This window comes from Streptomyces sp. NPDC034037, from assembly GCF_055575715.1.
The window spans coordinates 114242-171912 of record NZ_JBVISC010000010.1 but is presented as its reverse complement, the minus strand read 5'-3'; the positions used below and the strand labels follow the sequence as shown (position 1 = coordinate 171912).

Sequence of the window (57671 nt, the reverse complement as noted above, 5' to 3'; positions counted from 1 at the left end):
CACGGACGGAGAGGGTTTCGCTGAAGTCGGACGGGTCGACCACGTCGATTTCCAGGAACAGCACGTCGGCCGGGCCGGGGACCGGGTTGTTGCCGCGCTGCTCGCGCTCCTTGTCGCTGTACTCGGCGCTGTCGCCGGCCTGGCGGCGGTTGGCGATGATGTTGATCGACTCGTCGTGGGCGAGGGTGTCGGTGATGAACCGGCGGGCGGCCTCGTCGAAGACGATCCGGTCGGCGCGCAGCTCCGTGGTGCGGGAGACGCGGGAGATCAGCGAGACGAAGATGATGCCGAGGATGAAGAAGCCGGAGATGGTGATGCCGTCGGGCTTGTCGACGATGTTGTAGATCAGGGCGTAGAGCAGGACGAGGGTGAGCAGCGCGAAGCCGACGGCCACCGGCCGGCGGCCGCCGCGCGCCACGGAGAGGGTCACCGCGAAGGCACCGGAGACCATCATGGCGAGGATGCCGGTGGCGTACGCCCCCGCCTGGTGGTCGACGTCCGCGTCGAAGGCGATGGTGATGAGGATGCACAGGGCGGTGTAGACCATCACCACCGGTCGCACCGCGCGCCCCCACTCCGGCGCCATTCCGTAGTCGGGCAGGTAGCGCGGGACGATGTTGATCAGCCCCGCCATGGCGGAGGCGCCGGCGAACCAGAGGATCAGGATCGTGCTGATGTCGTAGACGGTGCCGAACGCCTCGCCGACGTGCTCGTGGGCCAGCCAGGCCAGGGCGCGGCCGTTGGCGCCGCCGCCGGGCCGGAACTCGTCCTCGGGGATGAGGACGGTGGTGACGAAGCTGGAGGCCAGCAGGTAGACGCTCATGATGAGCGCGGCGGTGGTCAGCAGCTTGCGGGCGTTGCGAATCCGGGAGCGCAGCCGTTCCTCGTCGTTCGCGCCGTCGGCGGCGACCAGCGGCATCATGCTCACGCCGGTCTCGAAGCCGGACAGGCCCAGCACGAGCAGTGGGAACGCGAGCAGCGCCGGCGTCACCAGGTCGCCGAAGCCGCCGCCCCCGACCAGGGCGTCCGTCCAGGCCGAGAACGCCCCGGGGGTGGTGAGGACGTGGACCATGCCGACGGCGATGACGACCGCGTTGAGCGCCAGGAAGATGGCGACCAGCGGGATGGCCACGCTCACGGCCTCGCTGAAGCCGAGCAGGAACACCCCGCCGAGGACCAGCAGCAGGACCACCGTGAGGGCCACCTCGTGGCCGTGCAGGGCCTCCGGGAAGAAGGGGTTCTCGACCACGTGCACCGAGGCGTCCGCGGTCGACAGGGTGATGGTGATGATCCACGACGTGGCCACGAAGCCGAGCAGGACCAGCACGAACAACTTGCCCCACCAGAACGGGAGCAGGTCCTCCAGCATCGCCACGGACCCCGCGCCGTTCGGGCTCTCCTTCGCCACGCGCCGGTACATCGGCAGCATGCCCAGCAGGGTCAGCGCCACGATCAGCAGTGTCGCCAAGGGGGAAGCGGCGCCGGCGGCGAGCGCGGCGATGGCCGGCACGTAGGCGAGGCTGGAGAAGTAGTCGACGCCGGTCAGGCACATCACCTTCCACCAGGCGTGCGGCTCGCCCTGCCCCTCACCGGCCGCCGGTCCGACGGGCTGCACCTGGTGGCGCAGCATCCACCGGGCGAGGCGGCCGGTGGGCTGCGCCCGCAGGGCGGGGCTCTCCACCACCTCGGGCACGGCTGGGCCGTTCACGTCCTTCATGTCCCCCACGTCTCCTCGCTCCCGCGCACTGATCGGCCGGTACAGCGGTGACGGCCTCGTATCGATCACCGAGTATGCGGCCATGCTGTACTACCCCGGTCATCGGGTTGTACGTGTCGGGCGGGCGGCGAAGGCGTTGCCTTCTGCAGGGAGGTCCGGGTGGTGGGCGCTCGGTCCAGGGCCAGGTAGCAGGGGGTGCGGGTGTCGGCGATGATCAGGAGAGGGGGGCGTGGTCGCCTCGTGTGCGCGGCGTTGTGTGCTCTTCGGGGTGTGACGTTCCCCAGGCAGGTAAGGAGGGGGGAGCGAGAGAAAGACGAGGCAGCGGTCTTCAGCTGGCCCGAGACGAAGGGGACCCCGTGTTCGAGGCGGAAGACATCAGGGAGTGGCGCGGTCACGATGTGGTCGACCACGAGCGGCACAAGATCGGCGCGCTGGAGGCGGTCTACGTCGACACCGCCACCGACCAGCCCGCGTTCGCGACCGTGACGGTCGGCCTGCCGACCCGGCACCGGCTGGTCTTCGTCCCCCTGGGCGGTGCGACGGTCGGTCCGGGATATCTGAAGGTCGCCTACGACAAGAAGCTGGTCAAGGAAGCGCCCTCGATCGACACGGACGGCGAACTGCTCGCGGAGGACGAGAAGACGGTCTTCGCGCACTACGAGCTGGTCTACCGCACGGGCGCGGGTGGCGAACGCCGCCTCGCCCGCCGCTGACACCCCCATCAACTTCCCTCTCCCCGACTCCCCCCACCATGAGGTGACGCAGATGGCTCTCTTCCTCCTGCTGGTCATTGTGGCCATCGTCCTCGGCATCATCGGGCTGGTGGCCAAGGGCCTGTTCTACCTGCTGGTCATCGGGGTGGTGGTGCTCGTCGCCGACCTCGTCCTCCTCGGCCTGCGCCTGGGGCGCCGCCGCAGGCGCCTGCCCAGGTGACGTGGCGCATGGTCCATAGGCCGTCGGTGCTCCCTCTTCGTACGCCGGCACCCCCTGGGAGAGGGGGTGCCGTTGTGGTTCGTAGGGGTCGACAAGCCGCTGGTGGTGCGGGCGTCAGGCCTTGGTGCCCGCCCGGCTCTCGAAGTGGCGGAACGCGGCCTCCTGGCGCCACTGCGCCGCAGCCTTCGGGCTGCCGTTCAGCAGGTGCTCGCACCGCGCGGCAGGCTTCGCCGCGCCGGGCCGGCCGGTGTCGCAGACGGCGGTGAGGCGGTAGCCCTCCTGGGTGGGGTTGCCGCGCCAGAGGCTCTTGCCGGGCAGGAAGGCGTACTCCAGGGAGGCGCGGGCCAGGTCCTTCAGCTCGGGGTAGGACAGGTCGTAGGTCTGGGCGGCGTACTGGTACTCGCGGCTGATGTCGGTGCGGCTGACCCCGGGATCGTCGGTGGCCAGGACCACGGGGACGCCGAAGCGCCGGTAGGTGGGGAAGGGGTGGTCGGGGCCGCGTACGCCGAGGATCTGGGCGTTGCTGGTGAGGGGGACCTCGACGGCGATCTCCCGGCCGGCCATCGTGCGTGCCGTCTTCTGCCAGTGGTCCTCGTGCACCAGGTCCACGCCGTGGCCGATGCGCTCGGCCCGTGCCGTGTTCACCGCTTGCCCGATGTGTGACTTCAGCTCTTCCGGCTTGACCAGACCCGGCCACAGCTCGCCCGCGTGCAGGGTGACGTGCGCCTTGGGGTAGACCTTGCGCAGGTAGTCGATCATCCGCATGTGCAGGGAGTAGTTGCGCAGGGCGTTCTTCTCGTCCTCGGGCTGGACGAGGTTGACGGCCACGAATCGGCCGTCCCGCTCGGCCAGTCGCATGCCCAGCGCCAGCTGGGTGAAGACCCGCTGGGAGGGGCCGGTCCGCCCGACCTGGGCGATCCACCGCACCGGTAGGTCGCAGCCGGGCCGGGCCTTCTTGGTCCCGCAGTGGTTCGCGGCACGGAACTGCGCGTCGGTGTCGTCGGCTTCCTTGCGGGCCGCGGCCACGACCTTGTCGAGCTTGCCGCCCGCGGTGAGCTTTCCGTGCAGCCGGGAGAGGTCCTTGTGCCAGCCGACCTCGTCCGCCAGCCGGTTCGTCTCCTGGGAGGCGGGGCTGACCATGGTCTCCAGGTAGAACTGGTTCTGCTCCGCCATGCCGTTGGCGACCTCCGCGAGCATCCTGCCCCGGTGGTCCCACGTGGCCCTGCTGAACTTCTGGAACGTGTCGAAGAAGTGGTCGTGGCCGTTCCCGCCCCGCGGGAAGTCCTGCATCGACCAGGCACGCACGATCGCGGCGCGGAAGTCCCGGTCGGTGCGGGCGTCGGCCGCGGGGCGGGCGCCGGCCCCGCACGGCGCGTCCACGGCCGTCATCGTGGCGTCGACGCACAGCCCGCTCCGGGCGGCCAGTTCCACCAGGTACTCCGTCGTCACCGCCCCGGAAAGGTGATTGTGCAGGTCGGCGCCCTTGGGCAGCCGGTGGAAGAAGTCCCGCAGCCGTCGCGGGTCACCGCTTGCGCGGAGGGCCTCCAGGCGCCTCGCCGCTTGCTCCTCCGAGGCGGTCGACGTACGTACGGGAGGTTCCGCCCCTCGTACGTGGCGGGGAGAGGCGTCCGCCGCGCCGGCCACCGAGGGCGACAGCAGGGGGCAGAGCACCAGGGCGCTGAGAGTGGTGGCGGTCAGGACACGGCCCCGGTATGCGGAGCGCAAGGCGAAGTGGGTCACGCGGCATGGTCACCACACGAGAGCGGCTGCCCGTCGCTCACGCGGCGGCACCGGACGGCCAACCACCCGGACGGGTGGCGCACGCGTCAACCACCGTGCGTCGCGTGCGCCGCGTGCGCCCACCGGGCTTCCGTATGAGCGCCTTCGCCTTCGCCTTCGCCCTCGCCATGAGCGCCCTCGTCTTCGCCGGTCAAAGGTCAGCGGTCAAGCTGCGGCTCCCCGAGGAGTTCCGCGACGAGTCCACGGGCGTACGCCTCGTCCGTACCGGGGATCGAGAAAACCACCCGGAAGTAGAGCGGCGCGATGATCCGGTCCAGGACCTGCTCCAGGGACGGGGGCGGGGGCGGGGGCGGCGGCGAGTGCGCGTCGCCTCGCTGCCGCGCCGTGTCGAGGATGGGGCGGAAACGCTCGCTGACCCTGCGCAGGCACTCGCGCAACCCGTCGCGCCGCTCGTCGACGTCGGACGCGACCTCGGCACGGAAGAACGCGATGCCGCCGGGCCGGGATAGCTCCGTCAGCGTCCAGAGCGCCTGGTTCTCCAGGTCGGCGCGCAGGTCGCCGAGGAGCGGGGGCGCGCCGTCCTCGCCGCGATGCTGGGCGACATCGGCCAGGAGCGCGGCGAGCGTGCCCCAACGGCGGTAGAGAGTGCTGGAGTTGACGCCCGCGCGCTGGGCCACGGCGGGGAGGGTCACCTGGTCGGCGCCGCGCTCGGCCACCAGCGCGACCGCGGCGCCGTGTACGGCGTCACGGACGCGGGTGCTGCGGCCGCCGGGCCGCTTCGTGGATGCGTCGGTGTTCACCCCTCCATTCTAAAGCGAAGGGTTGTGCGTTAGCGGGCGGTGCGCCTACAGTCGCACTAAAGCAGAGATCACCGCTTTAGTGGCGCGGACGCAGCGCCGCGCATCCCGCGTGCAGTGCCAGAAAGGGAACGCCATGTCCAGCAACGAAGCCGCTGCCGCCCTCGGACGCAGCTTTCACCGGGCCCTCGTCTCACGCGACTGGGCCGGCATCCGCGCCCTGTTGCACGACGACACCACATGGACCCTGCCCGGCGACAACACCGTCTCCGGTGTGGCCGAGGGTGCCGACGCCGTGGTGGAGCGCGCTCGGCGCATCGCCTCGTACGGCCTCGACTTCACGTTGCTGCACATCCTGGTCAGTCGGGAGAACGTGGCGCTCTCCCTGCACAACACCGCGCGCCGGGAGGACGCGGTGCTGGACGAGCACCTGGCCACGGTGTGCCGGCTCCGCGACGGGAAGATCGCGAGTATCGAGACCTATCTCTCCGACGTGCCCGGGATGAACGCCTTCTTCGTCTGAGGCCTGAGGCCTGAGGCCTGAAGGCTTCCCGCTCGGGGGCACGCTGTGGGGGCGGGAGGCGGCCCGCCCGATAGGCTTCCGACAGCCGCGGCCCGGCCCGGGGCCGCAATTCGCGTAGGGGACAAGCAACGCCGATGGCCAGCCGGATACCGTCCTGGATCAGTGTGTCAGGCCTTACCGTGTCAGCGTTGGCCGTGGTTGCGGTACTCGCGATGCAGGCCGAGGGATCGACTCCCGAGCCCACCGCCCGCAAAGAGCCCCGGGCGAAGGCGAGTGCGCCGGGCCCTGGCGGCGAGAAGCGCGAAACGCCGCACCTGCTCCCGAAGGAATCGGGGGAGGGGAAGCGAGTCGTCTATTCCCTGGGCCGGGACCGCGTATGGCTGGTCGGCGGCAGCGGGGACAAGCCTTTCGACACCTTCGCGGTGTGGCCGGGGTCGGTCCGCCCGGGTGTGGGTGAGCACAAGGTGACCGGCCTGCGGAACGCGACCGTGGGCAGCGACGGGGTTCCGGTCGTGCGGGTCGTCTACTTCTCCCGTGCCGGTGGCTCGGCGGCCGCGTTTTCCGCCGCGCGGGACGGGGCGTCGCCTGAACCGGTGCCGGGGAAGAAGACCGGGGCCATACGTCTGCGGACCGATGACTCCAAAAGCCTTTGGGGCTTCGTGAAAGTCGGGACAGACGTTGTGGTGGTGCGCTGACGGGCAGCGTCGGCATCTCGCGGCTCCGCCGGAGTGCGAGGGGTCCCGATCAGCGGGAGAGTGGAGGGCGTGGTGCGCCGGGCGAACGCCGTACGAGGCGGGAGCGGGCCCGGGGCGCCGGCAGGGACGTAAGGACGTAGCGGCGTCAGAGGCGTCAGAGGCGTGAGGTATCGCGCGCGGCGGAGATGACAAGGACGGCACGTGGAGCGGTCAGCGGCGGGAGGCGGCCCGGGGGAGCCCGAGCAGGAGCCGCTCTTCGAGTGGGCGGAGACCGCGTCGGTGCCGGGCGCCGACGGGGCGTTCCGGGACAGTCCACAGGCGCGGCGCATGCTCGACGTACGCGAGGTGTACGCGGAGCCCGCGGCCCTGGACTCGCCGCGCGGGCGACAGATCATGGCCCGGCTGCCGGGCGTACGCGTGACCGAGGTGGCCGGCCACTGGCGCATCCCCTCCCTGCACGGCAACGACGGCAATGTCGAGCGCTGGGTCCGGGTCAAGACCGAGACGCTCGTACTCGGGGTCAAGCGGCAGCTCGTGACGCGGCCCAACGGCAGGTCGGCCGACTGGATCGCCCCTGGACCCTCCAACGGGTGCGCGATGTCCTGCGCCTACTGCTACGTCCCGCGCCGCAAGGGATACGCCAACCCCATCACCCTGTTCACCAACATCGAGGCGATCGTCTCCCACATCCGGCGCCATGTGCGGACCCAGGGGCCGAAGACGGAACCCAACCAGTGCGACCCCGACGCCTGGGTCTACGACATCGGTGAGAACGGCGACTGCTCCGTCGACGCCCTGGTCAGCGACAACACGGCGGACCTCGTCGCCGCGTTCCGCGCGCTGCCGACGGCGAAGGCGTCCTTCGCGACCAAGTTCGTCAATCCCGACCTGCTCGCCCTGGACCCCCGGGGCCGTACCCGGGTGCGCTTCTCCGTGATGCCGCCCGACGACGCCCGGCTGCTGGACATCCGCACCAGCCCGGTCGCCGAACGGATCGCCGCGGCCGCCGACTTCCTCGACGCCGGCTACGAGGTCCACTTCAACCTCTCGCCCGTCGTCCTGCGCCCGGGATGGGAGCGGGCCTGGGCCGAGCTGCTCACCCACCTCGACGACGTGCTGCCCGCCCGCGTGAAGGAGCAGGCGGCGGCCGAGGTCATCATGCTCACCCACAACCAGGCGCTCCACGAGGTCAATCTCGGCTGGCACCCCCGCGCCGAGGAGGTGCTGTGGCGGCCCGACATCCAGGAGCCGAAGCGTTCGCAGAACGGCGCCCTCAACGTGCGCTACGCCCTTGAGGTCAAGCAGGAATCCCTCACGCGGCTGCGGCGCCTGCTCGCCGAGCACGCGCCCTGGCTGCGGATCAGGTACGCGTTTTGAGCCACTCCTCGGCCGTGGTCACCCGTTCGAGGATGTCGGGGAGCGGATCGACGCCGATCCCCGGCGCGGTGGGTACGCGGAGGTGTCCGTCGGCGAGTGTGAAGGGCTCGGTGATGTCGGTGGCGAAGTAGCGGCCGGACGCGGAGGTGTCGCCGGGCAGGGTGAAGCCGGGCAGAGCGGCCAGCGCGACGTTCGCGGCGCGGCCGATGCCGGTCTCCAGCATGCCGCCGCACCACACCGGGACGCCGTGGGCGACGCACAGGTCGTGGATGGCCTTGGCCTCCAGGTAGCCGCCGACACGGCCCGGTTTGACGTTGATGACGGAGGCGGCGCCCAGGGTGATGGCCGCGGCGGCGTCCTCGGCGGACTCGATCGACTCGTCCAGGCATACGGGCGTACGCAGTCGCTCGGCGAGGGCGGCGTGCTGGACGAGGTCGTCGTCGGCCAGGGGCTGTTCGATCAGCAGCAGGTCGAAGGCGTCCAGCCGGGCCAGGTGGCGGGCGTCGGCCAGGGTGTAGGCGGCGTTGGCGTCCACCTGGAGGAGCAGGTCGTCGCCGAACCGCTCCCGTACCGCGCGGACCGGCGCCACGTCCCACCCCGGCTCGATCTTCAGCTTGACACGGACGTACCCCTCGTCGATGAACCCGCCTACGGCGTCCAGGAGTTCGGGTACGGAGTCCATGATGCCGACCGAGACACCGCAGGGCACGCGGTCGCGCCCCGCGCCGAAGAAAGAGCCGAACGACTGCCCCGTAGACCGCAGTTGCGCGTCGAGCACCGCCGTCTCCAGCGCGGCCTTGGCCATCTTGTGGCCCTTGAACGGCTTCAGGGCACGCTTGACCGCGTGCGCGTCCGCCACGGCCGGGAGCGCCGGGACGAGGAAGCGGCGCAGCACGTCCGCGGCCCCCTCGACGTACTCGGAGCAGTAGCGCGGTGCGGACATCGCCACACACTCGCCCCACCCCTGGGCGTCCGGGGTGACCACGCGTACGAGCAGGACGTCACGGGCGGTCTCGGTTCCGAAGGAGGTGCGGAACGGCGAGCGCAGGGGCATCGCGATCCGCCGCAGTTCGACTCCGGTGATCTGCAAGCTGGTCCGCATGGTGATCGGCTCCTCGGGAGGGCGGGTCACGCGGTGGCGCCGCGCGTGACGACATAGCTGGTGCGGGCGTGGAAGCCGGTGACGCGGGCCCCTTCGGCGAGGAGACCGCCGAGCACCTCGCGCATCGCCAGGCGCCACGCCTTGGCCGCGCCCGGATCGGTGCGCCGCAGCGACTCGATGTCCGGCGGTACGTCGATCAGGACGGTCGCGGCGTCGCTGTGGCCGACGACGGGCAGGCCCTCTCGCTCCCACAGCACGGTCGGGGCGTCGGCGGGGACCACCACGGCGTCGTCCCGGCCGTCGGAGTGGTCGGGATGCCCGGGGCGGTCCAGCTCCCAGACGACCAGGGCGCGGTCCGTGTCGTCGCCGCCGTTGATCGCGTCGTCCATGCGGCCGTAGAAGCTGGTGAGGTACTCCACCGGGCGTCCGCCGAGCTTGGCCAGGTTGAAGTGGGCGTTGCGCCGCACCAGCGGATCGAAGGTCCAGGTGATCCGGCGCAGGCCGCGCGCCAGCGCCCACTCGCGCTGATGGAGCTTGAGGGCCGGCCCCGCCCGGCGGCCGGGCAGTGCTCCGGTGACGTGCGAGTGCAGCGACTCCCCGACGGGCGCCGCGAAGAACGCCACGGACGCGCCGACCAGGCGGTCGTCCTCGAAGGCCCCGGCGACGTAGTTGCCGGCGTGCGCGAGGGCCCGCATCTGCTCGACGCTCACGGGGGAGCTGCCGGGAGCGCTGCCCCAGATGCCCTCGAACAGCGCGACGACATCCTTCAGTTCGCCCAGTTCGTGCAGCTCGCGCACGACGAGACCGTGCACTGCCCGAGCTGTCGGTGCTGTCGGTGCTGTCGGTGCTGTCGGTGCTGACTGAGGTGCCTGAGATATCTGCGTTGCGTCGACGTTCATCGGGCGGCCTCCTGGACGAGGGCGGTCAGGAGTCGGGTGCGGGTGGCCCTCCTCCGCGACGACCCTATGCGCATGGTCGGCCGGCGCGCCGCCGGTCTTTCGCCGCCCCGGGCCGCCCGTGTCGGCTACGCGCCGGGGAAGTACCGGCCGAAGGACGACGAGTCGATCGCCATGGGGCCCGCGAACGGCTGGTCGAGCTGGTGGATGAGCAGCACGGTCAGGGTGATCAGACTGGTCAGGCCCATCACCATGACGACATGGGTGGTGTTGCGCTGGATGCCGAACATGAACATGAAGGCGACGGTGAGCAGCCCGCCGGTCACCAGGCCGAACCACAGGACCGGTGACAGTCCGTCGCGCGCGTCCGCCTCCCGCCCCCGGCGTGCGTCGTCCAGGGCCCACAGCTGGGCCATGACCTCTTGAGCGGTGGCCTGTTCGATGGTCTTGGCGTCGGGGCGCAGCTGGTTCGCGCCCCGTACGTCCTGGAGGAGGCGCCAGCCTTCCTCGGGCAGGGGTTCCCCCGCCGCCAGGGCCGGCAGCTCCACGCGGACCGTGTGCCGCACGTAGCGCGTCACGCTGTCGCGCAGGCGCAGCGCGTCGGGCGCCGGGAGGGTCTCGGCGAGCTGGTAGATCTCGTGGGCCGCGCTCGCCTCCTCGCGCACGTGCTCCTCCGCGCTGGAGCGGCCTTCCCAGACCGACACCAGGGAGAGCCCCAGCAGCAACGCGTACAGCACGCCGACCATCATCGCGATGTACTCGGCCACGTCCTCCCGCGGCTCGCTGTCGTCGTTCGGCCAGTAGCGGTGGCGCAGGAGTACGGCTGCGGCGGCCAGGAGGGAGACGCCCAGGACGAGCGCGATCGTGCCGATCATCAGTGCCCTTTCTGCGTCCGGCGCGGCGACAGCGGCGCCCCCGGCTCACTTCAGACGGGAGCCGAGGAGGATCGCCGCCAGGATGGCCGGAACCATCACGAGGAACAGGAGGGCCGCCAGACCGACCCCGGTGGGGCCGTGCCCCGGACGATAGAGGTGGTCCATGAGCGGCACACCTCGGGAGGCGCGTCGCGGCTGCTCCGGGGTCACCTTGCGGGCGTCGGGGTCCAGTACGGGTGGTGGGACCACGCCGGGCGGTACGGCCACTCCGGGTGGCAGAGGCGGCGGAGCGACTCCGGGCGCCAGGGGCGGCGGGCCGATCCCCGGCGGCAGAGGCGGGGGAGCGACTCCGGGCGGGGGAGCCACACCCGGTGCCGGGGGCAGGGCGAGACCGGGCGGTACGGGCGGGAGAGCCGCTCCCGGCAGGAAGGGCGGCGGGGCCATCCCGGCCGGGAAGGGGCGCGGGGCCACTCCGGGGGGAAGGGGCGCGGCCGCTCCCGGCGGCAGCGGCGGTGCGGCCGCTCCGGGCGGCGGGGGCGGTGGGGCCGCGCCGGGTCCCAGGGGCGGTCGGGCGGCGGCCCCGGGCGAGACGAGGGGCGGGGGATTCCCGCCCGACCGGGGAGCGGGGGCCGCGTCTGCCGGGCCGGGGACCGCGCCTGCTGAGGCGGGGGCCGGCGCCGGTGTGGCCGGGAGCCGCAGGAGGGCCGGTGGGGTGAGCGGCGCGATCAGGGGAGTGATCATAGGGGTGGACCCCGGCGCCCCGGGAGCGGACCCCGGTACGGATCCTGGTGCCCCCGGTACGGATCCCGGTGCCCCTGGGGCGGCCCCCGGCACTCCCGGGGCAGAACCCGGCGCCCCCGGAGCGGACCCAGGCCGCCCGGAAAGGGGAGGCGACTGGGCGTTCCCCTGCCCGCCGGGGGTTCTGGAACCGGACGCAGGAGGCGCGGCCCGCTGCCCGTCCCGACCTCGGGGCGCGGGCGCGGGCACCGACGCGGGCGTACGCCCGGCCGGTGCCGGAGTCGGAGCAGCAGCCGGGGGCGGCGGCGGAGGCGGGACCGGTACGGGCGCAAGGGTGAACCGCGCCGAGGACCGCGCGGTGAGGAGCGGCGGAGGCACGAGCGCACCGGTGGCTCCCAGCGTCGCGGTGCGGTCGCCGGCCACCGCCAGGCCACTGCTCACATAGGTGCCCGGCGCCGCACGGGCCTGGGCACGACATGACGCGGAGCGCCCGGGAGCGATCTGCGGCACGACGGGACGGCCGCCCCCGCAGTCGACGGCCTTCGCCTCCGGCAGCGCGTCGCTGACCCGGACGTCGTACAGGGGCAGATCCCCGCGATTGGCCACGACGTACTGGATGACCCCAACCTGCTGACTGAGCCCGGCCTGCCGCACGGGGCTGCCCTGCCGCACGGGGCCGGTCCGCCGCACTTGGGCCGCCTGCCGCGTGACACCGGCTCGCTGCCCGACGCCGACCTGCCGCACGAGATCGGCCGGCTGCGCGAGGTCGGTCTGCTGCACGCCGCCGCCCCGCTGCCTGACACCGGTCTGCCGCACAAGGCTGGCCCGCTGTACGAGGTCGGTCTGCCGCTTGACGCCGACCTGCGGCACGAGGTCGGCCCGCCGCCCAAGAGCCGCCTGCCGCATCACGCCACCCCGCTCCCTGACGCCGACCTGCCGCACGGAGCCTGTCCGCCGCAGGAGGTCGGCCTGCCGCGAAGGAGCCACCTGCCGCATGACGCCGGTCTGCCGCACGGAGCCGGACCGCCACCCGGGGTCGGCCTGCCGCCCGGGGTCGGTCCGCCGCACGAAAGCCGCCTGCCGCACCAGGTCGCCCCGCTGCCCAAGACCCCCCCGCCGCACGACCCCGGCCCGCCGCATGGCGCCGGTCGGCTCGGTGACGGCGGCCGTCTGCGTGAGGGTCAGGACGCCCCCCACCCCCCGGTACCCCGCCCGCGTACGGGCCCGGGAGGGCGTATTCAGGGAGGGGACGCGGCCGATGGCCGTCACGTCTCTCACCCGTACCCCGGGGAGCGCCCGGGTCCGGGCCGTGCACGTGGTCGAGCTGAGGCCGCGCAGCATCCGCACCGTGGGGCGCCCCCCGCAGGTGACGGCCGTGCCCGGGGGCAGGCCGGGGTCGCTCACCCGTACGTCGTAGAGGTCGGCCCCCGTGCGGTTGATCAGACGGTAGACGGCGTGCACGGGATCGCCGACCCGGATGCCGGGTCGCAGTGCCCCCGTACCCGGCCGGGAGTTGATGTGCACGTGCAGTGCCAGGCCGCCGTTTCCCGCGCCGTCGGCCGTCGCGCGCCCGCTGCCGGGCACGGCGATGACGCAGACCAGAATCAGCAGTGCGGACAGGTGCACAGGCCACACGTGCTTCATTCGCCCGCGAGTACGCATGTCGCCCATGCTCGACGACGATCACATCCCCCGCCGGGCGGAACGCGCCTACCCTCGCCCTTGCGGTGTGATAATCACTCTCATGGCAGCAGGCGGTGGCCTCGCTCCCAGGGAACGTCACGGCGCCCGGACAACGTTCACATGGTTCCGGGCCGTGCGGTCACGGATGGGGACCGGTCGCGTGCCCGTCCGGGGCGTCGGTCAGTTCCAGCATCGCGGTGACGCGCTTGCCCGAGGGCTCCCGGTGCACCTGGAAGCTCCGGCACACGGCCATCACGACTTCCAGGCCGTGCCCTCCGATGCGGTGCGGATCCCGTGCCGAGACCGCGGGCAGGGCGGTGCTGCCGTCCCGAACGGTGATCTCGATGATGCCGCCCCGCACCACGAGGGTGAGCAGACACGGTCCAGGCGCGTACTTGCGGGCGTTGGTCACCAGCTCGCTGACCACCAGTTCCACCGTGCCCATGGCCCGGCCGGACACCGGGAGCCCGTGCAGGGACCGCACCTCCGTCAGGAAGTCTCTGGCCAGATGCCGCGCGGTCGCGATCCCCTCACTGCCCTCGAACAGCCGGGAGACCGTCAAGGGTCCCTCGGCCGTCGGCTCTCGCCCGTCATCGTCCGCCGTCTGATCCATACAGTCCGCCTTGCTTCCCAAGCAGCCCGGCCTCACGCGGACCGACTACCCCCATAACCCCGCACAACCCTGTCAGGTGGTCCAGCGGCTTCGGCCGTTGGGTTCAGCGGGGCTCCGCCGCCCGGCGCAGTGCCGCGACGAGTACCCGATTGCTCGCGCCCTTGAGGACGTACTCGACCACGCCGGCGCTCTTCATCTCCTCGACGGAACCGTTGTCGTCGTACGCGGAGAACGCCACGACGCGGCTCGACGGCGAACACCGTCGGATGCCCCGGGCGACGCGGGGGCCGCCGCCGGGGAAGCGGACGTCCAGGACCACGAGGGCCGGCCGGTGCCGGGCCGCGAGCCGCAGCGCCTGCTCGCCGTCGCGTGCGGTGCCCACGACCTCCAGGCCGGGCTGTGCGCCCACGACCTCGGCCAGGGCCTCCAGGAGCAGGGCGTTGTCATCGCACAGGAGCACGCCGAGCGGTGGGCGGGAACGGTCGTCCGCGGCCGCCGCTGCCGCCGTGGTCACGGCATGATGTCCGGCGGTGGCGGCGTCGGGAGGTGGTTCGGCACCCAGAACTCGACCGTCGTCCCCGTTCCGGGGCGGCTGTGCATGGACCACCATCCTCCTGCCGTCTCCGCTCTCTCCCGCATCTCGATGACCCCGAAGTGATCCCGGGCCCCGTCCGGTGACCTGGGGGCGCCTGTCCCGTCATCCACGACACGCGTCACGATGCCTCCGTCGGCCGAGCGCACCCGGACGTCCACGCGGCTCGCGCGCGCGTGCTTGTGGACGTTCAGCAGCGCCTCCTGAACGATACGGAAGATGGTGATGGCTGTCTCGGGGGTCGGTTCACGCTCCAGCTCGTGCTCGAACGAGTACGCCATTCCCCAGGACGAGCCCACGACGTCGGCCAGGTGACTGGAGAGCCCCTCGATCAGGCCGTGCCTGTCGATCCCGGGCGGATGCAACCGGAAGGTCAGACTGCGGAGCCGGCCGATCGCCTCGCGCACCGAGGCGTCGAGGCGCTCCAGTTCCGGGGCGTACGACTCGGGCACCCGCTCCGCCAGCAGCTCCAGCCGCATGGCGACGGAGACCATGGCCTGGATGGAGTCGTCGTGGACGTCCCACGCGATGCGCCGCCGCTCCGTCTCCTGGGCCTGGACCAGGTGGTTGAACAGTCGCCGCCGCTCGCTGAGCGCGTGCTGCGCGGCCCGTCGCTCGGACATGTCCCGGGTGACCTTGCCGAACCCCTGGAGCACGCCCTCTTCGTTCCACAGGGCGGTGATGACCACGTTCGCCCAGAACCGGGAGCCGTCCTTGCGGACGCGCCAGCCCTCGTCCTCCAGCCTGCCGTCGGCCACGGCGGTCTCCAGCTCCCACTGGGGCTTGCCCGACGCCTGGTCCTCGGGCGGGTAGAAGACCGAGAAGTGCTCGCCGAGGATGTCGGCGGCGCTGTACCCCTTGATCCGCTCCGCCCCGGCGTTCCAGCTGATGATGTGGCCCTGCGGGTCGAGCATGAAGATGCCGTAGTCCAGCACCCCTTGGACCAGCAGGGTGAAGGCCGCCTCCGACATGGGGGCGGCCTGCTTCCGGGCGCGCTTGTGGTGGCGCGGCTCCCGCGTCACGCGAGGAGCCCTTCGCGCCGGGCGATCGTCACGGCCTCCAGCTGGGAACGCGCCCCGAGCTTCTCCAGCACCCGCTGGACGTGGTTGCGCCCCGTGTTGAGGGCGACCCCGAGCAGGTCGCTGATCTCCGCGGTGGTGCGTCCTTCGCCGAGCAGCTGGAGTGCCTCGCGTTCGCGCGGGGTGAGGTTCGCGCCGGGGCGCGGTGTCCTGCCGGTCAGTCGGCCCAGTACGTCACTCAGCAGGTCCTGGCTGAACACCACCTCGCCGGTCGCCACCCGGCGCACGGCGTCCTCCAGCTCGCGCAGGCCACGGGCCTTCAGGATCAGGCCGGCGCCGCCCGACTCCGCGACGCGCGCGGCCACCGACCCGCTGCCCTCGCCGGCCAGGACCAGGATGCGCGCGCCGGGCGCGAGCGCCAGCAGATCCGCGATGGCCGCGATGCCGTCCCCGTCCGGCAGACGCCGGTCCAGGAGTACGACGTCGGGGTCGCATCGTCGTACGACGGCCAATGCCGAAGCCACCGTGGCGGCGCGCTCCACGACCCGCAGATCGGGTGCGCGCTCCAGGGCGAGGCAGATCGCCTCGGCCACCATGTCGTGGTCCTCCACCAGCAGGACTCGGACCGGACGACTGTTCGGGGAAGGCGCGGGCATGAGGGCATCCTTGCAGGTGGCGGGCCGCACGATCATGCCAGAAGGTCACCGAGCAGCGGTGCGGTGGTGCTCATCGCCCGGCCCTGACGAGGCGGCTCCCCGACCACGGGTGCGTCCGCTTCGAGGAAGGCGTCCTCGGCCCCGATCAGGGAGAGCAGCCGCGTCAGCTGCGGCCCCACCCCTTCGACGAAAAGGTCCACGCCTGCCCTCAGCGCGGCGACGCGAGCGGTGAACAGCGCGTTCAGACCGGCGCAGTCACAGAAGGAGACGCCGGTCAGATCGAGGCGGATGACCGCCACACCCTCCATCAGACAGGTCGCGACCGCCTCCCGGACGTACGAGGAGGCGTCAAGGTCCAGTTCTCCGGCCAGGGTCACTCGGGCGGCGCCCGCGTGAACAACGGTGTGTGACGTGAACGGGTGAGCGGTCACAGTGTCCGCACCTCTCCGTGCTGACGTGCCGCGTGTGCCGCGCGACGCGATCCCATGAACCCTTGCCCATAACGCGCCCATAGTGCGAGGGCACCAGATGTGCTCTAGTGAATCTGCACCAGACGGGGAAGTCAACCGAGCGCCGGGCAAGTTGACGGCGGCGACGGCGCAACACCGTCAACTCGCCTGATGGTGGAGGAACTTCGGGTTCAATGGCCCCTCGGTGAACAGCCGGGGCAGGGGGACGCGGAGGCGGCCGGGAGTTCAGTCCGCGCGGCGGGTGCGGATGCGGATGGGGCCGCGGGCCTCCGCCGGTTCGACGGGGCGGCCCCCCTGCGTGATCTCCACCTCGCCGGACGCGACCAGCCGCCGAGCCGCCTGCCGGGCCGGTTCCATCAGCTCGCGCCAGCCGTCGCCGTCCCCCGTGTAGACCGCCCGGGCGGCGTCGGAGGGACAGATGGACGCGGTCGGGCCCCGACGCTCCAGCAGGTCCAGGATGGCCTTCTCCAGGTCCCGGCCCGTCGCCCGCTCGTCCGCCGCACTGCCGCCCGTCATGCCGCCAGTGTCGCACCGGCGACGGCTACGAGCCCTCCGGGCAGACTCCGTGGAAAAAAAGGGGGGCCGGGCTCAGTCGACGCGGATGGCCGTGACCTCGTAGACCACGGTGGACGCCATGGACAGTCCCCGGCAGGTCAGCCGGCGCGGCGGCGTCCGATGGGAGCGCACCTCGACGTGGCAGGCCGGGGGGTGCGGCGGCCGGCCGGCGACGTGGATGCGCCAGCGGTCGTGCTCGCGGGTGGTCGCGACGACGGTGTAGTCGTGCCGCCCGGCCGGGCCGAAGCGCCCGAGCAGGGCTGCGACGGCGGCTTGCTGCGCCGGAACGAGGTCGGTGTACCCGCGCAGATGCCGCGCGTGGACGCGGCCGGCCAGATGCTCCGCCACGGTCGTGACGGACGAGTCGGCGTCGAGGGCGCCGTAGTAGACACCGTCGGGCGCGACCACGACGTTCGCCGCGAACCGGTCGCCGCCCACATGGGTGCACTCCCACACCAGGTCCGGCCAGCGCTCGCTCAGGGCGCGGCCCACGGGGCGGCCGCGCACCGAGCAGCAGATGTCGTGCCGGCCGTGGGCGCAGACGAGGACGACGGGCGGAAGGCCCGGCTCCCCCGGTTCCGCGAGCGCCCGGACGATGTCCGCCAGGTCCTCGTCCCGGCGCCAGGTGCCCCACCGCTGACGGTGGGCGCCGGATTTCTCGTGCCGCAGCACCGCCCAGCGCCCGGCGCCTTCGGCGGTGCGGCGCCCGTGCCGCCTGATCAGGAGTATCCGCGCCCGCACCGCCTGGGCGGCCGAGAACACCAGTCCTTTGGTGCCGGGGTCGAGGTCGAGGCCGTCGAAGCCGTTGGGCGGCCAGCCGGCCCGGTACTCGATGAGGATCCAGACGCCCCCGTACGGTGCCGTGCCCGCGAGCGGGTCGCCGCGGGTCCGGGCGGCCTCGGCGCACAAGAACCGCTCCGCCGGGGTCATCGCGGCCTCCTCACCGTTCGGCGGGCACCAGTACGCCCGCGCGCAGCAGTCTCTCGGCCAGACGGAGGCCGAGGGCGCCGGCGGTGTGGACCTCGCCGTCGAGCAGGCGGGCGACCGGGGCCAGGTCGGCCTCCGGGAAGTCGAGCCGGCCCACGCGGGTGGTCAGGCGGCGCCCCTCCAGCCTCGCCGCCAGGGCCGGGCGGAGCCGCACCGGCGTGTCGGGGGCGAGGCCGCGTACCGCCGCGAGCTGGGCCAGCGGACCCAGCGGCGCGGGGCGTGCCTGAGCGCGCCGGGCGCGGTGGAAGAGGGGAGCGGGATCGGCGTCGGCGAGGGCGGCGGTCAGGCGCTCGCGGACGCCGTCGATCGCGGCCTCCGGCCCGTCCAGGCCAAGGGGCAGGGTGCCGCGCATCCAGGGGTCCTCGCGCAGGGCCGCGAGCGCCGACCGGGCGAGCTGCTCGGCCAGGGCGTGGCGCGTCCACGTGTGGACGCCGAGCGTCAGGTGGATCGAGACCTCGCCCCGGGCCCGGGCGGCGTGCAGCCAGCCTCGCGGGAGGTAGAGGACGTCGCCGGGCGCGAGGACGGTGTCGATGTGGGGCTCGCCCCGCGCGGCCTCGGCGACGGCGGCGCGGCGGTCGCTCCAGGGCTGGTCGCGCAGCGGATCGGGGTGGACGGGCTCGTGGATGATCCACCGCTTGGTGCCGGCGATCTGGAGCACGAAGACGTCGTGGACGTCGTAGTGGTCGTCGAACCCGCGGTTCTGCGGGGGAGTGACGTAGGCGTTGGCCTGGACCGGATGTCCGAGTTCCGCGGCCAGCCCCGAGCAGAAGTCGGTGACCGGGCCCCAGGTGCGGTGCAGGGCTTGCAGGACGAGGGTGGCGCCGTCGGCGAAAGCGCGCCACAGGGCCGTGTCGTCGACCTGGTCGGCGATGGTGGCGCCGGCGCCGCCCGACGAGGTGAACGCCGACTCGGGCAGGGTCGAGCCGTCCTTGGCGACGCGCAGGAAGGGCGTACGCAGCCCGCGACGCGAGATCAGTTCGTCCACGGCGTCGGCGCAGAACAGATCGGAGAAGTCGCTCGCGCGGCGGATGAGCAGCGCCGAGCGCGCCCAGACGTCCCGGGCGAACTCCTCCTGACGCAGGCCGGTCAGCCGCGTCAGCAGGACGCCGGGGCCCGGCGGGGCGACGGCGTCCTGGAGCTCGGTCGGGGGAAGGCTCAAGAGCCGCTGCCGGAGTCGTCCGCCCCGCCGTCGGCGCCGCCGTCGTGGACGCCGGGGGTGCCTGCCGCGCCGCCGTCTGCGGGCCCTTCGGCTCCGCCGTCGGCGCCGCCGTCGTGGACGCCGGGGGTGCCGGATGCGCCGCCGTCCGCGGGCCCTTCGGCTCCGCCGTCGGCGCCGCCGTCGTGGACGCCGGGGGTACCGGCCGCCCCGCCGTCCGCGGGCCCTTCGGCTCCGCCGTCGGCGCCGCCGTCGTGGACACCGGGCGTACCTGCTGCCCCACCGTCCGCAGGGCCTTCGGCTCCGCCGTCGGCGCCGCCGTCGTGGACGCCCGGGGTGCCGGATGCGCCGCCGTCCGCAGGGCCTTCGGCTCCGCCGTCCGCGCCGCCGTCATGGACGCCGGGCGTGCCGGCCGCGCCGCCGTCCGCGGGGCCCTCCTGCTGGTTCGGGTCCTGTTCGGGGTTGGCCATCATTCCTCCTGGGAAGCGAACGGTGGGGGAGCGGGCGCGCCCTCCAGAGACCTCTGCTCCCACCAAGCTCGCTCACCCCCTTCGGGTCGGCAACCGGAGGATCGGCGCCCCGAGGATCGACGTCCTGAAGGCGGCGCGGGGCCCCTCCCGGCTCGGCCGGATCCGCCGGACTATCCGGCCGTCAGGCCGTCCCAGCCGGTCTCCAGCAGATCGAAGGCGCGGGTGAGGGCACGGCGCGCGTCCTCGTCACCGTGCGCCGCACGGGCCGCGCGCGGGGCTTCGAGGGCGAAGTGGGCCAGCGCGAGGCAGGCGGGATCGTCCGGGGGCAGCCCGCTCTCGTCGGCGATGACCCGCGCGAGGGCGGCGGTGTGGCGCAGCCACATGCTCTGGGCGTAGTCGCGCAGGGCGGGGGTGCTGTTCACCAGCTCGGAGAAGGCGCGGAAGCGGGGGTTGTCGCCGGCCGCCAGACGGTGGCGCAGGGCGTGTTCGCGCAGCGCGGCCGGGATGGACCGGCCCTCGGGGCGTTCGCGTACGGCGGCGAGCAGTCGGGCCTCCTGCTCGGCGTCCTCGTCCAGGACGAGGGCTTCCTTGACCGGGAAGTGCTTGAAGAGCGTGGTCGTGGACACGTCCGCCGCGTCCGCGATCTCGCGGATGCCGACGTCGTCGTATCCGCGCTCCAGGAACAGGCGCAGGGCCGCGTCGGCGATGGCCCGGCGGGTGGCGGCCTTCTTGCGCTCACGGCGTCCCGGTGGGGGCGGGGCGCCGGCCGGCTCGGTCTTGGTCATGCCATCAGCGTACCCGCTTCGGTTCACTCGATTCAAAAGCTGAGTCGTTGCACTTATTGAACGGGTGTGCTCTTCTGGAATCTCCCACGACCACGCCGACCACCCCGGCCGAACGGAGCCCCGCCATGCGCACCGAGCCCGCACCACCCCGCATCGCCGTCATCGGAGCCGGCCCCGGCGGCCTGACATGCGCCCGCGTCCTGCGCCGGCACGGCGTGCCGGCCACCGTTTACGACCTGGACGCCTCCCGGGCCGCCCGCGGCCAGGGCGGCACCCTTGACATGCACCCCGAGAGCGGGCAATACGCCCTGGCCGAAGCGGGGTTGACGGAGGAATTCCGCGCCCTGGCACGCCCCGAGGGCCAGCGGATGCGCCTCGTCGGCCGCGACGGCCGGATCCTGCTCGACGCCGTCCCGCCCGAGGCCGACACCGCCGAGGGCAACCCCGAGATCGACCGCGGGCAGCTACGCGACCTGCTGCTGGACTCCCTGGGACCCGACACCGTGCGCTGGGGCCACCGGCTCACCCGCGTCGAACCCCTCGGGGACGGCAGCCACCGCCTGCACTTCGCGGACGGCGCGACCACCGAGGCCGACCTGGTCATCGGGGCGGACGGCGCCTGGTCCACGGTCCGTGCCGCGCTGTCGGACGCGGTGCCCGTCCACACCGGCGTCACCTTCGTCGAGACGGGCCTCGACGACGCCGACGCGCGCCACCCCCGGCTGGCCCGCCTCACTGGCGACGGCACGCTGATGGCCCTCGCCGACCGCCAAGGCCTCATCGCCCAGCGCAACAGCGGCGGTCACATACGCGTGTACGTAGCCCTCAGCGCCGACGAGGACTGGCACCGGCGGGCGGACCTGGACCTCACCGACAGCGCCGCCGTACGCGACGCGCTCCTGGCCCGGTTCGCCGGCTGGAGCCCCGAGCTGCTCGGCTTCATCACCGACACGGACACGGGCTACGTGCACCGCCCCCTGTACGCCCTGCCCGTCCCGCACACCTGGCCCACCACGCCGGGCCTCACCCTCCTCGGCGACGCGGCCCACCTCATGCCCCCCTTCTCCGGCGTGGGCGCCAACCTCGCCATGCTCGACGCCACGGACCTGGCCCATGCCGTCCTCACCCACCCCACCCTCACCCAGGCCGTCACCGCCTACGAGAAGACCCTCTTCCCCCGCGCCACCGAAGCCGCCGAGGGAGCATCCGAAGCCCTGACCGACGCCTTCGGCCCGGACGGCGCGGCGCGGGTCCTGGCCCATATGACGGGCGCGTAGGGCGGCCGGTGAGGAGGCGGATCGTTCCCTCGTCCCCGTTCGGGTGATACGGGGCGTATGGGGCCGGTGGGGTGGGGAGGCACGGAGCGGTCCGGCAGGGAGTGTCGGGCCGTCGGCAACACCGCCGAAGCGAAGGAGAGTTCACATGCGCCGTACCGCCGCCGTCGTCCTCGGGGCCGTCACCCTGCTGGGCATCCTCGCGGTGCCCGCCGGTGCCGTCCCGGACCCGGTCATGACCGTCGACTGCCTGACGCAGGCGGTCGGTGACGTCACGACGCTCGTCGACCCGGCGGCACCCGCCCTCCCCAGCGAGGTCCCCGGCGTCACGTGCCTCACCGCTCCGTGATCTGAACGCCCGTGCCGAAGGGCGTGCCTGCGCGGCCCGGGGGGACCGCGCGGGCGTCCGGCGGCGCGCCGCCGACCGGGCCGGGCGTCATCCCCAGCGGTAACCGTCCCCGAAGTTGAGGGTGTGCTCCAGCACGTCCTCCAGCGGGTCGTCGATCTGGCCCGTGCTGATCAGCGCGACCGTGGGCGCGTTGTGCGAGTTCTCGTGCGTCTCGTCGGCGTGCGCCGCGCCGGCACACCACACGGCCGGCGCCGCCGTCACCACCGCCACCAGTGCCCATCGGGACAGCCTCTGCGTCCAACTGCCGCTCACCGCAGCCTCCTCGCACCACACCCGTGGACCGCCGACCGCGGCCCGCTCGCCGTGTGTAACCCCCCGGCGCCCGAGAAGTCACCGACGATCATACGAACGGGAAGAAGACAGTCGTATGCGCAACCGTCGCGCCCTGTCCGTGTACGCCGCCCTGTTGGGGTCACTCGCCCTCTGCCTCGCCCTGTCGGCCGCCCCGGCCGCGGGTGCGACCGGGCGGGCCGTGGGGAACCCCAACCCGCTGCCCCTCACCGACACGCTGATCGGTGAAGGGGTCACGATCGAGGGCCCGCTGATCAACACCCTGGCGTTTCCCCGCCTGTTGTGACCGCGTCGGCGGCCCCGTCCTCGGGTGTCAGCTCGGCCGGGAAGCCGCTCCAGCGCAGCTCCGCGGGCAGGTGCCGCATGTCGTTGAAGAAGACCAGCGAGGCGGGGCGCCCCGGCGGGTAACGGATCACGGTCAGAGCCGCGTTGCCGTGGTTGAGGCCGAGCCAGCGCCACGGCGGTGCGTCGAGGGCGTCCCGCACGAGCCAGCCGATCAGGAAGTTGTGCGTGACCAGCAGCTCGTGGCGCGGCTCGGCGCCGGGCACCGGGCCGGTGAACCGTTCCAGGGCGGCGCGGGCCAGCGCGGGCCCGCCCTCCCGCTCATCGGCGGGGAACCGGGCCAGCCGCTGGAGCGTCGACTCCGCGCTGTCCGCCGGGAGTTCGTCCCGTACCGGCATGTACGGGATGTAGTCCCCCGCGGCCTCGCAGCGGTGCAGGGGCACCCCGTCGAGCCGCTCCCCGACCAGCCGGGCCGTCTGCTCGGCCCGGGGCAGCGGCCCGTGGTGGATCGCGGAGAGGGGTACGCCCCGCAGCCGCTCCCCGAGCAGCGCGGCCTGGCGCCGCCCGGCCTCGGTCAGCTCGCTCTCGTCGGCGGTGGCCTCACCGTGCCGGGCGAGATAGAGGTGCCGGACGGCGCTCCCGGTCATGCCCGCGGGCCCTCGTCCTCCAGATTGCCCTCGGTCTCCAAGTAGGCCTGCCGCAGCGCTTCGAGGACCGCCGGGTCGGGCTTCGCCCACATGCCGCGCGACTGAGCCTCCAGGAGGCGCTCCGCGATGCCGTGCAGCGCCCAGGGGTTGTTCTCCTGGAGGAACTGCCGGTTGGTCGGGTCCAGGACGTAGGTCTCCGTGAGCTTGTCGTACATCCAGTCGGCGACGACGCCCGTCGTGGCGTCGTACCCGAACAAGTAGTCCACGGTCGCGGCGAGTTCGAAGGCGCCCTTGTAGCCGTGGCGGCGCATCGCCTCGATCCACTTGGGGTTGACCACCCGCGCGCGGAACACCCGCGAGGTCTCCTCGACCAGGGTGCGCGTGCGGACCGTCTCGGGGCGCGTCGAGTCGCCGATGTACGCCTCGGGGGCCGTGCCCCGCAGCGCGCGCACGGTCGCGACCATGCCGCCGTGGTACTGGAAGTAGTCGTCGGAGTCCGCGATGTCGTGCTCGCGGGTGTCCGTGTTCTTCGCGGCCACCGCGATGCGCTTGTACGCGGTCTCCATCTCGGCGCGGGCCGGCCGGCCTTCGAGCCCTCGCCCGTACGCGTAGCCGCCCCACACCGTGTAGACCTCGGCGAGGTCCGCGTCCGTGCGCCAGTCGCGGGAGTCGATGAGCTGGAGCAGCCCCGCGCCGTACGTGCCCGGACGCGAGCCGAAGATGCGGGTGGTGGCCCGGCGCTCGTCGCCGTGCTCGGCCAGGTCGGCCTGGGCGTGGGCGCGTACGTAGTTGTGCTCGGCGGGCTCGTCCAGCGAGGCCGCGAGGCGCACCGCGTCGTCGAGCAGGCCGATCGTGTGCGGGAACGCGTCGCGGAAGAAGCCCGAGATGCGCAGCGTCACGTCGATGCGCGGGCGGCCGAGGTCCTCGTACGGGATGGCCTCCAGGCCGGTGACGCGGCGCGAGGCGTCGTCCCAGACGGGGCGGACGCCGAGCAGCGCCATCGCCTCGGCGACGTCGTCGCCCGCCGTGCGCATCGCGCTCGTGCCCCACAGGGACAGGCCGACGGAGGTGGGGTAGTCGCCGTTGTCGTTCTTGTACCGCTCGATGAGCGAGTCGGCGAGGGCCTCGCCGGTCTCCCACGCGAGGCGGGAGGGCACGGCCTTGGGGTCGACGGAGTAGAAGTTGCGGCCGGTCGGCAGGACGTTGACCAGGCCGCGCAGCGGGGAGCCGCTGGGCCCGGCGGGGACGAAGCGGCCCTCCAACGCGCGTACCGCGTTGTCGAGTTCGGCCGTGGTGCCCTCCAGGCGGGGCACGACCTCGCGGGCCGCGAACTCCAGGATGGCGGCGACCTGCTCGCCCTGGCCCGCGGCCACCGAGGCCACGGCCGCGGGGTCCCAGTCGGCGTCGTCCATCGCCTGGACCAGTGCGCGGGCCTTCTCCTCGGCCTCGTCGGCGCTCACGCGCGTCGCCGCGGACTCGTCCAGGCCGAGCGCCTCGCGCAGGCCGGGCAGGGCGGAGGTGCCGCCCCAGATCTGGCGGGCGCGCAGGACGGCGAGGACGAGGTTGACGCGGTCGGCGCCCGCCGGGGCGGTGCCGAGGACGTGCAGACCGTCGCGGATCTGCATGTCCTTGATCTCGCAGAGCCAGCCGTCGACATGCAGCAGGAAGTCGTCGAAGCCGTCGTCGTCCGGGCGGTCCTCCAGGCCCAGGTCGTGGTCGAGCTTCGCGGCCTGGATGAGCGTCCAGATCTGCGCGCGGATCGCCGGCAGCTTCGCCGGGTCCATCGAGCTGATCTGCGCGTACTCGTCCAGGAGCTGCTCCAGGCGCGCGATGTCGCCGTAGGAGTCGGCGCGGGCCATCGGCGGCACGAGGTGGTCGATGAGCGTGGCGTGCACGCGGCGCTTGGCCTGCGTGCCCTCGCCCGGGTCGTTGACCAGGAACGGGTAGATCAGCGGCAGGTCGCCGAGCGCGGCGTCGGGGCCGCAGGCCGCCGAGAGGCCCGCGTTCTTGCCGGGCAGCCACTCCAGGTTGCCGTGCTTGCCGAGGTGGACCATCGCGTCGGCGCCGAAGCCGCCGTCGGCCGCGGGGGCCGCGATCCAGCGGTAGGCCGCCAAGTAGTGGTGCGAGGGCGGCAGATCGGGGTCGTGGTAGATCGCGATGGGGTTGTCGCCGAAGCCGCGCGGCGGTTGGATGAGGATGAGCAGGTTGCCGCGCCGCAGGGCGGCCAGCACGATGTCGCCCTCCGGGTCGCCGCCCTCGCCCACCCGCGAGCGGTCCAGGAACATCTCGCCGGGCGGCGGTCCCCAGTGCTGCTCGACGGAGTCCCGCAGCTCCTGCGGCAGCGTCGCGTACCAGCGCTTGTAGGCGGCGGCCGGGATGCGGACGGGGTTGGCGGCCAGCTGCTCCTCGGTGAGCCACTCCTGGTCGTGGCCGCCCGCGTCGATCAGCGCGCGGATCAGCTCGTCGCCGTCGCCCGAGACGAGGCCGGGGATGTCGGCTTCGGGGCCGAAGTCGTAGCCCTCGGCGCGCAGCCTGCGCAGCAGCGCGACGGCGGAGGCGGGGGTGTCCAGGCCGACCGCGTTGCCGATCCGCGAGTGCTTGGTCGGGTACGCGGAGAGCACCAGCGCGAGGCGCTTGTCGGCGGCCGGGATGTGCCTCAGGCGCGCGTGGCGCACGGCGATCCCGGCGACGCGGGCCGCCCGCTCGGCGTCGGCGACATAGGCGGGGAGCCCGTCCTCGTCGATCTCCTTGAACGAGAACGGCACGGTGATGAGGCGCCCGTCGAACTCCGGCACCGCGATCTGGCTCGCGGCGTCGAGCGGCGAGACGCCCTCGTCGTTCTCCTCCCAGGCCGAACGCGACCCGGTCAGGCACAGGGCCTGGAGGATCGGCACGTCGAGCCCGGTCAGCGCACCCGCGTCCCACGACTCGTCGTCACCGCCCGCGGAGGCCTCGGCGGGCTTGGTGCCACCGGCGGCGAGGACCGTCGTGACGATGGCGTCGGCCGGGCGCAGCGCGTCGATCAGCTCCGGCTCGGGGGCGCGCAGCGAGGCCACGTACAGCGGCATCGGGCGGGCGCCGGCGTCCTCGATGGCACCGCACAGGTCGTCGATGAACGCGGTGTTGCCGCTCATGTGGTGGGCGCGGTAGTACAGCACCGCGACCGTCGGGCCCTCGATGTCGCGGGCGGCGCGCTCCAGCGGGCCCCAGGACGGCGCGGGCGCCGGCGGGTCGAAGCCGTGGCCGGTGAGCAGCACGGTGTCGGAGAGGAAGCGGGCCAGCTGCTCCAGGTTCGCCGGGCCGCCGTGCGCGAGGTAGGCGTGGGCCTCGGCCGCGATGCCGACGGGCACCGTCGAGGAGGCCATGAGCTGGGCGTCGGGTGCCTGTTCGCCGGTGAGCACGACCACCGGCAGGCCGCTGGCGATGAGCTGGTCCAGCCCGTCCTGCCAGGCGCGGACACCGCCGAGGAGGCGTACGACGACGAGGTCGGCGCCCTCCAGGAGCGAGGGCAGCTCGGCGAGGTCCAGGCGGGAGGGGTTGGCGAACCGGTAGTCGACCGGACCCCCCGCCGCACGGGCGCTGAGCAGGTCGGTGTCGGAGGTCGACAGCAGCAGAAGCATGCGGGCGCAGGCCTTCCTCGGGGTGTCCGCGCCCCGGGTGGTCGTATGGACGGCAGGAGTTCCTGGCTCGCCCCACCTCGGTGGGGCTCACAGTGGCGGGACCGCGCCGGATTCGCACCGGCCTTCCTCCCTCGGGTCCTGGTGGACCCACGCCGTCGCTGGCGTCGGCGGACCTGGCGGGCCGCCGCCTGCATAGTAAGTCCTGCCCGCCGCCGGTGGGGCGGCCGCCTGCCGGGACGGCCCGTCTCGGGAGGCGACCGGCCGGATCGGCGTGGGTATGCTCGCCGCCATGCCGCCCAGCCGAGCACCTTCCATGAACCAGGGCGAATCCCCCATACGTGACCGGATACGCGACCGGGGCGACGCCTGCCCGGGGGCCCTGCGTCTGCACCGCGCCGACGACGGCGCGCTGGCCCGACTCCGGCTGCCCGCAGGGCTCTTGACGGCGCGTCAGGCGCTGGTGCTGGCCGACGCGGCCGAGCGTCTCGCGGACGGGAACCTCAGCGTCACCTCGCGCGGCAACATCGAGCTGCGCGCCCTCGGCGAGAGCTGCGGCGGCGAACTGTCCGCGCTCCTCGCGGACGCCGGCCTGCTGCCCTCCGAACGCCACGAGCGCGTCCGGAACATCGTGGCCTCCCCGTCGGCGGGACTGGACCGACTCGGCCACGCCGACGTGCAGTTGTGGGCCCGCGAGCTGGACCGGCTCCTGTGCGGGCAGGACTGGACGACAGCGCTTTCCGGCCGCTTCCTCTTCGTCCTCGACGACGGGCGCGGGGACGTCGCCGGACTGGGCGGCGATGTGACCTTGATCGCAGAATCGGGCGGTACGGCGCAGATACGGGTCGGGGACAGCGTCCGGCGGCTCCCGGGCCCCGACGCGCCGCGCGCCGCCCTCGCCGCGGCCGGTGCCTTCCTCGCCGCGGCCCGCGAGGCGGGCAACGGCGCGTGGCGGGTGACGGAACTGCCGGCCGGGCGGAGCGTGGACCTGGCGGAGGCGTTGGCGGCGGCGGGCCTCACGACGGAGCCCGTGACGCCGGACGCATCGCCGAGCGGGTGCGCCTCCGTCGCCCGAACGCCGGCTGGGCCGGCTTCTGCGGCGCCTGCGGCGTCTGTGGCGTCTGTGGCGTCTGTGGCGTCTGTGGCGTCTGTGGTGCTTGGGGCGTCCGCGCCGTCTGCGGCTTCTGCGGCGTCTGTGGCGCCTGGGGTGTCCGCACCGTCCGTCCCTGTGCCTGTGCCTGCCCCTGCCCCTGTCTCTGGGCCGACGGTGCCGGTCTCCGGGCCGGCCGAGCAGGCTTCCGAGCCGGCCACGCCGATCTCCGATCCGCCCCCCGCGCCGACCAACCCGCCCCTCGCGCCGACCGACCCGGCCCCCGGACCGGCGGAGCCGATCTCCGCGCCGCCCGACCCAACCCCCGCACACCGCGCCCCGGCGACCGCCGCCCCGCCCGCCCCCGGCGTCATCGGTGACGCCGGTTTGGGGTACGCGGTCGTGGTGAGTACCCGGCTCGGCCGGGTGAGCGCCGCGCAGTGGCGGGCCCTGCTCCCCGCGCCCGGTGGGGAGATCCGGGTCACCCCGTGGCGCGGCTTCGTCGTCCCGGGCTTCGCCGACGAGGCCGCCGCGCGCGAGCGGCTGCGCGCGCTGGCCGACGCCGGTTTCCTCACCGACCCCCGCTCGCCCTGGCTCGGCGTCGGCGCCTGCACCGGACGCCCCGGCTGCGCCAAGTCCCTCGCCGACGTCCGCGCGGACGCCGTCCCCGGCGCCGGGGGCCTGCCCGTCCACTGGTCCGGCTGCGAGCGCCGGTGCGGACATCCGCGCGGCGACTGGGTGGACGTACTCGCCACCGGAGAGGGGCGCTACGAGGTGAGCGTGCGCACCGGCGGCACGACGGCACCCGTGAGCGGCAAGACATTGACCGAGACGGTCACGACAGCACGTACGACATCCGCAACCACCACCACAACGGCCACGAGATGAGCGAGAGCACAGTGTTCGACTACGAGAAGGACGGCGCGGCGATCTACCGCGAGTCCTTTGCCACCATCCGCGCGGAAGCGGACCTCGCCGGTCTGCCCGCCGACGTCAGCCAGGTCGCGGTGCGGATGATCCACGCCTGCGGGATGGTCGACCTCGTCCGCGACCTCGCCTTCAGCCCGCGGGTGGTGGCCGACGCCCGCAAGGCGCTGCGCGAGGGCGCGCCGATCCTGTGCGACGCGAACATGGTCGCGAGCGGCGTCACGCGCAAGCGGCTGCCCGCCGACAACGACGTGATCTGCACCCTCACCGACCCCGCGGTCCCCGACCTCGCGGCGCAGCTCTCCACCACCCGCAGCGCGGCCGCCATGGAGCTGTGGCGCGACCGCCTCGAAGGCTCCGTCGTCGCCATCGGCAACGCGCCCACCGCGCTCTTCCGCCTCCTGGAGATGATCGAGGCGGGCGCCCCGCGCCCGGCCGCGGTCCTCGGCATACCGGTCGGCTTCGTCGGCGCCGCCGAGTCCAAGGACGCCCTCGCCGCCAATCGCCTCGGCCTGGAGTACCTGGTCGTACGCGGCCGCCGGGGCGGCAGCGCGATGGCCGCCGCCGCGATCAACGCGATTGCGAGCGAGGCGGAGTGAACACCGAGACCCGGACCCCCAAGGGCAAGCTGTACGGCGTCGGCCTCGGCCCCGGCGACCCCTCCCTGATGACGGTGCGCGCCGTCGAGGTCATCGCCGCCGCCGACGTGATCGCCTACCACTCGGCCCGGCACGGCCGCTCCATCGCCCGCCGGATCGCCGAGAAGCACCTGCGCGCCGACCACATCGAGGAGCCGCTGGTCTACCCCGTCACCACGGAGACCACCGACCACCCCGGCGGCTACCGCGGTGCCCTGGACGACTTCTACGAAGAGGCCGCCGCGCGCCTCGCCGCGCACCTGGACGCCGGGCGCACCGTCGCCGTCCTCGCCGAGGGCGACCCGCTCTTCTACGGCTCCTACCAGCACATGCACAAGCGGCTCGCGTACCGCTACGACACCGAGGTCATCCCCGGTGTGACGTCGGTCAGCGCCGCCGCCGCCCGCCTCGGCGAACCCCTCGTGGAGGCCGAGGAGGTCCTGACGATCCTGCCCGGCACCCTCCCCGAGGAGGAGCTGGCCGCCCGCCTCGCGTCGACGGACTCGGCGGTCGTCATGAAGCTCGGCCGCACGTTCGGCAAGGTGCGCGGCGCCCTGGAGCGGGCCGGCCGCCTCGACGAGGCCCGCTACGTCGAGCGCGCCACCATGGACGGTGAGCGCACCGGCCGCCTCGCCGACGTGGACCCCGAGTCCGTGCCCTATTTCTCGGTGGCGGTGCTGCCGAGCCGGGTGGCGCCGCTCACGGGCGGCCCCGGGCCGGAGCCCGTCGCGGACCGCCCCGGCGAGGTCGTCGTGGTCGGCACCGGCCCCGCGGGTCCCCTCTGGCTCACCCCCGAGACGCGCGGCGCGCTCGCCGCCGCCGACGACCTCGTCGGCTACACCACGTACATCGACCGCGTGCCGCGCCGCCCCGGGCAGCAGCGGCACGGCTCCGACAACCGGGTGGAGTCCGAACGCGCCGAGTTCGCCCTGGAGCTGGCGCGGCGCGGGCGGCGCGTCGCCGTCGTCTCGGGCGGCGACCCCGGCGTCTTCGCGATGGCCACGGCCGTCCTGGAGGCCGCCTCGCAGGACGCGTACGAGGACATCGCGGTGCGGGTGCTGCCGGGGGTGACCGCCGCGAACGCCGCCGCCGCGCGCGCGGGCGCTCCCCTCGGCCACGACTACGCCACGATCTCCCTCTCCGACCGGCTCAAGCCGTGGGAGGTCATCGCGGAACGCCTGGCCGCCGCGGCCGCCGCGGATCTCGTCCTCGCCCTCTACAACCCCGGCTCGCGCAGCCGCACCTGGCAGGTGGGCAAGGCGCGGGAACTGCTCCTGGAGCACCGGACGCCCGATACGCCGGTCGTCCTCGGCCGGGACGTCGGAGGCCCGGAGGAGTCGGTACGGGTGGTGCGCCTCGGGGACCTCGATCCGACCGAGGTGGACATGCGGACGCTGCTGATCATCGGCTCCTCGCAGACACGGTGGACCCGGCGAGGCGCGGGCGACGAGATCGTCTGGACCCCGAGGAGGTACCCGGAGGGGGACTGAGAAGCCCCTACGGCCGGCTGGGAGCCGCCCACGCAGTTCCCCGCGCAGCTGTACCAAGGGCCGAGGTGGGCGCCCCTCAAGGGGTGCGGGGAACGGCGCGCTCAGCACGATGCGCCCCGCGGGGGGTGATGTCCGAGGGCTGACGGGCGCCGCGCGGATGATCCGAGGGCCGAGGTGGGCGCCCCTTACGGGGCGCGGGGAACGGCGCGCTCAGCCACGACGTACCCGCGGGTGGTCCAACGGCCGAGGTGGCGCCCCTTAAGGGGCGCGGGGAACTGCGCGGCCAGCCCCCGCCGGCCGGCGGGTCAACGACGGCCCGAGGCGCGTTCCCGCTGGAGGAGGAGCCAGGCCGCCGCCTCCCGAGGCGTGGCGACCACCTCGGCCGAGGCGGGCGCGACGGGACGCCGGACCACCACCACCGGAACCCCCGCCTCGCGCGCAGCGACAAGCTTGGGCGCCGTCGCCGCACCCCCGCTGTCCTTCGTCACGAGGACGTCGATCCGGTGCGCGCGCAGTAGCTCGCGCTCGCCGTCGAGCGTGAACGGACCCCGGTCCAGGAGGACCTCCATCCGGGCGGGGAACGGCGGCTCCGGCGCGTCGACGGATCGTACGAGGAACCAGAGACCGTCCAGCTCCGGGTCCCCGGCGAACGCGGCGAGGCCCATCCGCCCGGTGGTGAGGAACACCCGCTCACCAAGGGCCGGAAGCACCCGCGCCGCCTGCTCCAGGGAGCCGACCGGATGCCAGTCGTCGCCCTCACCGGCGACCCAGCCGGGCCTGCGCAGGGCGAGCAGGGGAACATGGGCCGTGGCGGCGGCCTCCGCCGCGTTGAACGAGATCGTCCCGGCGAAAGGATGGGTGGCGTCGATGAGCGCGTCCACGCGGTGCTCCCGCAGCCACGCGGCCATCCCCTCGGCCCCGCCGAACCCGCCGACGCGGACCTCGCCGGGCGGCAGCCGGGGCGCGGCGACCCGCCCCGCGAGGGAACTGGTCACCCGCAGCCCCGCCTCGCCCGCGAGCAGCTCCGCCAGGCGACGGGCCTCGGTCGTTCCCCCCAGAATCAGTACGTGCACGGAGTTCGGTGTCCTTCATGAGTGAGCCAAGTGGGCAGAGCCGGCCGAGCGAGCCGGGTCAGGCAGGTGGGCCGAGCGGGTCCGACGAGCCGGGCGCGGCGAAAGGCGGGCGCGGCGCCCAACTCAAGCACACCGGTCTGCGGTCCGGCTGGACGACCGGCGCCTGTGCGACGGCGGCGACCACGGCCGCGTACACGGCGCTGCTCACCGGCGATTTCCCCGACCCGGTGACGATCACGCTGCCCAAGGGCCAGACGCCCGCCTTCGCGCTCGCCGCCGAGGAGCGCACGGACACGTACGTCATGGCGGGCATCGTCAAGGACGCCGGCGACGACCCGGACGTGACGCACGGCGCGCTCGTACGGGCCACGGTGCGCAGGCTGCCGCCCGGCTCCGGCGTCGTCTTCAAGGCGGGCCCGGGCGTCGGCACGGTCACCCGCCCCGGTCTGCCGCTCGACGTGGGCGAGCCCGCGATCAACCCCGTGCCCCGGCAGCTGATGCGCGACCACGTGACTCTGGTGGCCGAACGCGCCGGGACCACGGCGGACGTGGAGATCACGATCTCCGTCGACCACGGCGAGGAGATCGCCCGCTCCACCTGGAACCCGCGTCTCGGCATCCTCGGCGGCCTGTCCATCCTCGGCACGACCGGCATTGTCGTGCCCTACTCCTGCTCGGCCTGGATCGACTCCATCCGGCGCGGCGTGGACGTGGCGCGGGCGGCCGGGCGCACGCACCTCGCGGGGTGCACCGGTTCGACGTCCGAGAAGACGGTCGTCGCGGAGCACGGCCTCCCGGAGGACGCGCTGCTCGACATGGGGGACTTCGCCGGGGCCGTCCTGAAGTACGTGCGCCGTCACCCCGTGGAGCGCCTCACCATCTGCGGCGGTTTCGCCAAACTGTCCAAGTTGGCGGCGGGCCACCTGGACCTCCACTCGGCGCGCTCCCAGGTCGACAAGGGCTTCCTCGCAGAACTGGCGCGGGCAGGCGGCGCGGACGAGGCGCTGGCGGCGCGGGTGGCCGCCGCCAACACGGGCCTCGAAACCTTGCGCCTGTGCGAGGCGGCGGGCGTGCCGCTGGGCGACCTGGTGGCGGCGACGGCACGCGACGAGGCGCTGGGCGTGCTGCGGGGCGCCCCGGTGGCGGTGGACGTCATCTGCATCGACCGGGCGGGAACGGTGGTGGGCCGAAGCGAACTCCGGGGCCCCTGAGGCGGGGGCACTCCGAGGACCGGCCCGGCCGACCCCACGCCGAACTGCTGCACCCGCCGAACTGCGGTCCACGCCGAACGGCGACCCACGCCGAACGGCGACCCACGCCGAACCGCATCCGGCCCCGTCAGCAGATGTGCCGGTCCCGGTCCGCCGAGTACAGGTGGCTGTCACGGAACTGCGTGGCGCCCAGCGTGCGGCCCACCAGGATGACGGCGGTCCGGACGATGCCGGCCTCCTTCACCTGCCCCGCGATGGACTCCAGCGTGCCCCGCAGGACCACCTCGTCGGGACGGCTCGCGAGGGCGACGACGGCCGCCGGGCAGTCGGCGCCGTAGTGGGGCAGGAGTTCCTCGACGACCCGGTCCACGTACCCGGCGGCGAGGTGCAGCACGAGCAGCGCGCCGCTGCGGCCTAGCGTGGCCAGGTCCTCGCCCTCGGGCATCGGGGTGGCCCGCTGCGCGACCCGCGTGAGAATGACCGTCTGCCCGACGGTCGGCACCGTCAGTTCCCGCTTCAGCGCGGCGGCGGCGGCCGCGAACGCCGGGACACCGGGGACGACCTCGTACGGGACGCCCGCCGCGTCGAGGCGTCGCATCTGCTCGGCGACCGCGCTGAACACGGACGGGTCCCCCGAGTGCAGCCGCGCCACGTCGAGCCCCCGCTCGTGCGCGCCCACCAGCTCGGCGGTGATCGCGTCGAGATCGAGCTGCGCGGTGTCCACCAGCCGGGCACCCTCCGGGCACTCGGCGAGCAGTTCGCGCGGCACCAGACTGCCCGCGTAGAGGCAGACCTGGCAGGCGGCGAGCGTCCGCGCGCCGCGCACCGTGATCAGGTCGGCCGCGCCGGGCCCGGCACCGATGAAGTACACCGTCATCGTTCTAGATCTCCTCGATCGCCTTGTCGCCTTGACCGGCACGCTTGGTGACGGACCATTGGGTGACCGGCATGGCCTGCCGCCACCCGGTGAAGCCGCCCACGGGAACGGCCTGCGCGACCGCGAGCCGCACCAACTCGCCGCCGTGGCGCCGGTACCAGCCGGTGAGCAGCGCCTCCGACTCCAGCGTGACGGTGTTGGCCACCAGCCGCCCGCCGGCCGGCAGCGCCTCCCAGCAGGCGTCGAGAAGGCCGGGCGCGGTGAGGCCGCCGCCGATGAACACCGCGTCGGGCACGGGAAGTTCATACAGCGCCTCGGGCGCCGCGCCGGTGACGACGCGCAGCCCGGGGACGCCGAGACGATCGGCGTTGCGCACGATCCGCTCGGCCCGCACCGCGTTCTTCTCGACGGTGACCGCACGGCACGCCGGGTGCGCCCGCATCCACTCCACCGCGATCGACCCCGACCCGCCGCCCACGTCCCACAGCAGCTCACCGGGCGCGGGCGCCAGCGCCGCCAGCGTGGCGGCACGCACATGCCGCTTGGTGAGCTGCCCGTCGCTCTCGTACGCCGTGTCGGGCAGCCCGGGGACGGCACCGAGGCGCAGGGCGCCGGGGGAGCGGCGGCACTCGACCGCGATGACGTTCAGCGGATCGCCGGGCGCGTGCGACCAGGCCTCGGCGACACCTTCGTAACGGGACTCCCGACCCGAACCGAGCTGTTCCAGCACGCGCAGCCGACTCGGTCCGAAACCCCGCTCACACAGCAGCGCGGCGACCTCGGCGGGGGTGTCGGCGTTGGCGCTGAGCACGAGGAGGCGGCGCCCGTCGTACAGCGCGGACGCGAGGCGCGCCGCCGGGCGGCCGACGAGGGTGAGGACCTCGGTGTCCTCGACGGGCCAGCCGAGGCGCGCGCACGCGAGGGAGACGGAGGAGGGGTGCGGCAGTACGCGCAGCGCGGCGGCGCCCAGCTCCTCGCTCAGGGCGCGCCCGATGCCGTAGAACATGGGGTCGCCGCTCGCCAGGACGGCGATCCGGCGCCCCTCGTGGGCCGCGAGCAGGCCGGCCACGGCGGGCCGCAGCGGCGAGGGCCAGGCGACGCGTTCGCCCGGGCACTCGGGCAGGGGCGGCAGATCCAGCTGGCGGGGTCCGCCGATGAGCACCTCGGCCTCGGCGAGCGCCGCACGGGAGGCGGCCGGCAGGCCTTCCCAGCCGTCCGCCCCGATGCCCACGACGGTGACAGCCGGTATGTCCGACGTGCCTGGTGTGCCCGGTGTGCCCGGTATGGCCGGCGTGTCGGGAGGGGGTGCGGGGGTCACTGCTGGTACCTGACCTCGGGTTTCGGGAAGGGCTGCGCAGGCGCACTCTACTGGGGACCTGGCCACGCCCCCTTATCGCCTCCAGGGGCGCTTCGAGGGGGCCATCCGTGTCGCTGTTGGGCTGAACGGGTGACTTGGCGTAAGAATTGCCCGGTGCAGACAACGAGTGCGAGCCAGGACGGGGTGGGCCAGTGAGTAGCAGTCAGCGCCACGACGTCACCGACGAACAGTGGGAAGGGCTCGCCCAGGTCGTACCGCTGCGCAGCCGCAACGAATGGCCTTCGTGGCCCGGACACAGCGCGCTGCCCGACGCGGAGACCGAGACGCGCCGGCGGTTCGTGGTGATGCGGGTCAACGTCTTCTCGGACGCCCGCGAGGTCGCCGAGACCGTCATGTCGCAGATCCCGGTCCTGCTCGACCTGACGGGCGCCGAGACGGACGTCGCCAAGCGCGTCCTGGACTTCAGCAGCGGTGTGGTGATGGGTCTCGGCTGCGGCATGCACCGGGTCGACAAGAACGTCTTCCTCCTCGCGCCGCCCGGCACGGAGGTGCAGGGCCTGGTCGAAGCGGTCGCGCAGCCGTAGGTGCCGGCCGCGCCGGGCCGTGCCGGGCCGTGCGGCACCGCACGCCGGGGCTTGCCGTCGGGGCCGGCCGCGTTCTGTCGTAGCCCCTCGCTGTTCGGGTCGGGGGATCTTTCGGGGGAATCCCCCGATCGTAGGAAGGTCGGTTGGGCGTAACGGTTCGCCCGGCCCGCCGCCCCTTAGCTTCCGAGCATGACGGTGCATACCCCGGTGCCCGCCGCCCGACCGGCGGCAGGCCAGGACCGACCGCAGGTCACCGAGTTACGGCTGTCGGCCTTCGCCGGGCACCGCGGCGCGGTGCTCCCCTTCGGTGCTCTGACGTTCCTCGCGGGCCCCAGCGGCAGCGGCAAGTCCAGCGCCCTGCGCGCGTACGAGGCGCTGGCGCGGCTCGGCGGCGGCGCGGAACTGGCCGAGGTCTTCGAGGACCCCGCGGCGTGCGTGCCCGAACGCGCCCGGGCCGACGGCCAGCGGCGGCGCGGCTTCCGCATCGGCTGCACGGTCGAGGGACCCGCCGGGACCGTACGGCTCGACCTCGCCGTCCAGGTCGAGCCCGAACTGCGGGTCGTGGGCGAGCGGCTGACCCGCGGCGACCTCGTCCTCCTGGAGACGGCCCTGCGCGACCCGGGCCGGCCCGTGGTCCAGGCCGCCTGGCACACGGCGGGCGCCGCGCCCGTGACCCGCGCCCCGATGCCGGACGACCGGCTCGGCACGGCCCTCGTGCCGCTGCGCGTGGCGGGCAAGACCGACGGGCAGCGCCTGGTCCTCGCGGCGGCCGAACAGGTCGTGGTCGCGCTGCGCTCGGTGTTCTCCTGCGACCCGCGCCCCGGCCGGATGCGGGCGCCGGTCCCGGCCGGACGGATGGGCGCGGGCCGGCTGCTGGGGGGTTGCGACAACCTCGCCGAAGTGCTGTGGCGCACCCGCACCGAGTGCTCCGTGCGCCACGCGCTGCTGGTCTCCGCGGTGCGCGAGGGCTGTGCGGGACCGGTCGGCGACGTGTACGCCGAGGAGGCGCGGGACGGTTCGATGCAGGCCTACGTGGACCGGGGGGACGGGGTCCGTACGCCCCTCGCGCGCCTCGGTGACGGGGAGCTGCGGTACCTGGCCCTCGCGCTCGTCCTGCTGACCGGGCCCGGCGTGCTCGCCGTCGACCCGGTGGCGGAGGTTCCGGCGGCCTACCAGACCTTGACGGTCGTCGCCGACGGCCTCGACCGCCGCATGGACGCCCGACAGGCGCGCGCGCTCGGCGAACTGGCGGCGCGCATGTGCGCGCGCGGCCACATCCGCCTGGTCGGGGCGGTCCGGGACCCGGCCTGGGCGACCGCCGCCGGCGCCTCGGTGGTAGACCTTGAACCGTGACGGAACGACGTGACGTACCTGATGCGGCGGCACTTCAGCGCAGGCTGGCCGAGTTCGCGAAGGCCCGCGACTGGGGGCGGTACCACACCCCCAAAAACCTGGCCGCGGCGCTGAGCGTGGAGGCGTCCGAACTGGTGGAGATCTTCCAGTGGTTGACGCCGGAGGAGTCGGAGCGGGTGATGCGGGACCCGGACTCCGCGCACCGGGTGACGGACGAGGTCGCCGACGTCCTCGCGTATCTGCTGCAGTTCTGCGAGGTGCTGGGGATCGACGCGTTGGCCGCGCTCGCGGCGAAGATCGACCGGAACGAGGAGCGGTTTCCGGTTGGCGAGGGACGGTCTCCGGTTGGTGAGGGACGGTCTCCGGTTGGTGAGGGGCGCGGGAAGTCTGCCGGCGCGCGACCTGGGGGCCGCTAGGCTCGGCCGACTTGGCCTCCGAGGCCTCGTCGGCCGTACCGGCTTGATTCTGCGGGGGCTTCGTCGGCCTCACCGTCCCTGCTTCGACGGCTTCTGAGCGCTGCCACAACCCGCTTGTCGATACTTCCGTCACTCTCCGGAGTGGTTGACTTGTCGAATATCGATTGGTTGTCCACAGATTTCCGGCTTCCCCTGGCTTTTCGACCGGATGGGTATCACTCTGGGTAGTGGACGCGGGAGTTCGGGCGAACGTGCGGCGTAGGCGCGCGGGAGGGTGGGGGTTGTGCATGAACGCGATGCGGCTCATCGAGGCGAACCGGCGCGCCCTGGCGCTGAGCGAGGACCCGGTCGCCATCGTCGTGGAGGTGTGGCAGTCGCAGGCGCTCGCGCAGGCGATCGGCAGCCGCCTCGCGGTGGCGGGCCCTCCTGAGTTACGGGGCGAGGCGCTGGGGCTGAGCGAGGTCGGCGGCAGAGCCTGCGGGGTGCTCGACGCCCCACGGCTGGGGACGGAGGACATCAGGGCCGCGCGGCTGACGGAGACCGGCGACGCGCACGACGTCCTGCTCGCGCTGGACCGGCTGCTCGGCGAGGTCGGCATCGCGCTCGTCGGAGTCGCGATGGGCGCCGCCGACGAGGGCGTGTACTGGCAGTGCATGGAGGCGATAGACGCCGCCGACGAGTCGAGGGACCGCGTCCTGGAGATGCTGCGCAGACTCGCGGTGCGCGAACAGGGTCTGCCGGAGGCGGATCCGGCGGCGGGGTGGGCGTGAGGTGGGGTGGGCCGTGCGGGGGTGGGTGCATGGGCGGGGGCGGCTGCCTGGCCGTGGGCGCCGGTGCGTGCGCGGGGCGGGCGGTTGTGCGGGGGTGGGTGTCTGCGCGGGGCGGGTGGTTGTACGAAGACGGGTGCGTGCGCGGGGCGGGTGGCTGTACGGAAGGGGTGGTGCCTGCGCGGAGGCGGGCGGTTGTGCGGGGGCGGGTGCCTGGGCGGGGCGGGCAATTGTGCGAAGGCGGGTGTCTGCGCGGGGTGGGCGGTTGTGTGAAGGCCGGTGCGTGCGCGGGGCGGGTGGCTGTACGGAGGTGGTTGCCTGCGCGCGGGGGCGGACGGCTGTGCCGGGGTGGATGGTCGGGGCGGGGGGCCGGCCGGCGCTTTCGGGGGCGCGCTGCCGGCGGATTTCACTCGACCGGGGCGGCGGGCGATCGGCGGGACCGGCAGGGAAGACGGGTATGCGAACAGGCAGGATGGAGCCATGGATCTTCGAATCTTCACCGAGCCCCAGCAAGGGGCGACCTACGACACCCTGCTCACCGTCGCGAAGGCCGCGGAGGACCTCGGCTTCGACGCCTTCTTCCGCTCCGACCACTATCTGCGCATGGGCGCCGCCGACGGCCTGCCCGGCCCCACGGACGCGTGGATCACGCTGGCCGGGCTGGCGCGGGAGACCAAGCGGATCAGGCTCGGCACGCTCATGACCGCCGGCACCTTCCGGCTGCCGGGCGTCCTCGCGATCCAGGTGGCGCAGGTCGACCAGATGTCGGGCGGCCGGGTCGAACTGGGCCTGGGCGCGGGCTGGTTCGAGGAGGAGCACAAGGCGTACGGCATCCCCTTCCCGAAGGAGAAGTTCGCCCGCCTGGAGGAGCAGCTGGAGATCGTCACCGGCCTGTGGGCGACGGAGGTCGGCCAGACCTTCGACTTCGACGGCAAGCACTACCAGCTCACCGACTCGCCGGCCCTGCCCAAGCCCGCCCAGTCCAAGGTGCCGGTCCTCATCGGCGGCCACGGCGCGACGCGCACCCCGCGGCTCGCGGCGCGGTTCGCCGACGAGTTCAACATCCCCTTCGCTTCGATCGAGGACAGTGAGCGCCAGTTCGGCAGGGTCCGAGCGGCCGCCGAGCAGGCCGGGCGCAAGGGGGGCGACCTGGTGTACTCCAGCGCGCTGGTGGCCTGCGTCGGCAAGGACGACGCGGAGGTCGCGCGGCGTGCGGCGGCCATCGGCCGTGAGGTGGACGAGCTGAAGGCCAACGGCCTGGCGGGTTCGCCGGCCGAGGTCGTCGACAAGATCGGGCGGTACGAGGCGATCGGCGCGAGCCGTATCTACCTCCAGTGCCTCGACCTCGCCGACCTGGACCACCTGGAGCTGATCTCCTCCCAGGTGCAGTCGCAGCTGTCGTAGCCGCGACCCCTAGACGTGGCCGCCGGGCACACCCCTCCGGTGCCTGGCGGCCACTCGTCCGCTTTTTGGGAGCTTCTGGCGCAGCCCGTTCCTGAGCGGGCCTGTTCCTGGGCAGTCCGCCCCCAGGCGGGCCCCGGAAGGCGTCCGTGCCGGGTCCCGGGACGGGCGTGGGCCGGTTCGCGTTCCGTCGTTCGCCGCATCCGGCCGAATGCGCGCGCTGTCTGGCGCATATGCCGCACGCGGCTCTCCGGCAGCGTCAATACCTGGTCAACAAGGTGGCGCGGGTGCGCCGGGTACGCGGGGAGGCGGGGGTGGCTGTCGTAACGTTTGGGGCGCGTGGCCATCGAAGGCCAGTGCGACCAGTACGAACGGGCACACGCGCGAGGCGTCTTGGGGCAAGGGGTGCGGTCGGACGATGCGGGGCGACGCGGACGGCGGACCGATCCGGAACGACACGAACGACACGAACGACACGAACGACACGAACGATACGAACGGCACGGGGGAGACGGCGCGGGGCTACGAGGGCGGGGCGTTGTCGTTCCAGGTCCTCGGGCCGGTGCGCGCCTGGTGCGACAGGCGGCCGCTGAAGCTCGGCTCCCCGCAGCAGCGCGCCACCCTCGCCGCGCTGCTGCTGCGCGACGGGCACCCGGTCCCCGCCTCGGAGCTGGTCGACGCCCTCTGGGGCGAGGAGCCGCCGCCGCGCGCCGTCGGCACCCTGCGTACGTACGTCTCCCGGCTGCGCGGCCTCCTCGAACCCGGCCGCCGCTCCCGCGAACCCGCCCGGCTCCTGGTGTCGGCCGGCGACGGATACGCGCTGCGGGTAGCGCGCGACGCCGTGGACGCGTGCGAGCTGGAGGACCGGGTGGCGGCCGCCCGGCGCATGCGCGCGGCCGGGCGGCACGCCGACGCCCACGGCGAGCTGACCGCGGCCCTCGCGCTGTCGGACGGCGCCCCGTTGGCCGGCCTGCCCGGGCCCTACGCCGGCCGTCAGCGCGATCGGCTCACCGAGCTGTGCGTCACCGCCCAGGAGGAACTCTTCGCCTGCGCCATCGAACTGGGCGCCCACGGCGAGACGACCGCCCCCCTGCGCGCCTTCGCCGCGGAACACCCGCTGCGCGAACGCCCACAGGCCCTGCTGATGCTGGCCCTGCACCGCGCGGGACGGCAGGCGGACGCCCTCGCGGTGTACGAGGCCACGCGCCGCACGCTCGCCACCGAACTGGGCGTCGAGCCGGGCCGGGAGATCGCCGCCCTGTACGAGGGGCTGCTCAACGGCGCGGCCCTTCCGCCGGTCGCCGACCCGCGCCCGTGCGCACCTCCACCACCGGCTGCGGAACGCCCCCGGTACCAGGCCGCGTCGGCCCGTGACGATGACCCTCGCCCCGAAGGCGACTCGGGCAACGGCCCTCGCCACCACGTCGCTCGCGACCCGTACCCGGTTCCGGCCCCGCAGACGCCACGGGCCGCCTCCGCCTCCGCCCCGACCAGGCCGCTCACCCCCGCCGGCGACCGGGGCCTCCGCACCCCCGACAGGCAGTACGCACCCCGCGTCCCCGCTCAACTCCCGGCCGACGTCACCGTCTTCGCGGGACGCCAGGACGAAGCGCGGCTGCTGGGCGAGACGCTGCGCGGTGCCGTCTCCGGCGACACCATGGCCGTGGCCACGCTGACCGGACTCGGCGGCGTCGGCAAGACCGCGCTCGCCGTGCACGTCGCCCACGCCCTGCGCGAGGACTTCCCCGACGGACAGCTGTACGTGGACCTGCGCGGCACCGGCCCCGCGCCCGGCGTGGACAGCGGCAGCGCGCTCGCCGGGTTCCTGCGCGCACTCGGCGTACCCGAGAGCGCCGTACCCGGCGGCATCGACCAGCGGACCGCCCTGTACCGCTCGCTCCTCGCGGGGCGCCGCGTCCTGGTCGTCCTCGACGACGCCCGCGACAGCGCGCACCTGCGGCCGCTGCTGCCCGGCACCCCCGGCTGCGCGGTCCTGGTGACCAGCCGCTCACGGACCATCACGCTGCCCGGCGCCCGCCTCCTCGACGTCGAGGCGATGCCGGAGCGGGAGGCGCTCGCCCTGCTCGCCGCCATGATCGGCCACGACCGCGTGGCCGACGAACCGGCCGCCGCCCGCGAACTCGTCGCGTCCTGCGGGGGACTGCCCCTCGCCGTCCGTATCGCCGCCGCCCGCCTGGCCGCGCGGCCGGGCCGCACCCTCGCCGATCTCACCGCCCGGCTGCGCGACGAGCACCGCAGGCTCGACGAGCTGCGCGTGGCCGACCTGGGCGTGGCGGCCGCCTTCCGGCCCGGCTACGAGGCCCTCGGCCCCGGCCTCGCCCGCGCCTTCCGCCTGGTCTCCCTCTGCCCCCTGCCCTCCTTCGGCCGCGGCGCCGCGGGCGCCCTGCTCGGCGTGGCCGACGAGGAGGCCGAGACGGCGGTGGAACACCTGGTCGACGCGGGTCTCCTGGAGCCGCACGGCGGGGACTGCCACCGCTTCCACGACCTGGTCAGGCTCTACGCCAGGCGTCAGTGCGCACGCCACGAGAGCCCCCGCGAGCACACCCGGGCCCGACTGCGCTTCCTCGATCACGTCCTGGCCACCGTCCTCACGGCCGTCCGCCGCACCGAGCCGCACACCGTACTGCCCGACCTGCTGCACCGCCCGGCCTCCCCGGGCGAGGACCTGCCGAACGAGGCGGCCGCGCGCGACTGGCTCGCGGGCGCGCACTCCGGCCTGTACGCGACCGCCGAGGACGCCCTGCGCCACATCCCCGAGCACCCGGACCCGGACGACGGCGGTGGCGCCCCCCAAGGCCTGCGCGCCCCCGACAGCCTGCGCCCCGCCGTCGACCTGCTCACCGCCTGGTCCCACCTGCTCGCCGGCACCGCACGCCACCACGATCTGGCGCCCCTGGCCGAGTCGGCCCTGGAGACCGCCCGGCGGCACGGCGACGACCTCTGCGCGGGCCGCGCCCTGCGCCTGCTCGCCGTCCCGCACCACGGCACCGGGAGCTGCGGCCGCGCCGAGCGGACCCTGCGCGAGAGCCTGCGCCTGGCCGCGTCGGCGGGCGATCCGCTGGTCGCCGCCGAGGCCGGCCGCGAACTGGGCGTCGTACTCCTGGCCACGGGCCGCCCGAAGGCCGCCCTGGAGCAACTGCGGCTCGCCTACGCCAGGTTCGGCGCGCTCGGCGGCCACGCCGACCAGATCCGCGTCCTGACCCCCATCGCGCGGGCGCTCGACGCGCTCGGGCGGCGCCCGGAGGCCGACACCGCGCTGGCCGAAGCGGTGCGCCGGGCACGGCGCGCCGACAGCACCTCCACCCTCGCGCACGTCCTCTACCAGGCGGGCTGCGCCCTGCTCCGGGACGGCCGCGCCGCCGAGGCCGCCGACCGGCTGCGCGAGGCGCGGCGCCTGTACGACCGCTCGCGCGACCCGCGCCGGGCGGCGCTGTGCTGGGCCCGCCTCGCCTTCTGCGAACTGGACCTCACCGGCCCCCGCGCGGCCCTCGACCGCGCGGACGCGGCGCTCGCCGTCGACGGCGAGCCGGGTGACGCGTTCTGCCACGCCCTGGCGATGGCCGCGCGCGGCCGGGCGCTGCTCGCGCTCGGCGACCTCGACCGGGCCAGGGCCGCCCTGCTGATCGCCCATCGCGTCATGGACCGGCGCGTCATGGACCGGCGCGTCATGGACCGGCCCGGCACCGCGGAGGCCGCCGAGATCGCCGCGCTGCTCGCCCGGTGGCAGCCCCGCCGTACGAGGAGGCAGCCCGCGGCGCCCGCTGCCGTGCCCGTGTGACCCGCGTGCCGACCACGGCTCGGCGAGCCGTCGGACCGGGCCGGCACGCGGGTCCGGTCAGGTCACGCGGTACTCATCCGCGCACCCACGGCGCCCACGGCACCCGCGTCACCCCTGCCACACCCGTCCTCCTCACTGCCCGTGCAGCGCCCACTTGCTGCCGTCCACCTGTGCCGTGCCGGGCAGCGCGATCAGTTCGGGCTTGAAGAGGGGCTTCGTGTCCATCGCCGGCTCCCAGGTCGCCAGCTTCTCGTCCTGCGGGACCTCTATCCGCCGGTCGGCGGCGAGGTCGGCGACCACCTTCACCAGCAGCCGCACCCCCAGCGGGGCCAGGTGCTCGCGCCACAGGCTCTGCGGGGTCGAGCCCGGCGGCACGAGCAGGTGCTCCTGGGCGGCGAGCGGACCGGCGTCGGTGCGCTCGGTGAGGTGGTAGACGCTCCCGCCCGTCACCTTGTCGCCGTCGCGGATCGTCCACCGGATGGCGTCCCGGCCCCGGTGCAGCGGCAGCAGGCTGGGGTGGTAGCCGATGGTGGCCACGGAGGCCTTGGCGCGCGTCCGGCGGCCGAGGAACGCGTGGGAGTGCGCGGCGACGATGATGTCCACCCCGTCCGGGATGTGCATCGCGCGCAGCTCGGCCGAGTCCGTCCACGGGATGCTCCTGGGGAACGCCCAGGCGCGCAGCCGGTCCCAGGACATCGCGTTGCTCTCGTCGGACTGCCCCTTGCGCAGCCGGGGTGAGGCCGCGCCCGCTATTTTGTGCCCTTCGTCCAGCAGGGCGTCCGCGACCTGCACCGCGAAGGCCCCCTGTCCCGAGATGTAGATGTTCACTCGTGCTCCCGGCTTGCCGTCAACGCGGTGAAGTGCTGCTCGACGTGGTCCAGGGCGCCCTCGCGGTCCGGGCCGGAGTGGACGACCCGCCAGCCCTCGGGCACCTCCAGGTGCGGCCGCCACAGCGCGTACTGCTCGTCGGCGTTGACCACCACCAGCCAGTCGCCGTCGCCGCCCTCGAAGGGGTTGCCGCTCATCAGTCGACCTCTTTCAGTCCGGAGTGATCGGGCAGGAACCGCACCGGCATCGTGGAGAACCCGGTCAGGAAGTTGGACCGGATGGGCTGCGGCTCCTCGGTCTGCTCGAAACCGGTGGTGAAGTCCCGCAGTGCCATGAGCAGTTCGGCGATCTCCACCTTCGCCAGGTACGAGCCGACGCAGAAGTGCGGGCCGTAGCCGAAGGCCATGTGCTTGTTGGGGGTCCGGCCGAGGTCGAACACCTCCGGCCGGTCGAAGGTCCGCTCGTCCCGGTTGCCCGAGGCGTGCCACAGCGTCACGATGTCGTCCGGCCGCAGCCGCACACCGTGCAGTTCGGTCTCCCGTACGACGGTGCGCCCGAAGTGCATCGTGGGCGAGGCCCAGCGCAGCACCTCGTCCACGGCCGTGTCGGTCTTGACCTCGCCGTTCTTCAGCCGCCGCCACTCGTCGGGCCGGGCCGCGAGGGTGCGCACGCAGTCGATCATCGTGAGCCGGCTCGTCTCGTCGCCGCCGATGATGAGGCTGTAGCAGTTGAGCACCACGTCCTCGTCGGAGAGCGGCACCCCGTCGATGGAACTGCCGACGAGCATGCTGATGACGTCGTCGCCCGGCGACTCGCGCCGCTCCTCGACGATGTCCATGAAGTACATCAGGATCTCGTTGCGGGCCATCTCGGAGTCGACCTCGTCGACGTCCTCGTCGTCCGTCGACAGCGCGGTCTTGGTGAGCGAGAGCAGGAACTCCCGGTCCTGCTCGGGCACGCCGAGCAGGTTCGAGATCGTCGTCATCGGGATACGGCTGGCGATCTGCTCGGCGAAGTCGCAGGAGCCGGCCTCGACCGCCTCGCGGATCCACTGCCGGGTGTTGACCCGCACCGTCGCCGCGACCGCGTTCAGGACCCTCGGCGAGAGCACCCGCTGAAGGATCTTGCGCAACTCGTGGTGCCGGTGTCCGTCGGTGACGGCCAGCATCCGGCCGGCGCCGGCGTCGCCGCCGCCCAGCAGCGTGACGAGCACATTGCCGCGCTCCGACGTGAAGTTCACGTTGTCCCGGTAGGTGGCCATGATGTCGTCGTAACGGGAGAGCACCCAAAATCCGCGGCGGCCGTCGGCCGGCGGGTTCCAGTACACCGGCGCGGTGTCCCGCAGGGTGCGCCAGAACTCGCCGAGGTCGTGCTCCGCGAACGTGTTCGGGTCGCCCAGGTCCAGGGTGTCCAGTGCGGGAGTGCTCACGGTCACCAGTCCGTGCGCCAGAACCGGCGCGGCTGGAAGGGATAGGTGGGCAGCGGCACCCGGTGGCTGGCCTCGCCCCGGTGCAGGGAGGCGAAGTCCACCTGCTGGCCGTTCACCCAGGCGGCGGCCAGGTCCGACAGCGCCTGCGCGTCCGTGCCGGCCGGCACGATCCCCTCGTCCCCGCGGCGGAAGGCGTCCACGTCCACCCGCGGCGCGGCGGCCGTCTCGGTGCCCAGGCCCCGGGGGGCGTCGGCGGACAGCGCCGCGATCAGCTCCTCGCGGCTGCGGACGACGGCCGCCCAGCGGCGGGCCATCACCTTGCGGCCCATGTTGAGGCTGAAACAGACGTCGTCGAGACGCAGCTCCGGGTCGGCCTCCAGCCAGTCCTTCAGTCGTGCGCGCTGACGGGCCAGCGCCTCGTCGTCCAGGGCCGACAGGGTGGCCAGGCGCGGCCTGCCCGCCGCCTCGGGCTCACGCCCGGGGAGGGTCGGCGCCTCTTCGAGGACCAGGTGCGCGTTGTAACCGCCGCCGCCGATCGAGGTGATGCCCGCACGGCGGATGCCGGCGTCCGTGACCCAGTCCGCCGTCTCCACCTGCGGCACGAACGGCGTGCTCGGCAGGTCGAGGTCCTCGTTGACCTCCGTCAGGTTGATCGTGGCGGGCAGCGTCTTGTGGTGCAGGGCCAGCGCGGCCTTCATCGCGCCGAAGCCGCCGGAGACCACACCGCCGTGGCCCACGTTGCCCTTGACGCCGCCGATCGAGGTGGTGCCGGTCTGCTTGCCGAACGCCATGCTCGCCGCGTGCACCTCCAGCTCGTCGGTCATCGGCATGCCGAGGCCGTTGGCCTCGTACATGGACACGGTGTCGGGGGTGACGCCGCCGACCTCCATGGCGTTGGCGATGCACGCGCTCAGCCGCTCGGGCTGCGCCAGGCCGTAGGCCATCGCGCTGACGCCGTTGTTGTTGACGGCCGAGCCCTTGACCACGGCGTAGATGTGGTCGCGGTCGGCGACGGCCTGGCCCACCGGCTTGAGCAGCACGGTGACGACACCGCTGGAGAGCGCGGTGCCGGTGCCGTTGGCGTCGAACGGGCGGCAGTGGCCGTCCTTGGACAGGATGCGGTTCTCCTCCCACAGGTGACCGCGCGGGTGCGGCAGGCGCACCATCGAACCGCCGGCTATCGCCATGTCGGTCTGGCCGAGCAGCAGCGACTGGCAGGCCAGGTGGACCGCGTAGTGGAAGCCGGCGCAGACCGCGGCGACGGTCACGGCCTCACCGGTGAGGCCCATGTAGTACAGGGCGTTGGACGTCATGGTGTCCGGCGACCAGGCGAGGCTCGCCTCGATCGCCTCGGGGCCGACCGACACGCGGTCCGGCGGGGAGCTGTAGAGCGCGGCGGTCTGCGGGTTGTTGGCGCCGTAGACACCGACCTCGCCGGTGACCCGGTCGGGGTCGTAACCGCCGTCCTCCAGGGTCTCCCAGGCGCTCTCCAGGAACAGCCGGTTCTCCGGGGTCATCGCGGCGGCCATGCGGTCGCTGATGCCGAACACCGACGGGTCGAACTTGTCGTACGTGTCGAGGACGCCGCAGGCCCGTACGTAGAACGGGCTGTGGATCAGCGTCTCGTCGACGTGGATGTCGTCCTTGGCCAGGAACGACACGGACTCCCTGCCGTGTACGAGGTTGTCCCAGAACTCTTCCTTGGTGCGGGCGCCGGGGGCCCGCAGGGACATGCCGATGACGGCGACGTCGCCCGGGTCGTAGTCCTGCTCGGGGCTTTCGGTCATGAGGGAACTCCTGCTTCGGGTCGGATGGGGGTGGCTCAGCTGCCGCTGGACTTGGCGCGGCCGCGCAGGGCCGCGCGGCGGGCGCCCGCGCGCAGCCGGGCGGACTGGACCACCTCGGGGGTGGCGCCGCTCTCCTCGTCGAGCCAGCGGGCGAGGGAGGAGATGTCCCGGAAGCTGAACAGGTCGGGCACGCGGACGCGGCGGTCGAAGCGCCGGGTCATCAGCCGGGCGAGGCGGACCAGCAGCAGCGAGTCGCCGCCGAGGTCGTAGAAGGCGGCGTGGACGTCGATGCCCGCCGGGTCGAGGTCGAGGAGCTGGCCCCAGATTTCCGCGAGAGCCACCTCGGTGGGTGTGCCGGCGGCCGTCAGGGGGCCGGCCGTGGGGTCGGCGGCGGGCGGCTGGGGAAGCGCGTCGCGGTCGAGCTTGCCGCCGGGCCCCAGCGGCAGCGCGGGCAGGAACACCAGCGTCGCGGGGACCATGTAGTCGGGCAGCTCGACGGCGAGCCTGCCGGTGATGGCGTTCTGGAGCCCCGCGTCCAGCCTGGGGCCGTCCTCGGACGCGCCCTCGCCGGCGGGCACGACGTAGCCGATGAGCCTGTTGCCCTGGACGACGGCGGCGGCCTCGCGGACCTCGGGGCAGCCGGTCAGACGGGCCTCGACCTCCTCCAGCTCGATGCGGTAGCCGCGCAGCTTGACCTGGTGGTCGGTGCGGCCGAGGAACTGGAGTTCGCCGTCGGCGGTGAACTTGACCAGGTCACCGGTGCGGTACATGCGCTCACCGGCGAGGTACGGGTCCGGCACGAACCGCTCGGCCGTGGTGCGCGGCCGGTTGACGTAACCGTGCGCGAGGCCCACCCCGCCGAGGTACAGCTCACCGGACTCCCCGGCGGGCACCTCCTTCAGGTCGTCGTCCAGTACGCGGACCCGGGCGCTGTCCGTCGGCGGGCCGATCGTCGGCTCGTCGGCCGAGTCCCGCGGCACCGGGCCGAACGAGCAGAAGACGGTTCCCTCGGTGGGGCCGTAGGCGTTGTAGACCCGCTCGGCGTTGGTCTCCTGGTAGGCCCGGTCCACCAGCTTGCGGCGCAGGGCCTCGCCGCCGAACACGATCGAGCGCACGTTCGGGGGCAGGGCGCCGGCGTCCAGCAGGCTGTTCATGACCGACGGGATGACGTTGAGATGCGTGATCTTGTCGGCGTGCGGGCTCTCCGGCAGATGGACGGCGCTCTCCACGAGGATCACGGCACCGCCCCGGCACAGCGCGTTGAAGATCTCCATCACGGACATGTCGAAGCAGACCGAGGCGGCCGCCGATATGCCGCTCAGGTCGCAGCCCTGGAGGACCCGGTCCATCTCGGCGAGCATCGCCACGCAGCCGCCGTGCCGGATGGCCACGCCCTTCGGCCTGCCCGTGGAGCCCGAGGTGTAGATGACGTACGCGGTGTCGTGGGGCACGACCGGCACCGGTGTCGCGCCGGGCTCGGTCGTCACGGTCTCGCCCAGCACGACGACGGTCGGCCCCGCCGGGCAGTTGGCCCGGGACGCGGGGGTGGTCAGCAGCAGGCGGGTCCCGCTGTCCTGGACCATGAACGTGAGCCGGTCGGCCGGGTAGTTGGGGTCCAGCGGCACATAGCAGGAACCGGAGCGCAGCGCGGCCAGGAGGGCGACGAGCAGGTCGGGCGTGCGCTCGACGCAGACGCCGACCGGCACACCGGGGCCGGCGCCGTCGGCCACCAGCCGCTCGGCCAGCACGCGGGAGCGCTCGTTCAGCTCGCCGTAGGTCAGGACGCCGGCGTCGGAGTAGACGGCGGGCGCGTCAGGGTTCTTGACGGCTTGTTCGATGAACTCGGAGTGCAGGGTCTCGGTCACTTGTCCGTCTCCTCGGGGCGGCCGCTCGGCGCGATGCCTTCGAGTGCCAGGTCGGGTTGGGCGATCGATTCGAAGAGCACGGTGCGGTAGAGCGCGAGCAGTGCCGTCACGGTCTCCCTTTCCAGATAGCTCGGTTTGTACTGGACGTGGCCGGCCACCTCGCCGTCGATGTCGGCCATCGAGATCTCCAGGTCGAACTTGGCGAGGTGCCTGCGTACCTGCAGCGGTTCCAGCGGCAGCGCGCCGTCGGGCGCGAGGGTCTCGCCGATGCCGTGGAAGAGCTTGACGGAGCGGGGGAAGGCGTCCGAGGACAGCCAGTTCACCACCACGTCGAACCACGGCGAACGGCCCTCGGCCCGCGGCGGCTTCAGGGCGGACGCCAACAGGTCGAGCGGATAGTTCATGTGCTCCAGCAGGCCGAGCGAGAAGGCGTGGACCTCGCTCAGCAGCTCCCGGAAACTGCGGTCGCCGGCCGGCCGCGCCCGTACCAGCACGGTGTTCAGGTAGTAGCCGATGGCCGACTCCCAGCCGGGCTCGCCGCGCTGGGCTATGGCGGTGGCCAGGACGGAGTCCTCGACCCCGGCCGCGCGGTTCAGGGTGGCGAAGAAGCCGGCCAGGACGACCGTGCTGACCGACACCCCCTCGCGGACCGCGAACTCCCGCAGCAGCCTGCTCTCCTCGGCGCTCCAGCGGAACGTGAGGTCACGGCCTTCGTAGGTGACGCCCGGCGGGCGCTCCTTGGTGGACAGGTCCAGGTGGGCGGGCGGGTTGGCCAGCTTCTGCGACCACCAGTCCAGCGCCGCGTCGGCCGCGGGCCCCGCCAGCCACTCCCGCTCCCACGCGACGAACTCCGTGTACGGGGCGACCGGTTCGCGCGCGGCGGGGTCGGCGCCCTCGTAGAACTCCTGGATTTCGCGGATCATCACGTCGGCCGACGCCGCGTCCGACGCGATGTGGTGCACGAGCAGCAGCAGGTAGTGGTCCTCGGGCCCGCGCGTCATCAGCACCACGCGCACCAGCGGCCCGTTGTCCAGGTCCATCGGCAGGTGCCCGATCGCGGCCAGCGCCTCGCGGGCCTCCTCGTCGTCCAGGCCGGTGGTGTCCTCGACGAGGAACTCGTACTCCGGCTCGTCCAGGATGACCTGGTGCGGGCTGCCGCCCGCCTCCACGAAGAGCGTGCGCAGCGCGGGATGCCGCTCCATCACCGCCCGGACGGCGCCTTCGAGGGCCTTCTCGTCCACGGCGGCCCGGATCCGGGCCGCCACCATGAAGTTGTACGGCACGGCGTCCGGCGAGACCTGCTGCATGAACCACAGCGAGGCCTGGCCGTGCGACACCGGCGCCAGGGTGAACCCGAGGCCGTCGGCGCGCAGCTGGTCGAGCGCCGGGTCGTCGGTCGGGTCGAGGAGGCCGCGCGCGGCCAGCTCCTCCACCAGCTCCTCGGCGTCCAGCTCGGACAGGTCGTCGAGGAACGTCGGCGCGGGCCGCGCGGGCGCCGGGGTGGGCGCGGCTACAGGGACGGGGACGGGTACGGGAGCGGGTGTCGCCGCGGGAGCCGGTACCGCCGCGGGCGCCGGCGCCGTCCCGCCGATCGTCTCCACGACGTGGGCGACGACCTCCGCGATGGTCCGCCCGTCCAGGAACACCACCGGCGACACCCGGTGCCCGAACAGCGACTGCAACCGGTTGACCAGGCGGATCGCCAGCATCGAGTCGAGGCCGAAGTCCCGCAGACTGGCCCCTTCGTCGAACCTGCTCGCCGGTACGCCGAGGGCGTCCGCGATCTCACCGAGGACGACGTCCTGGGGCGCCCTGTCGTCCACGGCCGGGGCGACGGGCTCGGCCACCGGCGCCACGGCCGGCGCCACCGCCGCCGGAGCCGTCACGGTCGCGGCCGTACCCTGCGCCGCCGGCTGGGTGACCGGCGCCGACACCGACTGGGGACGCAGCGTCGTGTCGATCCAGTAGCGGTCCTTCTGCCACTGCACGAGCGGGGTCTCCACGACCTGGACGTCGTCGGAGAACAGCGGGTCGAAGGTCAGCGGGAGGCCCCTGACGTACAGCGACGCGACGGCCCCCAGCAGGCAGCGGACGTCGCTCTCGCCCCGCCGCAGCGAGTTGACGGCATGCACCTGGGCGCCCCGGGTCAGCGCGATCTCCTCGACCGCGCCGCGCAGCGTCTCGTGCGGGCCGATCTCAATGAAGGTGCCGACGCCCTCGTCCACCAGCGCGCCGATCGTCTCGGCGAACCGGACCTGGTTGCGCAGGTTGTGCACCCAGTAGTCGACGTCGGCGACCGGGTCCACCGTGTCGGCCAGGGCTGTGGAGCGGAACGGGATGGTGTTCGCCAACGGCGTGATGCCGTCGATGCGTTCGCGCAGCGGCTCGATCAGCGGGTCCATGCCGGGGCTGTGCACCGGCCGCTCGACCCGGATGCGGCGGGTGGAGATCCCGTCCCGCTTCAGGTCCGCCTCCAGGGCGTCGACGGCCTCGGGCGAGCCTGACACGGCCGCGCTGGTGGGGCTGTTCACCACGGCGACGGCCGCGTGCTCGGCGTACGGGGCGAGCCGCGGCACCAGCTCCGCCTCCGGCAGGTCGACCGAGATCATGGCGCCGGCCGCCGCTTTGCGTTCGAGCAGGTGCGAGCGGGCGACGACCACGCGGGCGGCGTCCTCCAGCGACAGGGCGCCGGACACACAGGCGGCCGCGACCTCGCCCAGGCTGTGCCCGACGACGGCGGCCGGCCGGATGCCGAGACCGAGCCAGACCTTCGCCAGGGAGACCTGGAGGGCGAACAGGACGGGCTGCTGGAAGTCCATCTCCTCGAACCTGGCCTCGTCGGCCGGGGCGGCGAGCTGGTCGAGCACCGAGCAGCCGCCGGCCGCGCGCACGGCGGCGTCGCAGGCCGTCATCCACGTACGGAAACCCTCGTGGGAGTCCAGGAGTTCGCGGCCCATGCCGACCCACTGGGTGCCGCCGCCGGAGAAGACCAGCGCCACCCGCCGGTCGCGGTTGCCGGCGACCGTGCCGGTGACGACGTCGGGGTGCGGCTCCCCGGCGGCGAGCCGGGCGAGGCCGTCCAGGACGTCCTGCCGGTTGCGGGCGAACAGCGCGACGCGCCGGCCATGGTGGGTGCGCCGGGTCGCGAGGGTGTAGGCGAGGTCGGAGACCCGCAGGCCGGGGTCCCGCTCGACGTGGTTGGACAGCTCGCGGCAGGTGTCGACCAGGGCGTCCGCCGTGCGCGCCGTGACGGGCACGAGGTGCACCCGCTCGTCGGCCGCCACCGCACCCGGCGCGGGCGTGACGTGGCGGCCCCGGTCGCCCGCGAGGAACGGGCTCGGGGTGACGGTGAGACCGGCGGTGTGGAGCGCGCCGAGCGAGCCGAGCAGGGTCGCGGCCTCGTCGGTGCCGCGGCGCAGCGAGGGCAGGGTGGTGACGGGCAGGATCTCCGCCACGGACTTGAGCAGGACGGGGTGCGGGCTGAGCTCGATCACCGCGTCGATGTCGTGGCCGCGCAGGTTCCGCAGGGCGTCGACCACCCGGATCTCCTGGCGCAGGTTGGCCGCCCAGTACTCGGGTCCCAGCTCCGCTCCGTCGACGGCCTCGCCGGTGACCGTCGAGATCATCGGGACGCGCGTGGTGCGCGGTGCGATGCCCTCCAGCTCGACCTTCAGCGGGGCGAGGACGTGGTCGACCAGTGACGAGTGCGGCGCGTGGCCCATGCGGACCCGGTGGGTGGTGAGGCCCTCGTCGGTCAGCCGCTGGACGAGCCCGTCGATCTCCTCCGGGGTGCCGGTCACCAAGGTGGAGTTCAGGCCGTTGCGGCCCGCGATCGCGAGCTTGCCGGTCAGGTACGGCTCGACGGCGTCCGCGCCGGTGGTGACCACGATGCCCTCACCGCGTCCGACGGCCAGCTGCTGCAGGAGCCGGCCGTGGTGGGCGGCCAGCAGGGAGGCGTCGTCGAAGTCGAGCGCGCCGGCGATGTGGGAGGCGGCGAACTCGCCGACGCTCTGCCCCACCACGACGTCCGGCTCCACCCCGAGCGAACGCCAGGCGTCGGCCAGCGCCACCTGGATCGAGAAGAGCAGCGGCTGGAAGACGTCCATGTCGTCGATGCGGCCGTCGGGGGCCAGCAGCTGCTCGACGAGCGAGAAGCCGAGCAGCTCCCGCATCCGCTGGTCGGAGCGCATCATGGAGCGCCGGAACACCGGCATGCCGGCGAGCAGTTGCCTGCCCATGCCGACCCACTGCGAGCCGTTGCCCGAGAACAGGAACGCCACCCGCGGCCGGCGCCCGCTCGCCTCCCCGACGCTCAGCCCGTCGGCCTTCGCGCCGGCGGCGAAGGCGTCGAGCTTTGCCCTCAGTTCGCTCATGTCGCGGGCGGTGGCCGCGAGCCGGAACGCGCCGTCGCCGGGGGACCGGCGACAGATCGCCCGCAGGTCGCTCTCCTCGCGCAGCGCCGAGGCCCGCTGGGCCAGCGCTTCGAGGGAGTCCTCGGCCAGCAGGACGAGCGAGCTCTCGGGCCGCGGCAGCTCCTCGACGGCGACGTGGCAGATCGCGCCGCCGAAGCCGAACGAACTGACGCCGCCGCGGCGGGCGTCGGACCGTCGGGGCCAGGGCGTGAGCCGGTCCTGGACGGTGAGGTTGTACTCCTCGAACATGATCTGCGGGTTCGGGGTGGCGTAGTGCAGGCTCGGCGGCAGCACGCCGTTGCGGATCGACAGGGCGAGCTTGACCAGGCCGACGATGCCGGCCGCCGCCTCCAGATGCCCGACGTTGGACTTGACGGAGCCGAGCCGCAGCGGCTCCGCCCGGTCGCCGCCGAGGACCGCGCCGATGGCGTTGACCTCGATCGGGTCGCCGAGGGGCGTCGCGGAGCCGTGGCACTCGATGTAGTCCACCAGGGACGGGGCGATGCCGGCCCGCCGGTAGGCGTTGCGCAGCATCAGCTCCTGCGCCTGGGGGTTCGGCGCGGTCATGCCGTTGCTCAGGCCGTCGTTCTGGGACGAGCTGCCCTTGATCACGCAGTACACCGGCAGGTCGCGTTCGAGGGCGACGCTCAGCGGGGCGAGTACGACGACGCCGGCGCCCTCACCGCGTACGTAGCCGTTGGCGCGGGCGTCGAAGGACTTGCAGCGGCCGTCGGGGGCGAGCGCGCCCATGGCGTCCATGGCGGTGTAGTAGTCGGAGACGAAGCTCAGGTTGACGCCGCCGGCCAGCACCAGCTCGCTCTCGCCCAGCCACAGCGACTGGCAGCCCGCGTGCACCGAGACCAGCGATCCGGCGCAGGCCGCGTCGATGGTCATGCTGGGCCCCTGGAGGCCGAGGACGTAGGAGACGCGGTTGGCGATGATGCCGTCGTGCATGCCGGTCGCGGTGTGCGGGGTGATCTGCACGTCGGGGCCGCGGTAGTGCGCCAGCGCGGCGTAGTCGCCCCAGCAGGAGGCCATGAACACACCGGTCTCGGTGCCCACGAGACTGTCCGGCGCGACACCCGCGTCCTCCAGCGCCTCCCAGGCCAGTTCCAGGATCAGCCGCTGCTGCGGGTCCATCTGGACGGCTTCGCGGGGCGAGATGCCGAAGAACAGCGGGTCGAACTGGTCGATGCCGTCGATGAAGCCGCCCCAGCGCACCGCGTCGCCCAACAGCTCGCGCCGCGCGGCCGGCACGGGCCCCACGGCGTCGCCGCCCTCGGTGAGCAACTGCCAGAACGCGGCGGGGTCGGGGCCGCCGGGGAAGCGGCAGCCGATGCCGACGATCGCGATGGGCTCGTGCGAGGCCGCGCGCCGCTCCTCGCTCGGGGCGGCGGCCTGCGTGGTCCGGGGGCCTTCCAGGAGCGCGCGGGCCAGCTCGTCGACCGTCGGGTACTGCCACATCCACGTGACCGGGACTTTCCAGCCGAGGAATTCGGACAACGAGGCGGCGAGTTTGGACAACTTCAGCGAGTCCAGGCCGTACTGGTGCATCGGCGCCCAGCGGTCGACGGCCTCCTCGGACATGTCCATCAGCTCAGCGACGCGAGACAGCAAAAAATCGGTAATGGCTTGAGAATCTCTTGCTGCGCGCTCTTGGGGCATTTCGGCTCCTCGGCAGGGCGGACGGAATGGACCGACGGAGTGGGCGCCCGGATGTTTTAGGCTTCACAAACCCCGACGGTCGGAAAAGAGTGGCGGAAATGAGATGCCTGCGGCGTACACACGGACGTGCGGATAGGCACGGCCGGGGCCGAGTCTCACAGGAAAGGGGCGTCAGTGCACAGGCGGTACGCGAAGCGTCCGTGTCAAGCCCGCACAGGGAGATATGGCTGAAAGAGAACTGGTACCCGCACCGCGACCCGACCCCCGTTTTAGTCTTCCCGGCTGAATGTTCCCAGGTCAAGAATGGTGTGGACTGGCGCGGACCGCATAACGAGGTACTCGCCCGACCGACAACTTCAGACTGCCACCCAGTGAAACGTGAAACAAGTGGGGCCCGTTGGCAGGAAGGTGCACTGGCGCGATCTGGCCCCCGAAGTGACTGGTTCGATCGCTTCCCGGGCCGAAATTGTGTGGCGGTTCGGGCGTCGTGGGGAATCAGCGGGCAACTTCGTTCAACACGGGTCAATTCCGGCGCGCGGTCGGGAATCCGCTCCGGTGGCCGGTGAATAAGTACGGGCTGGACAGCGGGCGAACAAGCACTGCAAGCTGCTCGCCATGAAAATCATGAACCACGAGCCGGCGCCGGCTGACCCCCGCGTCCTGGTGGTGGGCACCGGACGGATGGAACTCGCCACCTTAGGGCGGCCGTTCAGGGCCGCCGCCGACGGCACCTCGTCCAGACCGTCCCCCCACCGTCTTGTGGCCGCACGACCGCGCGTGCCGGGGAGGCCCGCATGACCAGTACCGAGGTGAAGCCGGGGCAGCGCCCGGGCCTGGCGCTCGGCGTGCTGGCCGGGGCCCTCGCGCTGGACGTGAGCGGCCTCGGAGTGCTCAACGCCGCGCTGCCCTCCGTGGGCGAGCGTTTCGACCTGGACGACACCACCCTCCAGTGGGTCATGACCGCCTACGCCGTCACCTTCGCCGGCTTCCTGCTGGTGGGCGGCCGACTGGCCGATGTCTTCGGCAGGCGGCGGGTGTTCGAACTCGGCGTCGCCCTGTTCACGCTCGCCGCGCTGGTCGGCGCCCTGGCACCGGGCACCGGGGTGCTGCTCGGCGCGCGGGCCGTCCAGGGCATCGGCGCGGCCCTGTCGGGACCGGCCGCGCTGGCCCTGCTGACCGAGGTGTTCCCGGCCGGTCCGGCGCGCAACCGAGCCCTGAGCATCTACGCGGCCGTCGGCGCCGCGAGCTTCAGCGGCGGCGTCCTCCTGGGCGGCGTGCTGACCCAGTTCTTCGGCTGGCGTTCGGTGCTGTGGTTCTCGGTCGCCGTGGGGCTGGCCGTCCTGTCCGCGACGCGCGCCGGACTGCCCGACGGCGTCGGACGCGGCGGCCGCCTGGACCTGCCCGGCGCGATATCCGGCACGCTCGGCCTGACCCTGGTCGTCGTCGGTGCGAGCAGCAGCGGCGCAGTGGCCTGGGTCTCGCTGTGCGTCGCGGTGGTCTTCCTGGCGCTGTTCGTCGTACGCGAGCACCGCACGGCCGACCCGGTGCTGCCGCTCGGACTCTTCCGGATCGCCTCGGTGCGGGCCGCGAGCCTGGCGGCGTTCCTGCAGTACATGGGCTCGGTCGGCATGCTCTTCTTCGCCCCGCTGTACCTCCAGGGGATGCTGGACTACTCCCCGCTCGAATCCGGCCTCGCGCTGGTGCCGATGTCGGCGGCCGTCTTCCTCACCGCCAACTTCGCCACCGGGCGCCTGCTGGCCACGTACACGCCGCGGACGCTGATGGCCGTCGGGCTGGTCCTCATCGGCGGCGGGACCGCGCTGTGGATGAGCACCCCGCACG

Annotated in this window: 48 protein-coding genes and 1 riboswitch (2 of these 49 running past the window's edge); of the genes, 19 read left to right on the top strand and 29 right to left on the bottom strand. The window is 73.4% G+C overall.

The annotated features are described in order from the left end of the window. On the bottom strand, positions 1 to 1717 hold the 5' portion of the coding sequence (locus ACZ516_RS29740; RefSeq protein WP_469012589.1) for an APC family permease. The gene continues 260 nt to the left of window position 1, outside the view; the window shows 1717 of its 1977 coding nt (coding positions 1-1717); the start codon lies at positions 1715 to 1717; the stop codon falls past the left edge of the window. A gap of 356 nt (positions 1718 to 2073) precedes the next feature. Here ACZ516_RS29740 and ACZ516_RS29735 point away from each other — a divergent pair, with 356 nt between their 5' ends. Next, positions 2074 to 2430, top strand: a complete 357-nt coding sequence (locus ACZ516_RS29735; RefSeq protein WP_358580720.1) for a PRC-barrel domain-containing protein — start codon at positions 2074 to 2076, stop codon at positions 2428 to 2430. A 52-nt stretch (positions 2431 to 2482) separates the two neighbouring features. Beyond that, entirely contained in the window at positions 2483 to 2650 is a 168-nt protein-coding gene (locus ACZ516_RS29730) for a hypothetical protein (RefSeq protein WP_358910915.1), read from the top strand. Between the two features lie 114 nt (positions 2651 to 2764). Here the strand turns inward: ACZ516_RS29730 and ACZ516_RS29725 are convergent, their stop codons facing one another. After that, positions 2765 to 4390 (bottom strand): adenosine deaminase family protein, encoded by a 1626-nt coding sequence (locus tag ACZ516_RS29725; protein ID WP_469012586.1) that lies wholly within the window; start codon positions 4388 to 4390, stop codon positions 2765 to 2767. Positions 4391 to 4587: 197 nt separating this feature from the next. Further along, complete coding sequence (locus tag ACZ516_RS29720; protein ID WP_469012584.1) at positions 4588 to 5190, bottom strand: TetR/AcrR family transcriptional regulator; 603 nt, start codon at positions 5188 to 5190, stop codon at positions 4588 to 4590. Positions 5191 to 5323: 133 nt separating this feature from the next. On the opposite strand from ACZ516_RS29720, the gene ACZ516_RS29715 reads away from it, so the two are divergent. The 3 genes from ACZ516_RS29715 to ACZ516_RS29705 all read left to right on the top strand — a co-directional run bounded on the left by ACZ516_RS29715 (position 5324) and on the right by ACZ516_RS29705 (position 7782). Beyond that, the gene (locus ACZ516_RS29715) at positions 5324 to 5710 is read left to right on the top strand and encodes a nuclear transport factor 2 family protein (protein ID WP_469012582.1); all 387 of its coding nucleotides are present in this window, start codon (positions 5324 to 5326) and stop codon (positions 5708 to 5710) included. 194 nt (positions 5711 to 5904) lie between these two features. Continuing rightward, positions 5905 to 6405 carry a hypothetical protein gene (locus ACZ516_RS29710; RefSeq protein WP_469012642.1) on the top strand — a complete coding sequence of 167 codons (501 nt, stop codon included), beginning with the start codon at positions 5905 to 5907 and terminating at the stop codon, positions 6403 to 6405. 201 nt (positions 6406 to 6606) lie between these two features. Further along, positions 6607 to 7782, top strand: coding sequence for a spore photoproduct lyase family protein (locus tag ACZ516_RS29705; protein ID WP_361076823.1), 1176 nt, complete (start codon positions 6607 to 6609; stop codon positions 7780 to 7782). Here the strand turns inward: ACZ516_RS29705 and menC are convergent. From menC to ACZ516_RS29635, 14 genes are all read right to left on the bottom strand, one after another. Continuing rightward, positions 7766 to 8884, bottom strand: a complete 1119-nt coding sequence (menC, locus tag ACZ516_RS29700) for an o-succinylbenzoate synthase (protein WP_469012580.1) — start codon at positions 8882 to 8884, stop codon at positions 7766 to 7768. The two genes, ACZ516_RS29705 and menC, sit on opposite strands and share 17 nt — an antisense overlap. Positions 8885 to 8910: 26 nt before the next feature. Next, positions 8911 to 9681: a GNAT family N-acetyltransferase gene (locus tag ACZ516_RS29695; protein ID WP_469012577.1), complete on the bottom strand. Its 771-nt coding sequence runs from the start codon at positions 9679 to 9681 to the stop codon at positions 8911 to 8913. A gap of 227 nt (positions 9682 to 9908) precedes the next feature. After that, positions 9909 to 10655, bottom strand: a complete 747-nt coding sequence (locus ACZ516_RS29690) for a bestrophin-like domain (protein WP_469012575.1) — start codon at positions 10653 to 10655, stop codon at positions 9909 to 9911. A 45-nt stretch (positions 10656 to 10700) separates the two neighbouring features. Beyond that, complete coding sequence (locus tag ACZ516_RS29685; RefSeq protein ID WP_469012573.1) at positions 10701 to 13019, bottom strand: hypothetical protein; 2319 nt, start codon at positions 13017 to 13019, stop codon at positions 10701 to 10703. Positions 13020 to 13215: 196 nt separating this feature from the next. Continuing rightward, positions 13216 to 13689, bottom strand: coding sequence for an ATP-binding protein (locus ACZ516_RS29680; RefSeq protein WP_469012572.1), 474 nt, complete (start codon positions 13687 to 13689; stop codon positions 13216 to 13218). 103 nt (positions 13690 to 13792) lie between these two features. Further along, positions 13793 to 14203 carry a response regulator gene (locus ACZ516_RS29675; RefSeq protein ID WP_469012570.1) on the bottom strand — a complete coding sequence of 137 codons (411 nt, stop codon included), beginning with the start codon at positions 14201 to 14203 and terminating at the stop codon, positions 13793 to 13795. Further along, positions 14200 to 15303 (bottom strand): PAS domain-containing sensor histidine kinase, encoded by a 1104-nt coding sequence (locus ACZ516_RS29670; RefSeq protein ID WP_469012568.1) that lies wholly within the window; start codon positions 15301 to 15303, stop codon positions 14200 to 14202. The genes ACZ516_RS29675 and ACZ516_RS29670 overlap by 4 nt, the downstream gene beginning before the upstream one ends. Then, entirely contained in the window at positions 15300 to 15956 is a 657-nt protein-coding gene (locus ACZ516_RS29665) for a response regulator transcription factor (RefSeq protein WP_358580746.1), read from the bottom strand. The genes ACZ516_RS29670 and ACZ516_RS29665 overlap by 4 nt, the downstream gene beginning before the upstream one ends. A gap of 32 nt (positions 15957 to 15988) precedes the next feature. Continuing rightward, on the bottom strand, positions 15989 to 16468 hold the full coding sequence (locus ACZ516_RS29660) for an STAS domain-containing protein (RefSeq protein WP_361076846.1): 480 nt from the start codon (positions 16466 to 16468) through the stop codon (positions 15989 to 15991). Positions 16469 to 16651: 183 nt separating this feature from the next. Further along, the gene (locus ACZ516_RS29655; protein WP_361076849.1) at positions 16652 to 16942 is read right to left on the bottom strand and encodes a DUF3253 domain-containing protein; all 291 of its coding nucleotides are present in this window, start codon (positions 16940 to 16942) and stop codon (positions 16652 to 16654) included. Between the two features lie 72 nt (positions 16943 to 17014). Continuing rightward, on the bottom strand, positions 17015 to 17911 hold the full coding sequence (locus ACZ516_RS29650) for a sucrase ferredoxin (protein ID WP_361076852.1): 897 nt from the start codon (positions 17909 to 17911) through the stop codon (positions 17015 to 17017). A 10-nt stretch (positions 17912 to 17921) separates the two neighbouring features. After that, positions 17922 to 19127 (bottom strand): cupin domain-containing protein, encoded by a 1206-nt coding sequence (locus ACZ516_RS29645; RefSeq protein ID WP_469012566.1) that lies wholly within the window; start codon positions 19125 to 19127, stop codon positions 17922 to 17924. After that, positions 19124 to 19594, bottom strand: a complete 471-nt coding sequence (locus tag ACZ516_RS29640) for a BatC protein (RefSeq protein WP_469012564.1) — start codon at positions 19592 to 19594, stop codon at positions 19124 to 19126. Before ACZ516_RS29640 ends, ACZ516_RS29645 begins: the two co-directional genes overlap by 4 nt. A gap of 170 nt (positions 19595 to 19764) precedes the next feature. Then, positions 19765 to 20379: a TetR/AcrR family transcriptional regulator gene (locus tag ACZ516_RS29635; RefSeq protein WP_469012562.1), complete on the bottom strand. Its 615-nt coding sequence runs from the start codon at positions 20377 to 20379 to the stop codon at positions 19765 to 19767. 125 nt (positions 20380 to 20504) lie between these two features. On the opposite strand from ACZ516_RS29635, the gene ACZ516_RS29630 reads away from it, so the two are divergent. Both ACZ516_RS29630 and ACZ516_RS29625 read left to right on the top strand, forming a co-directional pair. Next, positions 20505 to 21656 (top strand): FAD-dependent oxidoreductase, encoded by a 1152-nt coding sequence (locus tag ACZ516_RS29630; protein WP_469012559.1) that lies wholly within the window; start codon positions 20505 to 20507, stop codon positions 21654 to 21656. A 145-nt stretch (positions 21657 to 21801) separates the two neighbouring features. Continuing rightward, positions 21802 to 22002: a hypothetical protein gene (locus tag ACZ516_RS29625; protein WP_361076867.1), complete on the top strand. Its 201-nt coding sequence runs from the start codon at positions 21802 to 21804 to the stop codon at positions 22000 to 22002. Between the two features lie 87 nt (positions 22003 to 22089). Here ACZ516_RS29625 and ACZ516_RS29620 read toward each other — a convergent pair whose 3' ends face one another. Continuing rightward, a complete protein-coding gene (locus tag ACZ516_RS29620; RefSeq protein WP_361077324.1) occupies positions 22090 to 22290 on the bottom strand; it encodes a hypothetical protein in 201 nt (66 codons plus the stop codon). A gap of 139 nt (positions 22291 to 22429) precedes the next feature. Between ACZ516_RS29620 and ACZ516_RS29615 the strand changes: the two genes are divergently transcribed. After that, on the top strand, positions 22430 to 22639 hold the full coding sequence (locus ACZ516_RS29615) for a hypothetical protein (protein ID WP_361076869.1): 210 nt from the start codon (positions 22430 to 22432) through the stop codon (positions 22637 to 22639). On the opposite strand, the gene ACZ516_RS29610 is transcribed toward ACZ516_RS29615, so the two are convergent. Then, entirely contained in the window at positions 22608 to 23282 is a 675-nt protein-coding gene (locus ACZ516_RS29610) for a histidine phosphatase family protein (protein WP_469012557.1), read from the bottom strand. The genes ACZ516_RS29615 and ACZ516_RS29610 overlap by 32 nt on opposite strands. Beyond that, positions 23279 to 26902 (bottom strand): cobaltochelatase subunit CobN, encoded by a 3624-nt coding sequence (cobN, locus tag ACZ516_RS29605; protein WP_469012554.1) that lies wholly within the window; start codon positions 26900 to 26902, stop codon positions 23279 to 23281. The genes ACZ516_RS29610 and cobN overlap by 4 nt, the downstream gene beginning before the upstream one ends. A gap of 43 nt (positions 26903 to 26945) precedes the next feature. Continuing rightward, positions 26946 to 27065: riboswitch (cobalamin riboswitch) on the bottom strand. Positions 27066 to 27179: 114 nt separating this feature from the next. Here cobN and ACZ516_RS29600 point away from each other — a divergent pair. The 3 genes from ACZ516_RS29600 to cobJ all read left to right on the top strand — a co-directional run bounded on the left by ACZ516_RS29600 (position 27180) and on the right by cobJ (position 31044). Beyond that, positions 27180 to 28877, top strand: coding sequence for a cobalamin biosynthesis protein CobG (locus ACZ516_RS29600; RefSeq protein WP_469012640.1), 1698 nt, complete (start codon positions 27180 to 27182; stop codon positions 28875 to 28877). An 11-nt stretch (positions 28878 to 28888) separates the two neighbouring features. Further along, positions 28889 to 29515 (top strand): precorrin-8X methylmutase, encoded by a 627-nt coding sequence (locus ACZ516_RS29595; RefSeq protein ID WP_358580802.1) that lies wholly within the window; start codon positions 28889 to 28891, stop codon positions 29513 to 29515. Positions 29516 to 29583: 68 nt separating this feature from the next. Further along, complete coding sequence (gene cobJ / locus ACZ516_RS29590; RefSeq protein ID WP_469012637.1) at positions 29584 to 31044, top strand: precorrin-3B C(17)-methyltransferase; 1461 nt, start codon at positions 29584 to 29586, stop codon at positions 31042 to 31044. A 305-nt stretch (positions 31045 to 31349) separates the two neighbouring features. Here cobJ and ACZ516_RS29585 read toward each other — a convergent pair whose 3' ends face one another. After that, complete coding sequence (locus ACZ516_RS29585; protein ID WP_361076883.1) at positions 31350 to 32117, bottom strand: cobalt-precorrin-6A reductase; 768 nt, start codon at positions 32115 to 32117, stop codon at positions 31350 to 31352. A 17-nt stretch (positions 32118 to 32134) separates the two neighbouring features. On the opposite strand from ACZ516_RS29585, the gene ACZ516_RS29580 reads away from it, so the two are divergent. Next, positions 32135 to 33328 (top strand): cobalt-precorrin-5B (C(1))-methyltransferase, encoded by a 1194-nt coding sequence (locus ACZ516_RS29580; protein ID WP_469012552.1) that lies wholly within the window; start codon positions 32135 to 32137, stop codon positions 33326 to 33328. 127 nt (positions 33329 to 33455) lie between these two features. Here ACZ516_RS29580 and cobM read toward each other — a convergent pair whose 3' ends face one another. Next, positions 33456 to 34205 (bottom strand): precorrin-4 C(11)-methyltransferase, encoded by a 750-nt coding sequence (cobM, locus tag ACZ516_RS29575; RefSeq protein WP_361076889.1) that lies wholly within the window; start codon positions 34203 to 34205, stop codon positions 33456 to 33458. A gap of 4 nt (positions 34206 to 34209) precedes the next feature. Continuing rightward, on the bottom strand, positions 34210 to 35523 hold the full coding sequence (gene cbiE / locus ACZ516_RS29570; RefSeq protein ID WP_469012550.1) for a precorrin-6y C5,15-methyltransferase (decarboxylating) subunit CbiE: 1314 nt from the start codon (positions 35521 to 35523) through the stop codon (positions 34210 to 34212). A gap of 191 nt (positions 35524 to 35714) precedes the next feature. Between cbiE and ACZ516_RS29565 the strand changes: the two genes are divergently transcribed. From ACZ516_RS29565 to ACZ516_RS29540, 6 genes are all read left to right on the top strand, one after another. Next, entirely contained in the window at positions 35715 to 36107 is a 393-nt protein-coding gene (locus ACZ516_RS29565) for a cell division protein SepF (RefSeq protein WP_358580778.1), read from the top strand. Positions 36108 to 36296: 189 nt separating this feature from the next. Then, positions 36297 to 37460 carry an AAA family ATPase gene (locus tag ACZ516_RS29560; protein ID WP_361076895.1) on the top strand — a complete coding sequence of 388 codons (1164 nt, stop codon included), beginning with the start codon at positions 36297 to 36299 and terminating at the stop codon, positions 37458 to 37460. After that, positions 37457 to 37876 (top strand): nucleotide pyrophosphohydrolase, encoded by a 420-nt coding sequence (locus ACZ516_RS29555; protein ID WP_469012547.1) that lies wholly within the window; start codon positions 37457 to 37459, stop codon positions 37874 to 37876. The genes ACZ516_RS29560 and ACZ516_RS29555 overlap by 4 nt, the downstream gene beginning before the upstream one ends. Before the next feature lie 287 nt (positions 37877 to 38163). Beyond that, positions 38164 to 38646 (top strand): DUF6099 family protein, encoded by a 483-nt coding sequence (locus tag ACZ516_RS29550; RefSeq protein WP_358580787.1) that lies wholly within the window; start codon positions 38164 to 38166, stop codon positions 38644 to 38646. 477 nt (positions 38647 to 39123) lie between these two features. Further along, entirely contained in the window at positions 39124 to 40047 is a 924-nt protein-coding gene (locus ACZ516_RS29545; protein WP_469012544.1) for an LLM class F420-dependent oxidoreductase, read from the top strand. Between the two features lie 415 nt (positions 40048 to 40462). After that, positions 40463 to 43843, top strand: a complete 3381-nt coding sequence (locus tag ACZ516_RS29540; RefSeq protein WP_469012542.1) for an AfsR/SARP family transcriptional regulator — start codon at positions 40463 to 40465, stop codon at positions 43841 to 43843. Between the two features lie 132 nt (positions 43844 to 43975). On the opposite strand, the gene ACZ516_RS29535 is transcribed toward ACZ516_RS29540, so the two are convergent. The 6 genes from ACZ516_RS29535 to ACZ516_RS29510 are packed head-to-tail and all read right to left on the bottom strand — an operon-like array spanning position 43976 to position 55829. Then, positions 43976 to 44671 carry a formyltransferase family protein gene (locus ACZ516_RS29535; protein ID WP_358580888.1) on the bottom strand — a complete coding sequence of 232 codons (696 nt, stop codon included), beginning with the start codon at positions 44669 to 44671 and terminating at the stop codon, positions 43976 to 43978. After that, positions 44668 to 44868, bottom strand: a complete 201-nt coding sequence (locus tag ACZ516_RS29530) for an MbtH family protein (RefSeq protein ID WP_358580885.1) — start codon at positions 44866 to 44868, stop codon at positions 44668 to 44670. The genes ACZ516_RS29535 and ACZ516_RS29530 overlap by 4 nt, the downstream gene beginning before the upstream one ends. Continuing rightward, entirely contained in the window at positions 44868 to 46106 is a 1239-nt protein-coding gene (locus ACZ516_RS29525; protein ID WP_469012540.1) for a cytochrome P450, read from the bottom strand. Before ACZ516_RS29525 ends, ACZ516_RS29530 begins: the two co-directional genes overlap by 1 nt. Then, positions 46103 to 47887 (bottom strand): beta-ketoacyl synthase N-terminal-like domain-containing protein, encoded by a 1785-nt coding sequence (locus ACZ516_RS29520; protein ID WP_469012538.1) that lies wholly within the window; start codon positions 47885 to 47887, stop codon positions 46103 to 46105. Before ACZ516_RS29520 ends, ACZ516_RS29525 begins: the two co-directional genes overlap by 4 nt. Positions 47888 to 47922: 35 nt before the next feature. Next, positions 47923 to 49752 (bottom strand): non-ribosomal peptide synthetase, encoded by a 1830-nt coding sequence (locus ACZ516_RS29515; protein WP_469012537.1) that lies wholly within the window; start codon positions 49750 to 49752, stop codon positions 47923 to 47925. Then, positions 49749 to 55829: an acyltransferase domain-containing protein gene (locus ACZ516_RS29510; RefSeq protein WP_469012534.1), complete on the bottom strand. Its 6081-nt coding sequence runs from the start codon at positions 55827 to 55829 to the stop codon at positions 49749 to 49751. The genes ACZ516_RS29515 and ACZ516_RS29510 overlap by 4 nt, the downstream gene beginning before the upstream one ends. Positions 55830 to 56623: 794 nt before the next feature. On the opposite strand from ACZ516_RS29510, the gene ACZ516_RS29505 reads away from it, so the two are divergent. Then, on the top strand, positions 56624 to 57671 hold the 5' portion of the coding sequence (locus ACZ516_RS29505; RefSeq protein WP_358580874.1) for an MFS transporter. It continues 311 nt past the right edge of the window; only the first 1048 of its 1359 coding nucleotides appear in the window; its start codon is at positions 56624 to 56626; its stop codon lies beyond the right edge, outside the window.

Excerpts from the sequence above, each read along its gene's own strand:
- ACZ516_RS29730 (WP_358910915.1), top strand. The coding sequence starts at position 2,483 with ATGGCTCTCTTCCTCCTGCTGGTCATTGTGGCCATCGTCCTCGGCATC.
- ACZ516_RS29715 (WP_469012582.1), top strand. The coding sequence starts at position 5,324 with ATGTCCAGCAACGAAGCCGCTGCCGCCCTCGGACGCAGCTTTCACCGG.
- menC (WP_469012580.1), bottom strand. The coding sequence starts at position 8,884 with ATGCGGACCAGCTTGCAGATCACCGGAGTCGAACTGCGGCGGATCGCG.
- ACZ516_RS29690 (WP_469012575.1), bottom strand. The coding sequence starts at position 10,655 with ATGATCGGCACGATCGCGCTCGTCCTGGGCGTCTCCCTCCTGGCCGCC.
- ACZ516_RS29680 (WP_469012572.1), bottom strand. The coding sequence starts at position 13,689 with ATGGATCAGACGGCGGACGATGACGGGCGAGAGCCGACGGCCGAGGGA.
- ACZ516_RS29665 (WP_358580746.1), bottom strand. The coding sequence starts at position 15,956 with ATGCCCGCGCCTTCCCCGAACAGTCGTCCGGTCCGAGTCCTGCTGGTG.
- ACZ516_RS29660 (WP_361076846.1), bottom strand. The coding sequence starts at position 16,468 with ATGGGCGCGTTATGGGCAAGGGTTCATGGGATCGCGTCGCGCGGCACA.
- ACZ516_RS29655 (WP_361076849.1), bottom strand. The coding sequence starts at position 16,942 with ATGACGGGCGGCAGTGCGGCGGACGAGCGGGCGACGGGCCGGGACCTG.
- ACZ516_RS29650 (WP_361076852.1), bottom strand. The coding sequence starts at position 17,911 with ATGACCCCGGCGGAGCGGTTCTTGTGCGCCGAGGCCGCCCGGACCCGC.
- ACZ516_RS29640 (WP_469012564.1), bottom strand. The coding sequence starts at position 19,594 with ATGGCCAACCCCGAACAGGACCCGAACCAGCAGGAGGGCCCCGCGGAC.
- ACZ516_RS29635 (WP_469012562.1), bottom strand. The coding sequence starts at position 20,379 with ATGACCAAGACCGAGCCGGCCGGCGCCCCGCCCCCACCGGGACGCCGT.
- ACZ516_RS29630 (WP_469012559.1), top strand. The coding sequence starts at position 20,505 with ATGCGCACCGAGCCCGCACCACCCCGCATCGCCGTCATCGGAGCCGGC.
- ACZ516_RS29625 (WP_361076867.1), top strand. The coding sequence starts at position 21,802 with ATGCGCCGTACCGCCGCCGTCGTCCTCGGGGCCGTCACCCTGCTGGGC.
- ACZ516_RS29615 (WP_361076869.1), top strand. The coding sequence starts at position 22,430 with ATGCGCAACCGTCGCGCCCTGTCCGTGTACGCCGCCCTGTTGGGGTCA.
- ACZ516_RS29610 (WP_469012557.1), bottom strand. The coding sequence starts at position 23,282 with ATGACCGGGAGCGCCGTCCGGCACCTCTATCTCGCCCGGCACGGTGAG.
- cobN (WP_469012554.1), bottom strand. The coding sequence starts at position 26,902 with ATGCTTCTGCTGCTGTCGACCTCCGACACCGACCTGCTCAGCGCCCGT.
- ACZ516_RS29600 (WP_469012640.1), top strand. The coding sequence starts at position 27,180 with ATGCTCGCCGCCATGCCGCCCAGCCGAGCACCTTCCATGAACCAGGGC.
- cobJ (WP_469012637.1), top strand. The coding sequence starts at position 29,584 with ATGACGGTGCGCGCCGTCGAGGTCATCGCCGCCGCCGACGTGATCGCC.
- ACZ516_RS29580 (WP_469012552.1), top strand. The coding sequence starts at position 32,135 with ATGAGTGAGCCAAGTGGGCAGAGCCGGCCGAGCGAGCCGGGTCAGGCA.
- cobM (WP_361076889.1), bottom strand. The coding sequence starts at position 34,205 with ATGACGGTGTACTTCATCGGTGCCGGGCCCGGCGCGGCCGACCTGATC.
- ACZ516_RS29560 (WP_361076895.1), top strand. The coding sequence starts at position 36,297 with ATGACGGTGCATACCCCGGTGCCCGCCGCCCGACCGGCGGCAGGCCAG.
- ACZ516_RS29550 (WP_358580787.1), top strand. The coding sequence starts at position 38,164 with ATGAACGCGATGCGGCTCATCGAGGCGAACCGGCGCGCCCTGGCGCTG.
- ACZ516_RS29545 (WP_469012544.1), top strand. The coding sequence starts at position 39,124 with ATGGATCTTCGAATCTTCACCGAGCCCCAGCAAGGGGCGACCTACGAC.
- ACZ516_RS29540 (WP_469012542.1), top strand. The coding sequence starts at position 40,463 with ATGCGGGGCGACGCGGACGGCGGACCGATCCGGAACGACACGAACGAC.
- ACZ516_RS29530 (WP_358580885.1), bottom strand. The coding sequence starts at position 44,868 with ATGAGCGGCAACCCCTTCGAGGGCGGCGACGGCGACTGGCTGGTGGTG.
- ACZ516_RS29520 (WP_469012538.1), bottom strand. The coding sequence starts at position 47,887 with ATGACCGAAAGCCCCGAGCAGGACTACGACCCGGGCGACGTCGCCGTC.
- ACZ516_RS29510 (WP_469012534.1), bottom strand. The coding sequence starts at position 55,829 with ATGCCCCAAGAGCGCGCAGCAAGAGATTCTCAAGCCATTACCGATTTT.